Source organism: Hymenobacter jeollabukensis, from assembly GCF_005771675.1.
GTDB classification, from domain to species: domain Bacteria; phylum Bacteroidota; class Bacteroidia; order Cytophagales; family Hymenobacteraceae; genus Solirubrum; species Solirubrum jeollabukense.
In genome coordinates this window covers 1-57,671 of sequence record NZ_VAJM01000015.1, presented here as the reverse complement: position 1 = coordinate 57,671, position 57,671 = coordinate 1, and the positions used below count along the sequence as shown (strand labels likewise).

General features: G+C 58.6%; 49 protein-coding genes (1 of these 49 running past the window's edge). 23 read left to right on the top strand and 26 right to left on the bottom strand.

Going from position 1 to position 57,671, the window contains the following annotated elements:
* From FDY95_RS22250 to FDY95_RS22235, 4 genes are all read right to left on the bottom strand, one after another.
* Positions 1-290, bottom strand: partial view of a hypothetical protein gene (locus tag FDY95_RS22250; RefSeq protein WP_138081168.1) — the 5' portion only. The gene continues 19 nt to the left of window position 1, outside the view; 290 of the gene's 309 nt are visible here — the first part of the coding sequence; the start codon lies at positions 288-290; its stop codon lies off the left edge, out of view.
* Positions 291-610: 320 nt separating this feature from the next.
* Positions 611-982: an integrase core domain-containing protein gene (locus tag FDY95_RS22245; RefSeq protein WP_138081166.1), complete on the bottom strand. Its 372-nt coding sequence runs from the start codon at positions 980-982 to the stop codon at positions 611-613.
* 111 nt (positions 983-1,093) lie between these two features.
* A complete protein-coding gene (locus FDY95_RS22240; RefSeq protein ID WP_138081164.1) occupies positions 1,094-1,372 on the bottom strand; it encodes a hypothetical protein in 279 nt (92 codons plus the stop codon).
* Positions 1,373-1,541: 169 nt separating this feature from the next.
* Positions 1,542-13,559: an Ig-like domain-containing protein gene (locus FDY95_RS22235; RefSeq protein WP_246074112.1), complete on the bottom strand. Its 12,018-nt coding sequence runs from the start codon at positions 13,557-13,559 to the stop codon at positions 1,542-1,544.
* 1,635 nt (positions 13,560-15,194) lie between these two features.
* Here FDY95_RS22235 and FDY95_RS22230 point away from each other — a divergent pair.
* The 3 genes from FDY95_RS22230 (at position 15,195) to FDY95_RS22225 (ending at position 16,358) form a co-directional block, all read left to right on the top strand.
* Positions 15,195-15,494 carry a transposase gene (locus tag FDY95_RS22230; protein ID WP_138081160.1) on the top strand — a complete coding sequence of 100 codons (300 nt, stop codon included), beginning with the start codon at positions 15,195-15,197 and terminating at the stop codon, positions 15,492-15,494.
* Positions 15,495-15,816: 322 nt separating this feature from the next.
* On the top strand, positions 15,817-15,972 hold the full coding sequence (locus tag FDY95_RS26865; protein WP_246074113.1) for a hypothetical protein: 156 nt from the start codon (positions 15,817-15,819) through the stop codon (positions 15,970-15,972).
* Positions 15,921-16,358, top strand: a complete 438-nt coding sequence (locus tag FDY95_RS22225) for a DDE-type integrase/transposase/recombinase (RefSeq protein ID WP_246074111.1) — start codon at positions 15,921-15,923, stop codon at positions 16,356-16,358. The genes FDY95_RS26865 and FDY95_RS22225 overlap by 52 nt, the downstream gene beginning before the upstream one ends.
* A gap of 64 nt (positions 16,359-16,422) precedes the next feature.
* Here FDY95_RS22225 and FDY95_RS22220 read toward each other — a convergent pair whose 3' ends face one another.
* The 6 genes from FDY95_RS22220 to FDY95_RS22195 form a co-directional block, all read right to left on the bottom strand.
* Positions 16,423-16,719 carry a hypothetical protein gene (locus FDY95_RS22220; protein ID WP_138081156.1) on the bottom strand — a complete coding sequence of 99 codons (297 nt, stop codon included), beginning with the start codon at positions 16,717-16,719 and terminating at the stop codon, positions 16,423-16,425.
* 79 nt (positions 16,720-16,798) lie between these two features.
* The gene (locus FDY95_RS22215) at positions 16,799-17,044 is read right to left on the bottom strand and encodes a hypothetical protein (protein WP_138081154.1); all 246 of its coding nucleotides are present in this window, start codon (positions 17,042-17,044) and stop codon (positions 16,799-16,801) included.
* 73 nt (positions 17,045-17,117) lie between these two features.
* Complete coding sequence (locus tag FDY95_RS22210; protein WP_138081152.1) at positions 17,118-17,684, bottom strand: hypothetical protein; 567 nt, start codon at positions 17,682-17,684, stop codon at positions 17,118-17,120.
* A 237-nt stretch (positions 17,685-17,921) separates the two neighbouring features.
* Positions 17,922-18,317 carry a hypothetical protein gene (locus FDY95_RS22205; protein ID WP_138081150.1) on the bottom strand — a complete coding sequence of 132 codons (396 nt, stop codon included), beginning with the start codon at positions 18,315-18,317 and terminating at the stop codon, positions 17,922-17,924.
* 36 nt (positions 18,318-18,353) lie between these two features.
* Positions 18,354-18,644 (bottom strand): hypothetical protein, encoded by a 291-nt coding sequence (locus FDY95_RS22200; RefSeq protein WP_138081148.1) that lies wholly within the window; start codon positions 18,642-18,644, stop codon positions 18,354-18,356.
* A 71-nt stretch (positions 18,645-18,715) separates the two neighbouring features.
* On the bottom strand, positions 18,716-19,723 hold the full coding sequence (locus FDY95_RS22195) for an ArdC family protein (protein ID WP_138081146.1): 1,008 nt from the start codon (positions 19,721-19,723) through the stop codon (positions 18,716-18,718).
* Positions 19,724-20,168: 445 nt separating this feature from the next.
* Here FDY95_RS22195 and FDY95_RS22190 point away from each other — a divergent pair, with 445 nt between their 5' ends.
* From FDY95_RS22190 to FDY95_RS22180, 3 genes are all read left to right on the top strand, one after another.
* Entirely contained in the window at positions 20,169-20,588 is a 420-nt protein-coding gene (locus FDY95_RS22190; protein ID WP_246074108.1) for a LexA family protein, read from the top strand.
* A 2-nt stretch (positions 20,589-20,590) separates the two neighbouring features.
* Entirely contained in the window at positions 20,591-21,889 is a 1,299-nt protein-coding gene (locus FDY95_RS22185; RefSeq protein ID WP_138081142.1) for a Y-family DNA polymerase, read from the top strand.
* A gap of 274 nt (positions 21,890-22,163) precedes the next feature.
* The gene (locus FDY95_RS22180) at positions 22,164-22,850 is read left to right on the top strand and encodes a hypothetical protein (protein WP_138081140.1); all 687 of its coding nucleotides are present in this window, start codon (positions 22,164-22,166) and stop codon (positions 22,848-22,850) included.
* A gap of 277 nt (positions 22,851-23,127) precedes the next feature.
* Here the strand turns inward: FDY95_RS22180 and FDY95_RS22175 are convergent, their stop codons facing one another.
* Both FDY95_RS22175 and FDY95_RS22170 read right to left on the bottom strand, forming a co-directional pair.
* Positions 23,128-25,701, bottom strand: coding sequence for a toprim domain-containing protein (locus FDY95_RS22175; RefSeq protein WP_171025796.1), 2,574 nt, complete (start codon positions 25,699-25,701; stop codon positions 23,128-23,130).
* Positions 25,702-25,788: 87 nt separating this feature from the next.
* Positions 25,789-26,175 (bottom strand): hypothetical protein, encoded by a 387-nt coding sequence (locus tag FDY95_RS22170; protein ID WP_138081136.1) that lies wholly within the window; start codon positions 26,173-26,175, stop codon positions 25,789-25,791.
* Between the two features lie 248 nt (positions 26,176-26,423).
* Between FDY95_RS22170 and FDY95_RS22165 the strand changes: the two genes are divergently transcribed.
* From FDY95_RS22165 to FDY95_RS22115, 11 genes are all read left to right on the top strand, one after another.
* The gene (locus FDY95_RS22165; RefSeq protein WP_138081134.1) at positions 26,424-27,107 is read left to right on the top strand and encodes a hypothetical protein; all 684 of its coding nucleotides are present in this window, start codon (positions 26,424-26,426) and stop codon (positions 27,105-27,107) included.
* 57 nt (positions 27,108-27,164) lie between these two features.
* Complete coding sequence (locus tag FDY95_RS22160; protein WP_138081132.1) at positions 27,165-27,584, top strand: hypothetical protein; 420 nt, start codon at positions 27,165-27,167, stop codon at positions 27,582-27,584.
* 6 nt (positions 27,585-27,590) lie between these two features.
* Positions 27,591-27,917 (top strand): hypothetical protein, encoded by a 327-nt coding sequence (locus tag FDY95_RS22155; RefSeq protein WP_138081129.1) that lies wholly within the window; start codon positions 27,591-27,593, stop codon positions 27,915-27,917.
* Positions 27,886-30,501 carry a TraG/VirB4 family ATPase gene (locus tag FDY95_RS22150; RefSeq protein WP_138081127.1) on the top strand — a complete coding sequence of 872 codons (2,616 nt, stop codon included), beginning with the start codon at positions 27,886-27,888 and terminating at the stop codon, positions 30,499-30,501. Before FDY95_RS22155 ends, FDY95_RS22150 begins: the two co-directional genes overlap by 32 nt.
* Before the next feature lie 2 nt (positions 30,502-30,503).
* On the top strand, positions 30,504-31,625 hold the full coding sequence (locus FDY95_RS22145) for a conjugal transfer protein TraG N-terminal domain-containing protein (protein ID WP_171025795.1): 1,122 nt from the start codon (positions 30,504-30,506) through the stop codon (positions 31,623-31,625).
* A 175-nt stretch (positions 31,626-31,800) separates the two neighbouring features.
* Positions 31,801-32,292 (top strand): hypothetical protein, encoded by a 492-nt coding sequence (locus tag FDY95_RS22140; protein WP_138081123.1) that lies wholly within the window; start codon positions 31,801-31,803, stop codon positions 32,290-32,292.
* A gap of 53 nt (positions 32,293-32,345) precedes the next feature.
* Positions 32,346-33,095, top strand: coding sequence for a conjugal transfer protein TraK (locus FDY95_RS22135; RefSeq protein ID WP_138081121.1), 750 nt, complete (start codon positions 32,346-32,348; stop codon positions 33,093-33,095).
* Between the two features lie 19 nt (positions 33,096-33,114).
* A complete protein-coding gene (locus tag FDY95_RS22130) occupies positions 33,115-34,014 on the top strand; it encodes a DUF4138 domain-containing protein (protein ID WP_138081119.1) in 900 nt (299 codons plus the stop codon).
* 140 nt (positions 34,015-34,154) lie between these two features.
* Complete coding sequence (gene traM, locus FDY95_RS22125; protein WP_171025794.1) at positions 34,155-35,432, top strand: conjugative transposon protein TraM; 1,278 nt, start codon at positions 34,155-34,157, stop codon at positions 35,430-35,432.
* Positions 35,433-35,456: 24 nt separating this feature from the next.
* On the top strand, positions 35,457-36,347 hold the full coding sequence (locus tag FDY95_RS22120) for a hypothetical protein (protein WP_138081115.1): 891 nt from the start codon (positions 35,457-35,459) through the stop codon (positions 36,345-36,347).
* A 6-nt stretch (positions 36,348-36,353) separates the two neighbouring features.
* Positions 36,354-36,893, top strand: a complete 540-nt coding sequence (locus FDY95_RS22115) for a hypothetical protein (protein WP_138081113.1) — start codon at positions 36,354-36,356, stop codon at positions 36,891-36,893.
* A 485-nt stretch (positions 36,894-37,378) separates the two neighbouring features.
* Here FDY95_RS22115 and FDY95_RS22110 read toward each other — a convergent pair whose 3' ends face one another.
* The gene (locus tag FDY95_RS22110; RefSeq protein WP_138081111.1) at positions 37,379-37,639 is read right to left on the bottom strand and encodes a hypothetical protein; all 261 of its coding nucleotides are present in this window, start codon (positions 37,637-37,639) and stop codon (positions 37,379-37,381) included.
* Between the two features lie 579 nt (positions 37,640-38,218).
* Between FDY95_RS22110 and FDY95_RS22105 the strand changes: the two genes are divergently transcribed.
* Positions 38,219-39,685 (top strand): Fic family protein, encoded by a 1,467-nt coding sequence (locus FDY95_RS22105; protein WP_138081108.1) that lies wholly within the window; start codon positions 38,219-38,221, stop codon positions 39,683-39,685.
* Positions 39,686-40,265: 580 nt separating this feature from the next.
* On the opposite strand, the gene FDY95_RS22100 is transcribed toward FDY95_RS22105, so the two are convergent.
* The 3 genes from FDY95_RS22100 to FDY95_RS22090 are packed head-to-tail and all read right to left on the bottom strand — an operon-like array spanning position 40,266 to position 44,869.
* Complete coding sequence (locus FDY95_RS22100; RefSeq protein WP_138081106.1) at positions 40,266-43,337, bottom strand: CHAT domain-containing protein; 3,072 nt, start codon at positions 43,335-43,337, stop codon at positions 40,266-40,268.
* 46 nt (positions 43,338-43,383) lie between these two features.
* Positions 43,384-44,259 carry a tetratricopeptide repeat protein gene (locus FDY95_RS22095; RefSeq protein ID WP_138081104.1) on the bottom strand — a complete coding sequence of 292 codons (876 nt, stop codon included), beginning with the start codon at positions 44,257-44,259 and terminating at the stop codon, positions 43,384-43,386.
* A gap of 4 nt (positions 44,260-44,263) precedes the next feature.
* Positions 44,264-44,869, bottom strand: a complete 606-nt coding sequence (locus FDY95_RS22090) for an RNA polymerase sigma factor (RefSeq protein WP_138081102.1) — start codon at positions 44,867-44,869, stop codon at positions 44,264-44,266.
* A gap of 303 nt (positions 44,870-45,172) precedes the next feature.
* Here FDY95_RS22090 and FDY95_RS22085 point away from each other — a divergent pair, with 303 nt between their 5' ends.
* The 4 genes from FDY95_RS22085 to FDY95_RS22065 all read left to right on the top strand — a co-directional run bounded on the left by FDY95_RS22085 (position 45,173) and on the right by FDY95_RS22065 (position 49,750).
* On the top strand, positions 45,173-45,565 hold the full coding sequence (locus FDY95_RS22085; RefSeq protein ID WP_138081100.1) for a DUF4258 domain-containing protein: 393 nt from the start codon (positions 45,173-45,175) through the stop codon (positions 45,563-45,565).
* 305 nt (positions 45,566-45,870) lie between these two features.
* Entirely contained in the window at positions 45,871-46,428 is a 558-nt protein-coding gene (locus tag FDY95_RS22075) for a hypothetical protein (RefSeq protein WP_138081096.1), read from the top strand.
* A gap of 14 nt (positions 46,429-46,442) precedes the next feature.
* Positions 46,443-47,435 (top strand): DUF4407 domain-containing protein, encoded by a 993-nt coding sequence (locus tag FDY95_RS22070; protein WP_138081094.1) that lies wholly within the window; start codon positions 46,443-46,445, stop codon positions 47,433-47,435.
* Between the two features lie 227 nt (positions 47,436-47,662).
* Positions 47,663-49,750, top strand: a complete 2,088-nt coding sequence (locus FDY95_RS22065; protein ID WP_138081092.1) for a S1 RNA-binding domain-containing protein — start codon at positions 47,663-47,665, stop codon at positions 49,748-49,750.
* 25 nt (positions 49,751-49,775) lie between these two features.
* Here the strand turns inward: FDY95_RS22065 and FDY95_RS22060 are convergent, their stop codons facing one another.
* The 7 genes from FDY95_RS22060 to FDY95_RS22030 form a co-directional block, all read right to left on the bottom strand.
* Positions 49,776-50,297, bottom strand: a complete 522-nt coding sequence (locus FDY95_RS22060; protein WP_138081090.1) for an HAD family hydrolase — start codon at positions 50,295-50,297, stop codon at positions 49,776-49,778.
* A gap of 9 nt (positions 50,298-50,306) precedes the next feature.
* Entirely contained in the window at positions 50,307-51,284 is a 978-nt protein-coding gene (locus tag FDY95_RS22055; protein ID WP_138081088.1) for a DNA-processing protein DprA, read from the bottom strand.
* 97 nt (positions 51,285-51,381) lie between these two features.
* On the bottom strand, positions 51,382-53,331 hold the full coding sequence (locus FDY95_RS22050) for an ADP-ribosylglycohydrolase family protein (RefSeq protein WP_138081086.1): 1,950 nt from the start codon (positions 53,329-53,331) through the stop codon (positions 51,382-51,384).
* Between the two features lie 52 nt (positions 53,332-53,383).
* The gene (locus tag FDY95_RS22045; protein WP_138081084.1) at positions 53,384-53,665 is read right to left on the bottom strand and encodes a hypothetical protein; all 282 of its coding nucleotides are present in this window, start codon (positions 53,663-53,665) and stop codon (positions 53,384-53,386) included.
* Between the two features lie 36 nt (positions 53,666-53,701).
* On the bottom strand, positions 53,702-53,896 hold the full coding sequence (locus FDY95_RS22040) for a hypothetical protein (RefSeq protein WP_138081082.1): 195 nt from the start codon (positions 53,894-53,896) through the stop codon (positions 53,702-53,704).
* Positions 53,897-54,109: 213 nt separating this feature from the next.
* Positions 54,110-54,856 carry an IS3 family transposase gene (locus FDY95_RS22035; RefSeq protein WP_138081081.1) on the bottom strand — a complete coding sequence of 249 codons (747 nt, stop codon included), beginning with the start codon at positions 54,854-54,856 and terminating at the stop codon, positions 54,110-54,112.
* On the bottom strand, positions 54,853-55,140 hold the full coding sequence (locus FDY95_RS22030) for a transposase (RefSeq protein WP_138081079.1): 288 nt from the start codon (positions 55,138-55,140) through the stop codon (positions 54,853-54,855). Before FDY95_RS22030 ends, FDY95_RS22035 begins: the two co-directional genes overlap by 4 nt.
* A gap of 188 nt (positions 55,141-55,328) precedes the next feature.
* Between FDY95_RS22030 and FDY95_RS27155 the strand changes: the two genes are divergently transcribed.
* Positions 55,329-55,505 (top strand): IS1 family transposase, encoded by a 177-nt coding sequence (locus FDY95_RS27155; protein WP_394348401.1) that lies wholly within the window; start codon positions 55,329-55,331, stop codon positions 55,503-55,505.
* 26 nt (positions 55,506-55,531) lie between these two features.
* On the opposite strand, the gene FDY95_RS22020 is transcribed toward FDY95_RS27155, so the two are convergent.
* The 3 genes from FDY95_RS22020 to FDY95_RS22010 are packed head-to-tail and all read right to left on the bottom strand — an operon-like array spanning position 55,532 to position 57,286.
* Positions 55,532-56,119, bottom strand: coding sequence for a hypothetical protein (locus FDY95_RS22020; RefSeq protein ID WP_138081075.1), 588 nt, complete (start codon positions 56,117-56,119; stop codon positions 55,532-55,534).
* A 13-nt stretch (positions 56,120-56,132) separates the two neighbouring features.
* Entirely contained in the window at positions 56,133-56,537 is a 405-nt protein-coding gene (locus tag FDY95_RS22015) for a hypothetical protein (protein ID WP_138081073.1), read from the bottom strand.
* Positions 56,534-57,286 (bottom strand): hypothetical protein, encoded by a 753-nt coding sequence (locus tag FDY95_RS22010; protein WP_138081071.1) that lies wholly within the window; start codon positions 57,284-57,286, stop codon positions 56,534-56,536. The genes FDY95_RS22015 and FDY95_RS22010 overlap by 4 nt, the downstream gene beginning before the upstream one ends.
* Between the last annotated feature and the right edge of the window lie 385 nt (positions 57,287-57,671).

The window sequence follows — 57,671 nt, the reverse complement described above, 5'->3', positions numbered from 1 at the left end:
CAGGACAGTACCGGTGGCGCCAAGTTGACCCAGGTCATCGAAGGTCGAGATGACATGGGAATAGGTGCGCTGGTTCGCTCCCCGAAACCGTATGTGATGGTTTCTCCGCCGACACTGTGGTGCAGCTGGATGATGGTCCCGGCTGGACAGGTTTCGCCCAGTACGGTTCCTGTAACGCAAGCAATTTGTGGGGGCTTTCCGCAAATAATTGAGTCTACACCGAGCAGGTTGCAGCTGGCGGCCAGCAAGGCCAGAACTACCAGGGTACCAAGGGAAGAAAAAACATTCATAACAGGGAGAAGAATGGTGGCGCTAAGACTTGCGCTGTATTGGGGGTGAAAAGCAGAGATGGAATGCCGGCAGCAACTATATAGACATGGCCGTCTAATTCACCTTTGGCTTCTTTGCCAAGGGCGAAGGTCATTTGGTTTCATTCAGCAGGCAATGTCTTATTGCCTGAAGCAGTAAAAGGAGGGTCTGAACAATGCAACCTCTTGCCTGGACTGCCACACAACCACTAGCCCACACCGGACTTCGGAAGCGCCGGCGGCCGCTGTCTGGCCCCGGGCAACTTGGTTGCTGGCTGTACTACTCCCAAAAACTGGACAGCTTATGCGAGTTTTATTGAGCAAATGTGCTCGGGGATGAATGCAGGGGTTTGGGCGAAGAATTGGGCCGGGGTTCGGCCGTTCAGGGCTTGGTGGGGGCACTGGTGGTTGTAGTATGTGAAGTAAGCGTGCAATTGCGGGTATAGGTGGTGGCCGTCAGTGGCCGGGTTCAGGTACACGCACTCCCATTTGGCCGAGCACCAGAGGCGTTCAATGAGGCGTTCGATAAAGTCATTATCCGTGGCGTGGCCCCAGCCTTCGCGGCTGATGCGGCAGCCGGCGGCCAGCAGGGCCTGCTTGAAGGGTCGACTGGTAAACTGGCTGCCTTGGTTGGAGTTGAAAATAAAGGGGGGATTGGCTGGCCAGCGCTGCATGCAGGGTCTTCAGGCAGAAGCCTGTGTACAGCGTGTTGCTCAACTCCTAACTCAGCACGAAGCGGGAGTACCAGTCCAACACGGCCACCAGGTACAGGAAGCCTTCGGTTATCAGAATACAGGTGATGTCGGTGCTTCAGACCTCATTGGGGCCGTCAGCACCCGCGCCTGGAGCAGGTAGGGGCAGCGCGTGACGCCTTCGCCGGGCGCAGACAGGCGGGATTTGAAGTAGATCGGCTCCTGGGCCATCAGTCGCATGAGGCGGCGCACGCGCTTTTCGTTAACCCGATAGTCCAACTGGCACAGGTAGTCACGCAGGGCTTCGGCCTTGAACGCGTCGTCGTATTTGCGCCGTTTGTCCGGCTTGGGTTCGTGGGAAGTCGGGGTCATGACAGTCGGGAAATACGTCCCAATTCTGTCCGGCTCAACTCCACCACCTCAGATTGCCTTTCTCGTGCTCTTGCTGAAACGAAGCACACGACGTATTTCTATACATGCGTATATAAAAAGTCCCAGCATAAGCCGGGACTTTTCGGATACATGATACCCTTTACTAGTGTCATTCCACCACCACGCGGTGGATAAGGGTTGCGCTGGCTGCCTGCAGGCGCAGCATGTACACCCCAGATGCCAGGCCCGAGACGTCGAGCGTGAGGCGGGTGCCCGTGGCAGGCAGTTCCGCTTTCTGCTGGTGTACTGTCTGGCCAAGCACGCTCAGAAGGGTGGCCTCCACGGTGGCCGCGCCGCGTACGGCGGGCACTAATACCGTCACTGCTTGGTGCGTGGGGTTTGGAAACACGCTCACGTTAGAGGCGGTGAGACCAGTCGTAGTGGCCAGCGGGTTCGCCCCGGGCACTAGGTTGAGGAAGAAGCGGCCGGTAACCGGCGCAGTTGCCACGGCCGCGAACTGGTAGTCCGGCTGGTGGCGCAGGTCGATGCGCTGGCCGGTGAGCATGTCGGTGAGTACTATATCTAAGTTGTCCGGCAGGTTGAGCCGGCTGGCCGCGCGCAGCGTATAGGTGCCCGATGACGGCAGGGCCACGTGCAACGGAATCACAGTAGCTGAACTTAGGCTGGTCAGCGGCATGCCGTTGATGGCTAATGCCGTAGCAGCGCCTGGACCTTCCGATGATAGGTTGAGGCCGCTGGGGTTGCCCAACTTCACGGCGTCGTAGGCAGCATCTACCCCAGTAGTGGCGCCGGCTTCCAAGTAAAGGTAGCTGGCATCGGCTAGGCCTGTGGGGGCCGCGGGCGTGCCGGCCTGCAATTCCAGCTTCAGCTGGGGCCGCGGGTCGTTGCCGCGCTGGAACGTGGGGTCGGTGGTGCGGAACTCAATGACCCGGGCCGCATTGGTGACGGTGAGCGTGGCCGCAGCCGTGGTGCGCACGAAGAATCCCTGGCTGCTGGGCACTATGGGACTGCCGCTGCCGATGCCGTTGAGATAGGCGCGGTAGTTGCCGGTATACTGTCCGGTCGAGCTGAATACGTACATGGCAGCGTCCATGCCGACCGGGCGGTTCACTAGGCTCCAGTCGAGGGGCGCGGCATAGGGATTGCCCAGCAACTGCCAGCCAGGCACGGCGCTGGGCACAAAGCTCAACGGCAGATTCAGGGTGCCGTTGTAGAGCAGGCCCACAAAGTCCACCTTCTCCGTGGCCGGGATGTTCACCGTGTAGCCGCGGCCTGTTACCAAGTTGCCGCCGGGCGAGAACCAGCCCTTGTCGAAGGCCCCGTAGTTGCTCACGGTGGTTGGAATCCGGCTTTCGTCGTAGCCAAACACGGTGGGGAAGGGCGTTACAGTATTGGGCTGGGCGGCCGTATTATATGCCGGATTCAGCGTGGGCGTGAAACCCGACGTGGTCAGGTCGGCAAACGGCGCGTTGATGACCGGCGAGGCGTAGTGGCGGTAGCCGGGGCCGGGGTTCTGGGCCGGGTCTATATAGCGCTGCACGGTCACGTTACCAGTCATGGTTGGGTTCGTGGTGTCGTTGTAGCGCACTAGGGCCGTGCCCTGGGCAGAAGATAGCAGCGTGCAGCTCATGCCGGCCGTGTTGAAGGCGGCGTTGGCTTCCAGCACCTGCGCGATGCTCACGGCCTGACTTAGCGCGAGTGGCTCACCCACGTTGCCGAGGTAGCGTACCTGAGCTGGCAGGCCCGCGCCAGTTACCTGGGGCGCAAGGCCGTCATACACGTAGCTGGCATCGCTGCTGAAGCGGCGGGTTCCCTCCACCTGGACGCTGCCCGTACTGCCGCTGAGCGTAATCCCGGCTGGGTCGCAGATGCGTAAGGTGGCCCCAGCCATTAGCTCGAAGCTACCCGTACCGCTCACCAGCGCGCAAGAAGCAGTACCAGCCGGGTGCGTGTCGAGCATTCCACCGGTTTGTACGCTCATAGCCCCCGCCACCGTCAGCGATGAGGTGAGGTGCAGGATGCCGCCGGCCACGATGGTCACGTTGCGATAATTACCGCCGTGTAGGGTCTGGTTGGTGCTCACCACCAGGTCGGGTAATGGTGTTCCCGCAGTAGTGAAAAGGATTGGAGATGTGAAGCTATCCGCCCCGCCGCAGTCGCCACGTATAATGAGCGTGTAACTAGTGCCTGGACTGAGTCCGTTTAAGACTAATGGTGAACTTGTTCCCTGCACGCTAACGGGAGCTCCACCACCTACGGGTGTGGCAATTGCCTGATATCCCCCGGTGGCTAGAAGACTGCCCACAAAGGCTACGCCGGCTGTAGTGGTCGTAATATTCAGCACCTGTACTGCTGTTGGCAGCGGACAAGGTGCTATTGAGGCTTCAAATGCGGTTTTCGCACTTTCCGCATTGCCGACATTGTCGGTCACTAGCGCGTAGAAATAGTAGTTCTGGCCTGCGCGCGCCGTAAACGATACTGGAGAAGCGGTAAGTCCGGCTAGGTAGGGCTGATAGTTTTGTGCGTCCGTTGAAACATAGAGGTCAAAGCTGCGCACCCCGCTACCACCGGTATCATCCTGGGCCAGAACACGAATCTGGTATACGGAGTCGGCCGCTGCCGCTATGGGGCTAACCAAGGAATGCGGAGCCACGGCATCAACGGTGTTTAGCGTTTCATTCGTGTCAATCACGTCATTGTTGTCAAAGACGATAGCGGCTTTTACCTTGATGGAATCACCCGTGACCGCCCCTCGGCGTGGACGCATGGAGAACAAGACGAACCCTTCACCATCGTGGGTTGAGGAATTAGCTGGCAGGAATCCAGCCAGTGGGTTAGCCGGCGGTAGGCCGGTTGCCCGGTCAATAGCTTGGAACTCCCAAAACAATTCCCGACGCACCACATCTACCCCAGCTGTTAATTCTACATCCACTCCAATGGAGTCTGCCAGTGGGAATACTGTGTGGTAACTAGCCAGCCCAGAGGGAATATGCATGGTGCGGTTATGGAAATTCACATCCCCCAATTGTACGCTCAGCGGGTTGAGATTTCGATCAATAGGCACCCGGATGTTAATGCGTTGAGCAGAGGCAGATGCCTGTGCTGAGTCATTCTCAAACAGCACTTTATAAGGCAACGTAGCCGAGGCCGCTACGATCTTAGCAGGACCGTATCCCTCTGGTCCTTGGATTTCGTTCGGGTCACAAGGGTTCACTATTGGGACACACAGCTTTTTCAAGGCATAAATGCTGCCATTAACAAGCCAATCCAGTTTAAAACCCTTTCCAATATCCAGTAGATTTATCCACTCTCCTACCTGGTCAATATGGCCTGGTTCAACCTGCCCTTTACCCCTACCAAACTGGTTTTGGCAGTTGTAAAGCCGAAGGCCCAACTGTAACCCTGCGATAGTAAAATCCTTAAAAAATACCGCTACACCTACAGGATTTAGGTCTTCTGGCCCAATCAACTCAACTCTATCGCCTACAAAGTTTACCATTGCATCCAGGGTACAAGCAGTCATTGGGTCACCTGGCGCAACAGCCTTTGATAAGTACTTTGTAACGTAAGCAACCCCCTTTCTTTTGAACTTGGCTTTTTCATTGAAAAATGTTTCCATAGTGCCAAGCGCATCAACTGTCGCGTCGCATAAGTCGTCCGAAACCGGTAAGGGATTACATGATTTCCCTGCAGGATTATTGATATCACCCAACCCCCTACTCAATACCACAGTACCAGCGTCTGGTGAAGTTGAGACAGGCGCAGTTGTTCGACTGCTTACCTGTCCGGCGTTGCCAGGGTTCCCCGACGGGTAGCCAGCGCTGCTTTGCCCCGGGCTACCACCCAACCCTACAGTCCCTGCTCCAGTCAGAGTACCATTGGAGTTCAGGGCAAAATCACCTGCATCTCCGCCGTCACCGCCGTGCCCCCCCCGGTTTGAGGTATTCGGGAGCGGGTCGCCGCCTTCGCCACCCCGGCCGCCATTGCCCGCCGGCACAGCAATGCCGTTAGGAGCAGCCCAGTCTGGAATGCCCGGGCCGCCTTGTCCACCCTTCCCTCCGACTCCGGGAGCTATCGTATTGTTGCCAGATCCTCCCTTCCCACCTGGGCTACCAGGCTCGCCCGGGGCCCCGGGGGCCCCGGGTATACCGGCCATGCCAAGACCAGGACGCGCGGCCGTGAAAACAAGTTTTAGCGTATCGCCGGCTTGGTGCACGCTAAAACTCCCGCCGTACAGGTTGTTATGTGCGCTAAATCGGCTGGCGTCAACGCTAAACTTTGTTGCGGCGAAGCCGGTAATGCCGCCACTGGCAATGGCAATGGGCCAACTAGCATCGACCGCAGGATACCAACCCGCCAGCAGGCCCGGTTGATTTAGGTATGAAAAAGAGGTGACTTGAATTACAAAAGGTTGGGACGGGCTGGCTTGTACCGCCAAGGTACCGTTTACGCGTAGCAGGTCCCATCCCAGGGCTTGCCCCGCCTGGCCACCATACTTGTTTATTTTCCACCGATAGGCCCCATTGGCAGACAATGCGACGCCAGTGGTGTCCTGTGTCGCTATAGCATAGCCAGAGTTGAACAATTGGCCAGTGCTTGTTACAGGAGCACTGTCCAAATGCAGGCAGCTATCACAGGTAAAATCAAACCCTACCGTATCAGCGGGCTCAAGTAGCCCGACTCTGAACAAGCGGGTAAGCAAGGTATCAGCGTAAGCCTTTCGGTTCGCGACCAGTGCCATCATGGCCGGTGAGACGTTCACTTTTAGTTCTACAGGATTTGCCAGCAGAAAGCGACGCATTGTTTCAATTTGCGCACCTAACCGTGCAAGTAGGTCGGAGGTTTCGTAGGCGAATGCCTGCTGCCTCACGGTAAGTTCGTTACTGCGGTAGTGTTGTAAACCTGCCGTGAATTGTATGGTAACCTGGCCTCCAGGAGGCACATTGCGTGCGATGAAGGGCACGTAAACGAGGCCATCACCTGGAGCATACCAATCCTTCACGGCCGTGGCACCAGCTGTTGAAGTCAAATTCCAGCGAGAGCCTAGTAGAGGATTGCCAGCTGTGCCCCGCACATTGGTTATCTGGGCGCCACTAAGCATGCTAAACTGACCGTGCAATACGGGAATGTCGACGTTCGATGTGTTGCGAAAGCTGTAGACAAACTCTCCCGAACGTCCGGCTCGTAGCGTGCTCGGTGCCTGTTCTTGATAGTCAACCGAGAAAGTAGTCGCTGGCACTATATGCAAGCCGTCAGGCAGCTGTTGCATATCCCCGTTAGGGTTTTCGGTTTCTACGGTATAAGCTCCTGCCGGCACTGTGGTGAGGTCCCAGCGCAGCCGCAATTCCATGGTGCTGATGAAACGGGTTACCTGTGCCGTCGCTACTATCGAGGAACTGCTGTTGCGCAGGCGCACCCTGATGCCGCTGCGGAATCCGGCCCCATTAAGCGCCGTAGTAACCACGCCTTTACCCACTGTGGATGGGGTAATGCTCCGAATTGAATAAGGGAGGGGTTGCGCCAGCAGGCTCACTTGTTGTATTGGGCTCTGCGAAGCGTTTCGGACATAGATATAGTAGGTGCCCGCATGTGTAGCCGGCAGCACAATCTGCTGAATTGGCGATTCCGGCGTGGTAAACCGATAATCGTAATCGGAACTGGTCGGAATGCGGTCGTAGGCTACGTACAACTCGTTCGAGCCAGTTGTCAGATTGCTGGACAGGGTTAACAATACGTCTAGGTTAGCGGCTACGGTCAATTGGTAAAAGAGGTGGTCGGTAGCAGCCAACGGGATGTTACGCACCTGGACACCTAGTGGTAGCACTGACACGTCCCAGTGCGTGGAGTCGCTGCCAACCAGCCGGTTGTTGGTGTAGTTGGTTTCAGCTACTTGCTGAAGAGCATTAGCCTGGGCAACGCTGCGATAGTAGCCGGGTTTAAGGGCAAGGGGCGTGGCCGTGACGGTACGGGTTAGCTGGGCACCTGGTGCCAGTACCAGCCCCTGAAGGGTCTGTTGTCCAAAGAAACGATCACCCGCGCTGAGGTAGGGTCGGTTGTTAGATACGTATAGGTTGTTGGTGAGAGTGCCAACCGTAGCATACGCTCCCGTATTACGGACGGTATAGCTGAGCGTGGTTGGAACACCTAACAGGGCCGTGGCAGGACCGCTTACGTCCGTCACCACCAAGTCAGCTTGTGGGGCCGCTTGCACGTACACGGGCTGGTTCCGCGTATTGTTGCCTTCAGCATTGTACTCATAGATGTCGTCGCTATTGTCAGCTTTTACGATTAGGTAGTAATTGCCTAGATAAGTACTCGGAACCGTAAAGGTAACCGTATCGACCAGGGCAGCGCCGGCGGCCAGAGTCTGGGTGAGGGGACGGCTGCCTACTTGTCGCGCGGTCCCAGTCAACGTAGGCGTGGTGCTTAAGTAGGCACCCACGTACCAAGGGGAACGACTCAGCACGGTAGTACCCGCACCTTGGTTCGCCAGTCGGTAGGGCAGCCGGATTGTTTGGCCAGCATACAAGCTGTCAGGGCTGACCATTGATGTCACAACCAGGTCGGCAGGAGATGTAAGTTGCATAGCGATTGGTCGAAACCGCACGTTATTGGCCGGTACAGCGTCGTATACGCCGCTGGCTGATTCACCAGTAGAGTAAAGTAGGTAATACATGCCGCTGATGCCGTTGGGCAGCGTCACGGCCAGGCTCTGGCTATAACTATTGCCCGCTGCGCGGGTAGCTTGCCGACTTATATAGGTTAGGTTTTGGTCACCTGCGCTGAGTACTGTATCGGTAGAGAGGTACACCACGTCACGCCAAGTCCCACTGGCAATAGAATCGGGGCCAAAGTTGCGGACTCGTGCCGTCATATTTATGCGACTGCCGGAGCCAGCGCTGGCGGGCGCACTCAGCGCAAGTGGGCGTAAGTCGTGTACGGGCAAAGGCCCACTACTTGGCCCAGTCCCGCTGCTCACGACCACTTTCATGAACACTCCGCCCCTTCCCACGCGGTGCGTGCCCGACTGGTTGTTGTTCTCGTGGCCGTATTCGTACACGGCATCGGTGGCATCGGTGCGCACAAAATAGTACGCCCGGCGGTTAGCCAAAGCCGGCTGGTAAGAAAAGGTGTGAGTGAGCTGCCGGGTCACGGACTGGCCAGGTTGTATAATCCCGCTATAAGCCGCACTGCTCTGAACCGCGTAGCTGCTACTAAGCAACGTGTCCGCAGAAGCTACGATCTGGTCGACAAAGGCCCCCGCCGTAGCTGCGAGGCCTTGGTTCTTGATAGTCCAGCTCATCGTGTAGGGTTGGCCGAACACGACGGTATCGGGCAAGCTGATGCTGGTAACCACCAGGTCGGGATAGGTGGTGTAGGTCAGATTGACTCGATTGGGGCTGCGGCTGATATTATTGCCATCGGCATTGTATTCAAATACTTGGTTGTGCGCATCAGTCCAAACGTAGACGTAGAACTGTCCACTCAGCCCCCGGGGCAATGGTAGCGATTGGCTTTGGCTATAACGAGCACCCGGTCCGAAAGGCGCGGTGGCCACCGTATGCATAAGTTCACCCAATGCTATGGCTGAGTCGGGGTTAAAGGTGGGCAGCCGGGAAAGGAAAACCTTGTCGTACCATACCGTTTCACTCGCGTCAGGCGCCTTGGCGCCGTCATTTTGTACCTGCCAACTTACGGCCAGGGTATGGCCTACTCCGGCCGTCGCCGGAGCCGTCACCTGTGTCACCACCAAGTCGGGAGGAGGAGCCAAGGTGATGGCGATAGGGGAACTGGCCCGCACGTTGTTGTTTTCGCCGTAACCTTCCAGCACGTTATCGCCAGCGTCGGCCACCGCTAGCACGTAATAAGTGCCGCTGAGGGTATTGAAGGGAATTACAAGAGCCGCACGGGTGACTAGGGAGCTGTCTACCTCAATAACATCAGAGTGAGTTAATGCTCCTGGTGCGCATTGGTAGCTACCGCTGGAGCCTCCCCCACCAGATGTGACGGTCCCAGGCACGAATACGGTTGCACGCGCGCCAAACTTTACGTCTCGCGGGAAAAATCTCTCTGTGCTCAGCAATACATCGGTCGCGGTGCTCAGCATCGAGTCACGGGATAGATAAAAGCTATTCAACCAATAATTTCCGTCACAGAGGTAGGGACCACTAGGGAAGGAAAGATTACCGCGGGCCGACGCAGTACCTCGGTTTATCAGGCGGTAGGTCGCATTTAGTTGGCTGCTGGTGAAGGCGACCGACGGCACTCCTATTGGTCCTAACGCCAGGTCCGGCAGACTTGCGGGGTACTGAATCGTGAGTGGTTGATGGCGCCAGTTGTTTGCTATATTGGTTTCGGTCACGGTTGGGGGAGAGTGGATTCCCCTAACCGTGGAACACGAATCTGTCCCATTAATGAACACACTCTGGCAATAGGCATCGATTCGATTAGTAAGCACATACAGATGATAACTCCCAGCTCTAACAGTCGACGGAATTGCTAAATCTAACGTTTGCACATAGGATTGATTGGGCTGTAGGGCTTGCTGGTTTGGGAATTGTCCAAGCAATACATCTTCCGCAACCCTAATGTCGTGGTCGGGGGACAAGTACACATAATCGGTCCAGGTCGTGCTTCCTGTACCACCCGCGCCGCTATTAGTTACCCGCCAACTTACGGTGAGGGTCTGATTCACCGTAGCGGTAGCCGGGGCTGCCAAGTTGGTGACTCGTAAGTCAGGCAGGAACCTAGTGGAGAAAGTGCGCACCGCGCTGGCCCGACTAAAACATGGGTTACGGGCCACCACCTGCCAGTTGTAGGTTTGTCCAAAGGCTAACGACGCAGCTGGTAGCGCTAGGTTAATACTGGTCAGGTTGGAAATTAGTGGCGTCGCCGGCTGGCCTACTGGGCTCGATGACAGCCACAGATACACATCGTAGCTCACGGCTTGCGCGACGGGGGCCCACGATAGGGTAGTTCCTGCAGGCTCAAGGTTTTGCGCGTTGGCAAGCGGCAACGATAGGTTCACCGTCCCCAACGGAATGGTGTAGGGACTAATGGTAACAACTTGACTAAACGGATAGGTGCAGCCCGCTGCGTTAGTCACCGTCACTGAGTAGGTAGTGGCCGCCGTGGGCGAATTAGTAATGCTGGCCGTGGTCTGGCCGCCGGGGCTCCACAGGTAAGTGGCGCCGGGGCCGGCGTTGCTCACCGTCAGCGTCACGGGCTGACCGGTGCACACCTGTGTGGCCGAGCTGGCAAACGTGGGCGTCGGCAGCACAGTAATGGTCTGGATGGCCGACGCCGTACAGCCGTTGCCATCCGTATAGCTGTAAGTGATGGTGTGCGTGCCTACGCCCGCCATGGTCGGGTTAAAGAGCCCGCCGCTCACGCCCACCCCAGAGTACGTGCCGCCAGTTGGTAGCCCACCGGCCAGAATGAAAGCCGCGCTGCCTTGACAGCGCGGGACAAAGGCCGCCAACGTCACGCTGGGCAAGGCAGATACCGTCAGCGGCTGCGTGGCCGTGCTGGTCACACCATTCAGCGTGTACGAGTAGGTGATGGTGTGCCTGCCAGCACCAGCCGTAAGCGGGTTGAACTGTCCGCCACTCACGCCTGGGCCGGTGTACGTGCCGCCCGCGGGCGAACCGCCCGTCAAGGCAAACGTGCCCGCGTTGAGACACACCGCGGCTTGGACCGCCAGCGTCACGGGCACTACCGTGAAGTTACTGGTGCCGCTGGTCGTTCCGCCCGGGGTTGTCACTGAAACGGGGCCGGTCGTAGCGCCGGGTGGCACAATGGCCGTAATGGCGGTGTTCGTTACGCCGGAGAAGGTGGCCGCTACGCCATTGAAGCTTACAGCGGTGTTACCCAGGAGGCCCGAGCCCGTGATCACCACGCTGGTACCGGCTGGACCGGCGGAAGGCGTAAAGCCGGTAATAGTGGGTGGCGGAAGCGTAACAGCAACGGTCAACTGGCTATTGGCTGAGCAGTTCCCCACATTGGCCGTTATGGTATAGGTGTTGGGGCCGGTCGCTGGTGGCGCCACGGTCACGGTCGGACCCGTTGCGTTGGTCAAACCAGGGCCCGACCACGCATAGATGGTCCCGGCGACGGGGCTTGTGACGCTCAGAGTAGTTGCTTGCCCCAACGAGACCGTAGAGGGCAGAGCAGTAACGGTGGGAATGGGCACCGCTGGGTCAATCGTAGCGATGACCGGAGTTCGAGGCCCCTCGCAGCTTGATGCGCTCAGAGCGCTCACATAGTAAGTGGTGGAAAGCGCCAGCACCGGAGTCGTGTAGGAGCCTGAGGTAGCGCCGTTAATCGGAACTCCCCCCGTAGCCGTCGTGTACCAAGCGTACGATCCACCGGAAGGCGCACCGGTTGCTGTAAGCGTGACGACCCCGGTGCCACACCGGCGGTTGCCTGTTACACTGGGGGCCGGTGGGGCTGTTGTTGCGGTCACGGTGATCGGTGCAGAAGTAACCGAACAGCCTTGGGCGTTGCTCACCGTAACGGTATAAGTTCCCAATGTGCCCGCTACAATGGTGGGAGTGGTAGCACCGTTACTCCACAGATACGTTTCCAGGAATTGGGCAATGGGAGTGTAGCGGAAGGTGATTCCTGACGTATACAAGCCGCTCCAGCCAGACATGCCCGTGATGACCGCTCCGCTCGGCGCATACACCGTACCCAGTACATTCCCAAGGCTGGCAGCACTCATCAGGCCATTGGTAGTCGGCGTATTGTTGTTCGCCCCCACTCCCGCGATGTAGGCGACGGATTGGCCATATCCTTGCAGGCTGGCAATATAATTGCTATTGGTATAAGCCGTGGCACCTACCATGACGGTATTGTCGGGGAACAAATAAGGGCCGGTGGCTCCTCCTCCGGTACTCGTTCCATTGGAGCTGGTGTACACGACCGTGTTGCCCAGCGTGCCGTCAGCGCGTAACTGTTTACAAGCCAACTGCACTTGGTCCATCCAAGAACCTGTACGCCCCGTGTAGCCTACGGCCACATAACCAGGTGGACAATCGCAGATTATGGGCGTGCCGCTTCCTGCCAGCGCGTTGAGCGCGGTAGTACTCCCAGCCGACAGGGCAGCCCCGGCATTCGCGGCCAATGTCACGCTGCCGGAACAGAACGTTGTGCTGCTTGCAGGCACAATGGCGGCGGTGGGCTGAAGTTTGACGACCGCCGTGACCGCCGTTCTTGGGCTTTCGCAGCCACCATTAGCCGCGCTTGTGAAAGTGCTTACGTAGTAAGTGGTGGTCGCACTCAGCACCGGTGTGGTATAGGAGCCCGAGGTAATGCCTAGTATGGGGGTGCCGCCGGTTACAGTTGTGTACCACCCATAGGTTCCGCCCGCCGGAGCGCCAGTGGCAGTTAGTGTGACGGAGCCGGCGCCGCAACCGGTAGTAGTAGCGCCGGTTGCGGTTGGCGCGCTCAAGTTTGAGGTCAGGGTTGCGGTAACGGGAGTGCGGGTGCTTTCGCAGCCCCCGTTCGCCGTACTGGTCACAGCACTCACATAATACGTAGTGGTCGTGCTTAGCGCGGGCGTGGTATAGGTTGCCGAGGTGGCGCCGGCTATGGGCGTTCCCCCCGAGGATACCGTGTACCACCTGTATGAGCCGCCAACAGGACTACCGGAAGCAGTAAGGGTAACCGAACTGATGCCGCAGGCGCCTACGGTCACGGGTGCGCTGGGTGCGGTCGCAATTGTGGCTGTTACGGCCGTACGAGCAGTTTCGTAAGTTCCGCACGCGGTGGTTGCGCTCACATAGTATGTTGTCGTGTTGCTTAAGCTGGGGGTCGTGAATGAAGCCGTAATCGCGCCGGGTATTGACGTGCCCCCGGCAGGCGCGGTGTACCAGCGGTACTGCCCTCCTGTCGGGGCGCCACTAGCTGTTAGCGTAACGGGGCCGGCGCCACACCGAAGCCCCCCCAGAGCCGTTACAACGGGCGGTGAAAGCGCTGTTCCTGTATACTTGTATACGCCTCCCACACCACCGGCTTGGGAGTAGCCACCGGCCCAACCGTGCGTGGCATCAAAAAAATACACCGTTGAAAAGGAAGTGCCGGTGTTGATAGGAGTCCAGCTTTGACCGCCGTCATAGGTAACGGAAGAAGCTAAATTTGTTGCATCGTAGCTGATGCCAACCATAGTGGTTGGCAAACCTGGAACCGCAGAAATTCGCCTTCTTGCAAACGCCCCGCAAGGAGTGATGGTCGTCCATGTTGTTCCGCCGTCGGTGGTGCGTGCCACAGTACCATTGCTGCCTACTGCCAACCCATTGAGCGCATCCGTGAACGTCAAGTTATCCAACGCTACTCCATTCGGCGCAGGAATGCCGGTGTCGCTTTGTGTCCAGGTTACGCCTTGGTCTGGCGAGTGGTACACACGGCCTAAGGCCGTTCCGAACCAGATATGAGTGCCAAATGTGGAAAATTGATTAACGATGGCGGCATCACCCGCCTGTGGGTTTGGCAGGCTAGCACCAGGTACCCGCGTCCAGGTAGCTCCTGCGTTCGTTGTGCGAAACACTTCGTATTCCCCGGCGCTCGGGTCACTCACCAGAAGACCTGTAGTAGCGTTAAAGAAGTGTACAAAATCCAAAAAGGTAAAAGTGGGCGTGGCAACCTCAGTAAAGCTGGCGCCCCCATTGGTGGTTTTTACCAGAAGCCCTCCGCCACTGGTTGGGTTGTAGCATGAAAAGTAGGCAGTTGCCGCATCAATGGCCGAGACGTTGGCAATATTCTTGGTGCCGAAGTTTGGGGTCGCCACATTCGTGCTGAGCCAGCTCGTACCACCGTTCGTAGATAAGATTACCCCCGAACCAGGTGCTGAGGGAGTCGTTCCGCTGGCATCGTATTGGACACCCCAGATAACGTTAGCATTTGGCATATCGAAATCCTGGATTCCGCGATTAGTGGTCGTGGTGCCCAAGTTTTGCGAAGTCCATTGGGCACGTGCCGCCGTGTGCCACAATAGCAACGCCAATAGCAATAGCCATGTCGGTTTAACCATCCCCCTTGTTTTCCTCACATGCGGAGGTTTTGGATGGTGCTCTTTTGCGCTGAATAGTTCGGTTTTCCAGGCGCAGACGGGGAAAATCCCGAAGTTGGGGTAAAGATGCAATGCCATGCGCTTGTCTGTTAAGGCAGGTACAAAACGATAACTGGTGAAGGAGTTCTAGTACCGGATGTGGCTCTATCCATACCTGGTTTAAGTACTAGTGATAGGGCGCTAAATCTTTAACTTTTCTAATATACGGTTATCGGATTCGGCACTCCTTCCACTTTTTTCCTCATGCGCAATGGGTGGAGCTTAGCCTACTGCGCTTTGTAAAATGCCTGGAAGAAGCCACTACTTAGGAATAAGAAGCTGCATGTGCAACTTCGAAATTTATTTCATAAATACAAATATTAATTATAATATTTATATAAAATCAATTATCTGATAAGAGTGCGCTTGGGAACGTGGCTATAGCTAAAAGTCAAACGAACCAGTACGTTGAGTTGGTAGTGGCTAGGTGCCCGGACAGTATGGTTAACAGCTCTCACCACATTACTGACTTACAGTCCCCCCCACTATTGGCAGCAGTGCCAACGACCCGCAGGTGCCGTTCATTACTGATAGCGCTAGCTTGGCATATGCCTTTTTCCACCAATCCTTCATGGTCGCGTTTCACGCCAGCGACATGACTTTGCCTGAAGCTTAATTCTTGTCATTGCCCGTTTCATTTTCTGAGGTGGTCTAACGCGAGCGGACACGGAGGAGTCTTACCTTTCCTTGCCGATGCCAGACCAGAAAGCACCTGACGGCCAGCCCGTCCCCCGCAAGAAATATACGCCCGCATTCAAAGCCGAGTGCGTGCGCCAAGTCGCCGCCGGTGCCCGCCAGAGCGATGTGGCCCGTGCTCAGGGCCTTTCCCCGGCGCTGCTGGGCCGCTGGCAACGCGCGGCGTTGGCGCAGGCCGTGCCCAGCAGCGCCGAACGCGACGAAATTAAGCGCCTGCGCGCCGAGCTAAAGCACGTGGAAACCGAGCGCGACATTTTAAAAAAAGCGGTGACCATCTTCGCGACGCCTCAGCCGTGAGCAAGTACCTGTTCGTCAATGCCCATGCCGGCACCTGGCCCGTCAGCGACCTGTACCGGGTGCTGGGCGCGAGCCGCGGCGGTTACTACCAATGGTGCACCGCCGTGCCCCTGCCGGCACCCACTTGGCAGCCCGCCGCCCAGCAGGCGCTTACGCGCCACACCGGGCCCTACGGCACCCGGCGTCTGCGCGCTGAGCTACAGGCCGAGGGCCACCGGGGGGCCGCTGTGCGTTGCGTGGCTAGCTGCGTGCCAGCGGGCAACGGGCGCTTAGCACCCGCCCCCAGCGGCCGCGCACCACGCAGGCCGATCCGGACGCGGTTGTGGCCGACAACCGGCTGCTGGGCCGGCCGGTCCCCACTGCCCCCGACCAGGTGTGGGTCGGGGACATCACCTACCTGCCGCTGGTGGGCGGCGCTGGTGCTACCTGGCCACGTGGCGCGACGCCTGCTCGCGCCGCGTGGTGGGCCAGCACCTAGCCGCGCAGATGCCTACGGAACTGGTGTTGGCGGCCCTGGAGCAGGCGCTGACGCTGCGCCAGCCCGCCCCGGGCCTCATCATCCATGCCGACCGCGGTAGCCAGTACACCAGTCACGCGTGCCGCCAGCGCATCCACGAGGCGGGAGCCGTCGCCAGCTACGCCCGGCCGGGCAACCCTTATGACAACGCCCAGGCCGAAGCTGGCTGGAGTAGCCTCAAAACCGAGTTACTGCTTCATATTGGCTCTTTTGTCAGTCTGGAGGAAGCACGCCTGGAAGTGGCCTACTACCTCGACACCTACTTCAACCTCGACCGCCGCCACTCCGCCCTGGGCTACCGCTCGCCCCACCAGTTCGAAACCGATCTTGCCCATCACCTACCTTAGCAACGTGTCCACCACAGGTAGACCACCCCAGGACATCGTCTAGCCTGACCCTGGACGAGGTTAGTCAGGCACCAGTGTCATCTACATCTGCCTGTGCAGCCTCGGCCCGCACGACGGCAAAGAGTTCCTCCTCCGACACCTGCAGCACCAGCGCCAGCTGCTGCAGTTCGCCCACAGTACAGGTAATAGGACTGCGCTTGCGGGTGTCGTAGGTGCGGGCCGACACCCCCCAGGCCTCCACGATGCGCTTACGCGTGCCAGATATCTTCAACAGCTCAGCCAGCGTGCTGACGCGGTGCACGCGCGGCGGGCTGGTCAGGGGTTCGGTAAAGGCTACAGTGGGGCTAGGTAATTTGGGCATGGAAGCAAGGCTAAAAAGGCACAGAATAAAGCGCGAAAGGTAGCCTGTTTACGTGCGGGGTGCTCACTTGATTTACGAATTACCTTTCCGGCTTTTCCTCCATGGCCAGGACCCGCTCTTCCCACTGCCCGCACTCGGTCACAGCCAGGGCCAGCCACTGCTCTAACCGTACTGCGTCTGTGCACTGGCAAATAAAGGCTTCCGCTGCCTGCCGGCGCACCGGCGCAATGGCCGGGTGCTGCAGGATGCAGCGCAGCTCCGCCCGCAGGGCCTCCAGCTTGCAGGTAAGGGCGGCAGCAGGGGGCATTTTCGGGGTAACGGGCATCGGCTTGGGTCAGTAGGAAGTGAGACGCGCAGTCAGGCAGCCGCTCCGGTATCGGAGCGGCTGCCAGCAGAACTTAGCGCAGCAGGTCAGACTTCATCAGCAGCACTGGCCCAGCCACCACGTCAACGGGCGCGTAGTGCTCCAGCGGATAGGTTTCGTACCACATAGCCGTGGTCAGCGGGTTGATGGGGCGCCGGCGGTCCTTGCCCTCGTCGTCAAACACGATAATATAGCCCTCGTAAGGCCCGTGCTGCGGGCAGTGCACGTCGATGTAAGTGGCTTCCAGCACGGCGTACAGCTGGGCTAAGCCAAAGCTTTTGCGGCCTTTCTCAGGGCGCACTTCGCGGGTGCTGCCGTCCACCCTCAGCAGCGTGGCGGCTCCCTCAGCAGGCAGCATGCCGGCGTGCTGGGTCTGGAAGAAAGCCCCCAGGTCCTGCCGGCTAGCGTAGGCCGTGCCACCTACTACCTGGAACGGGCCACCGTCGTAGCTCGTGGTGGGGAAAAGCTTGCCCGTGGTGCCGCACAGGGCCATAATCAGGGCGGGCTGGCCGGGCGCGGTGCGCAGAAACAGGCGGGGCGGCAGCGGTAAGTTAGCGCCCCCGGGCTTCACCAGCTCGGTGGTGTGCAGGCTGAAAAGCAATGATTTGGCGAGGGGTAAGCAGAGCGCGTTTTCCATGATATAAAGCTGATTTATTGAATGTTAATTCTATAGTAACAACATCACACCGCCTCCCGTCGTTCTCATTTTTAATCATTATTCGTATCATTTTGCTCTTTTATTTCGACCTTCTTTGCCCCGCTGCCCACCTGGAATGACACCCGAAAAAAAGCACCACCTGACTGGTTAGCGGCGCTTTAAGAAAAGCACTTGGAGCCGTTAGCCTCCCATACGGCTAGGAGCAGGCGGCTCCCCGGTAGGGCAGGGGCAGGAAAGGCGGCTGGTGGCGGGAGCTTCAGGCAAGGGCTCAAACCAGTCCCGGTAAGCCGTAGTCAGCAGGTCAGCTACAATGGCCAGGCGCGCGGTGTCGCCGGCGCGCAGTATCCAGATGTGGGAGCTGCCACAGCCGACTTCATAACCGGCGCCCAGGAGCTTCTTCACCGCCCCCGCCAGCCCGCGCAAATCGGTAGTGTGGGTATGAGCCTGCACGTGCTGGCGCAGGGCCTGCAGACGGTGCCGCTCCGCCGCATCAACGGGCTTTAACTCGATAGCCAGGTAAGCCTGCTGCGGCGGAAACGGGTCCGCCAGGGGAGTGGATTTTAAATGCTGGTTCACGGGATTTGTTAAAATGAGGAGTAGAAGGGGAATGGATTACAGCAAGAGCAGCGCAAACTGCCCGCCCTGCTGCTCACGGATGGTACGGACCGCCTCGCGGGCAACGGGCCGCAGGGCCTTTACCAGGGCCTCCAGCACCTGAAAGTCTTCCAGCGTTGCCACGCCCAACGACAGGCGCTCGGCTACTTCCAACGTCAGGCCTTCGAGGCTGAGGCCGTAGCCGCGCTGCTGCATGTCGGCTTCCACGTCGGTCAGCATCTCGGCTACCCGGGTACGGTACCGGTTCCAGTTGGGCTCCCCGAAAACGGGGGCTTCGCTTGCATTCATGGGGCGGTAGGGGAGAAATGAGTGAACCCAAGGCCGGGCGGGCCGCCGGAAACAGCGGCCCGCGGCGCGGCTCAGGCGGCGGCCAGCCAGCTGAGCTCCGCCTCCCGGTACTGCCGGCTGACTTCGTCTTCTTCGGCGGCGAATTCCAGCACGCGGGCAGGAGCCGGGGCCGGCACGGCCTCCCCTTCCTCCGGCAGGCCCAGAATCAGCCGAGTGGCGCGCTGGGCCTTGCTGGCGGCTTGCAGCACCAGCTTTTTATCGTTTTTCAGGCGCTCCAGCCATGACTGGATGTAGGCCACGGCATTGGGCTCGGTCATCTCGGGATTGAGGCCGGCGGCCGCGCATAGGAAGGAGGCGCCCATCTCCGCCGTCAGCTCCTCGCGGGCGTAGCTGGCTGATAGTTTGCCTTCGCCGGCGGTCAGGTCCGGGCGGTCCAACCGGGAGGCGTGGCCCGTGCTGTGGGTCAGCTCGTGAAACAGGGTAGCATAATAGCCTTCGGCCGTGGTAAAGGTGGTCCGCTCGGGCATGTTGACCATATCCAGCGCCGGGGAGTAGTAAGCGCGCTGGTGCCGGTGCTCAATGGCCGGGCGCTCCTCCCAGCCGCTCACAATGGCTTCCGCCGCTTCAATGGGCGTATGCGCGTGGCGCTCCACCGCCGGCAAATCAAATTCGATGCCTTCGATGTCTTCCACCGAAAACACGGTGTAGTACTTCAGAAAGGGAAGCTTTTCCTCCTTGCCGGTCTGCTCGTTCTCGCGCACCGATACGTTATAGTACACCACCGGATGCCCCTTGGCGCCCTTGCGCACGTTCCCACCCAGAGCCAGCGTCTGCTTGAACGTCAGGAAAAAGGGCAGCGCTCCGCTAAAGTGTAGCAGAAAGGCGTTGATGCCTGAGTAAGCGGCCCCCGTGGCGTAGTTGCGGGGCAGGCCGTACATCGCGCTCCACGGCTTGTGCCACGGAATCACGCCGCCTTCTAACGCGGACACAATCCGGTCAGTCACAATCTGATACACATCGGGGCGAGAAGTTGCGGCCGTGGCAGCTTTGCGGGGGGCGGGCTTGCGGGTCTTTTTCATAATAAAGCGCTGTTTTTGTGAGCGTTTCCTATATTATATAAACGAAAACAGCCGCCGCTAAGTTTACATTGTGCTCTTTATTTTATATCTTTTTGCTCTTTTTATTCAACCTTCTTTTCCCCACTGCCCCCTGCGAAAAAGCCCTCAAACAGCTGCTTCTTTCAACTGGTCAGCCTGCGGGCTGAGGAGTTGAAAAACCACTTTTTATAAGCGCAGGATGCCCCGACGCGGGCCTGATTTTGAGCCGGCTGGCGTTGGGGTCTGGTGTGGCCGGCGCGGTATTGGACAGCCAGAAACAGTTGAGCGAACGGATTTGACAACTACTATTTTTAGCCTTGTCATTACTAATTATATTAGCAGCGCGTATTATTGTGGACACGCCTACTCTATACCACCCATGCGCAACGTCGAATTAATCCCGGTCCAAGACTCCCAAACGCCTTTTTTGCTCCCGCTTTTCAGCTGTTCGGTATCCGCCGGCTTTCCCTCGCCTGCTTCCGATTACACCGACGAGCTCTTCGACTTGAACCGCCTGCTCTTGCGACACCCCGACGCCACCTACCTGGTGCGGGTGAGCGGGGAGAGCATGAAAAACGCCGAGATTCACGAAGGCGACCTGCTGGCTGTGGACAAGCAGATGGAGGCCGACCACAATCACATCGTGGTGGCCGTAGTGGACGGAGAATGCACCGTCAAGCGCCTGGTCTGTGAGCACGGTACCTGGTGGCTGAAGCCGGAAAATCCGGACTACCAACCCTGGGAGATTCACGACGCCGGTGCCGTGCGTATATGGAGCGTGGTCACCCACGTGTTGCACGAGCTGATTCCCGGCAAACTGGCGGCCCTGCTGCGCACCCGCGACTAGCCATGTACGCCTTAGTCGACTGCAACAACTTCTACGTCAGCTGCGAGCGGGTTTTTCAGCCCCGACTCGACGGCCGGCCAGTTGTTGTATTGAGCAATAATGATGGCTGTTTGATATCCCGGAGCGCGGAAGCCAAGGCCTTGGGCCTGCAGATGGGCGACCCGTACTTTCAGGTCAAACCCCTGCTGGAGCAGCACCAGGTGGCCGTGTTTTCCAGCAACTACGCGCTGTACGGCGACATGTCGCGCCGGGTGATGTGGTACCTGAGCCAGGTGGCGCCGGCCGTGGAAGTGTATTCCATCGACGAGGCCTTTCTGGACCTGCACGGCATGGAACGCTTCGTGGTTAACAGCCTGGAAAGCTTTGCCCGCACCGTGCGAGCCAACGTGCTGGCCCGCACCGGCATCCCGACCTGTGTGGGCATTGCGCCCACCAAGACGCTGGCCAAGCTGGCCAACCGCCTGGCCAAGAAGAACCCGGAGATGGGCGGCGTGTGCCACCTCGACACGGCAGAGCGCCGCCGCTGGACCCTGGAGCAGGTCGACGTGGAAGATGTCTGGGGCATTGGCCGGCAGTATGCCCAAAAGCTCTACACCGCCGGCATCACCACAGCCGCCGGGCTGGCGGGCTGCTCGGAAGCCTTTGCCCGCAAGCACCTGGGCGGGGTGGTGGGCGCCCGGCTGGTGCGCGAGCTGCAGGGTTACCCTTGCCAGGGGCTGGCCCCAAGCGAAGACGGCACCTTATCGCGCCGCACGCTGTGCGTATCGCGAACGTTTGGCCGGCCGCTCACGGACTTTCCCGACGTGACGGGCGCTGTCAGCGCGTTTGCCTCCCGGGCCGCGGAGAAGCTGCGCCGGCAGGGCGATGCGGCGCACCTAATGACCGTATTCCTGAGTAAGAGCCGCTTCGGTCTGGAACCGCCGCCCTATTCCTGCTCCGCCGTGCTCACCCTGCCCGTGGCCACTAACGACACCATTGAGCTGGTCCGCTTTGCCCGGGCGGCGCTCAAGCGCCTCTGGCAGCCGGGCAACCGTTACACCAAGGCCGGCGTGATACTCAACGGCCTGGAGCCGGAAGGACAAACCCAGCTCACGCTGTTTGAACCCGCGCCCGTTTCGGAAAAACGGGCCAAGCTGATGGCCGAGTTGGACGCACTGAACCGCCGCTTCGGCAAAGGCACCGTGAAACTGGCCTCGCTGGTGCTGCCGCCGGGCAAGGCGCAGGCACCCTGGGAAGGGCAAGCGCAGTGGCGTACGCCGCAGTACACCACCCGGTTGGAAGATTTGCTCTTGGTAGGATGAGCACTGTTTCGGACAATAGCCACCAGTGGCCGTAGCTACGGAACACTAGTCGGTTAGCATGCACGAAAACGCCCTGCAAAGCAGTTGCTCAGCAGGGCGTTTTAATGGTCGTAAGTCAGCTTACTTGACTGCTGCATAACAGATGCGCAGCCGGACGTCAATGTTCTTTAATGATGGGGGTACACAATGCCAAGCTTAAAGTCTAGCACACCCTGGTCGGCGGGTGCCAACGACTATTTTAGAGTTAAACACCAGACTCTAACCTACTACTGCTATGGCTAAACGCTACCAGGAACGCCCCAAGGACCCACTGCGGGTTCGGGACATGCTCTCCGACCTTACCTCGGCCCGCTCGGGACTGCTTAAACTTCGCGGGCAGGGCAAGGCCTACGACCCGCTTATTGATGAAATTCAAACCATGACTTGGCCATACCCCGTCAGCAAGGTCCTGCAGGAGAAGCTAGGCCTTACGGCTGGGAAGCTGCGCAAGCAGATTGAAACGCTCCACGGGGATTTCCTGACGGCCATTGAGGAGAACCCCGACGTGCTGCAGTTCACCCAGGTGGTGCACACGTTCTGCGCCCCTGGCTTCCGTGACTACCGGACTTTTCAATGCCGGCTCGCTGTCACGCCGCGCGTGGGCGATACCATTTACCTGCCGTTTCTGGCCGGCGTTACCGGCAGCGGGCGCTACTACGTGTACAGCATCGAGCACGAATACGAGGAAGATAAGGTGTGCATTACCGTGCACCTGAAAAACGGCATCTACAACCAGCACATGGCCTACCTAAAAGAGCAGGCACTCTTTGAGGGCAAGCTCGATTATGGGAAGATTATTGAGCTGGGTGACTATGGCATCGAGGATTACCTGCGTTCTCAATACGGGCCGCCCCGTCCTGCGCCCCCAGTGTACATTCCGGTCCCGGCACCTGCCAGCAAGCGCCGCAGGCGTAAATTCTAGCTGTCCTGCTCTCTTCTAACGGTCAGAAACAGGCTCCGCCACTTCAGGTACAGCTTCCGGTAATGCAAAGCGGCCGCCCGGGTAGGCGGCCGCTCCCCAGTCGCTTAGGCAACTCCAAGGAGTCACCAGACTTCCCTCAATGGAAACCGACCGGTAGGGGCGCCGCAACCGTTGCATCCAAGCCGAAGCCTAGACCCTCACTAAGCACCTACGATACGCGTCACCCTTAGCCAAAGAAAGCAGGAAAGCAGCGGATTGCCCCCTGCTACCGGTTACCTCATCGCTCCAGTTGCTGAGCTGGCTGCTTGGCCTCTAAGCTATGGCGGGCTGCCTCGTGCCGCTCCGCCCGGTCGCTGCTGTGCTCCACCAGTTGACTGCCGCGCTGCTCCGCCACGGCATCAAGCGTCTGGCTTATCTGCGTAATCTCGGGCTGGTCGGTGCGGTACGACACTTTCATCTCCGAGTATCGGATGCCTTGCTCATCGGTTGTGCTTTGTACGCTGCCTACCTTGGCCCCACTGGTTTCGACGGCTGCCTGCACGGCCTCGGCCTGACCTCGCTCGCCCGTAGTAAGGGCTGGTTCGTCCACCCGAATAATTACCTGCTTTTCGGTGCCTGACGTGTCGGCGCGAATGGCCTCGGGTGCAGCTGCACCAATCGCGGCATCCGGCTTGGCCGCCACGTCCAGACTCCGGTCGCGGTTGTGGGGCTGGAAGGGGGCAGCCTCGGCGGCCAGTTGCCGGGCAGCCCGGTCTTCGTCGCGCTCGACGACGCTTACCCCAGCGTACTGCTCCTTGTTGGCCACAGCGCGGGCATTGGTGTTGGTCACAATGGCGTGGATGATGGCAATATCCGGCTGGTCGTTGCGGTAAGTCATATCAAACTCTGCCCGCCGAATGCCCTGCTCATCTACCGTACTGCGCACGTCACTCGTGCGCATGGAGTAGCCGGAGTTGTCCAGAATAGCTTTCCAGGCCTCCGCGCGGCCGGTGGCGCCCGGCTCCAGCTCGTCAATCTTCCACGTTGCCGTTTTCACTTCAGCGGCATCAACCACGGGGGCCGGCCCGGCAACCGTCGCGGCAAAGCGGGCCCGGTCGCGCAGTTCCTCACGCTCGGCTTCGTCGACTTTGCGGCCGGCGGGCGGCGGGTTGTCGTGGATATACTCCTTCAGCAGCACCAGCCCGGCATCTTTGGCGTGCACAAACTGCGCCGTGTGCTCGGCGGCTTCCTGCTCGCTGCGGTAGGAGCGCGCTGGACGTTGCTGTTCTTCAGCTGCAGCGGCTCCAAGCACAGCTTGATTAAAGCGCTGGTCGTTCCGCTCGCGCTCCTGCTGCGCTTCCGGGGTATTCTCCTGCTCCCGTTGCGCTTGTCGCTCCAGGGCCCGCTGCTCGCGCTCCTGGCGCTGGGCTTCGGCCAGGCGCTGCTGGCCCTCCGACTCGCGCTGCTGCTCCTCGCGCTGAGCCGCAGCCCGGATTTGCTCGGCGCTCAGGCCTTGGCTGGTGTACTCCAGCTCCTTGTTGAAGTCCTTGGCCAGCGGGTAGTCCACGCGCAGAAAACTATCCTGCTGGCGCTCGACCTCCGGGCGCTGTTGCTCCCGCTGCTGGTATAGCTCCTGGGCCACGACTTCCAGCTGGGCCGTGTCGGCCCGGGCCACGGTCAGGCGCACGATGGTGGCCTGCTCGGTGCTGCGCTGCACTTCCACGGCAAGCGAAGGGCCGTCCTGCTGGGTCTGGTTGATGTGGTCTACCCGCTCGCGAAGCTGCTGCACCTGGCCGGCGCGCTGTTCGGCCGAGTCGTGGTGAAAAGTCACCTTGAGGCTGGTGTGGTACTTGTCGCTAGTAGCGTGCCACTCCACCGGCCGTGAGGCCTCGCGGTAGGCTTCCTGCTCGGCCACCGACACCATCGGCCGGGCCGGCTGCAGCTCGTTGAGGTAATTAATGTTGAACTGGCGGCCGCCGGCGTCGCGGTCGTTGGCCAGCACCACCTCCCGGGGCTGCTGCTTGTCGATGACGCGCTGAATCAGGGCCACCTGCGCCTCGGTGGGCGTGCCGCTGGTAGCAATGTAGAGCGTGTTCTTGGGGTCCTGTCCGTGCTTGAGCTGGAAGTGAGAAAGCGAATCGATGGCCGACTCGCTCACCACCACGCGCTCCACCTGCGTGTCCTTGCCCTCGGTGGGGTGCGACACCCAGATGCCGTTTTTGGGCAGGGGCAGCAGGCTTTTGTAGTGCTCGTTCTTCTGCTCGACGCTGGCCAGCCCGTGCTCGTTGTAGAGGGGGAAGGCCGTGTTTTTGTGCTCGTTCTGCTGCGCGGTGAAGATGCGCCCCTGAAAGGCCGGGTTATCCAGCGTCTCGTCGGTAATGCCGCGCCCGTGCAGGTAGCTGCGGTCGGTGAGTTCTTTATTGACGCCCAGCACCTCGGAAATCAGCCGGGTACGACGCTCCTCCTCGGCCTGCCGGGCCGCCTGCTCCAGGTCGCCCACCGGCAGGCTGCTGAGCCGTACGGGTTCGGGCGGGGTGGCGTACACCCGCGCCGGGGCAGGGGCGCCGTCGAGGTATTCGCGCAATTGCTGGCGCACCTGGCCCAGGTTGAGGCCGTGGCCGTTGCCGCCCCGGGTTTTGGCAAAGTCGATGATGGAGCCCGCGTCGCGGTCGTCGCCGGTGTTCAGGTACACCTGATGGTCGCCCTTGCGGGTGACGATGACGTGCTCATCGTCTTTGACCAGGTGGTGCCAGTCACCACGGCGGCCTTCCTTCTTGATGGTGTAGCCCTGGCGCTGGGCGTAGTCAACCAAGTCAATGTCGCGCTTGAAGCGGTCGAGCTCGGTAGGGTCGTTTTCCCGGGGTGCGTTCATGGGGTGGGCTGGGGGAGTGGAGCCGGACAGCTCCATCTCCTTGCCAGCACCCGGGGGCGGGGCCCCAAGCAGGAAAGCTATCCGGGGTTAGGTGGTCGGCGGCGAACTGCCGGCGCGCTGTGCGGTCGTGTCGAAGAAGGCCAGCTGCTCGCGGAATTGGGCTAACAGCTCGCTGCCGCCGAACACGTACTGGTTGGCACCGCTGCCGATGTCGATGCGCACAATTTCTGTGGGCACGCCCAGGGCGCGCAGCACCTTTTGCACGAGGCGGGGCTCGTCGCGCTTGAGCTTGCCATTCTTCAGGTTGACGACGTTGGTATAAGTCAGGCCATGTTGGGCACAAAAAGCGGTTAACTCACCCTGAGGCAGGGCTTTAAGACGAAACTGCACGTAGCGCAGGCACTCCGAATAGGGCGCGGACAGGCTAAGGTCAGGAAACCCCAACGGGGTGGCTAGATGGTCAGATGACGACATGCGAGGAGGTGTGCTGCTGGGGGCAGTAGGGGCTAAAAAATCGGAGCAATACTCCAAAGGACGCAAACCACGGCTACAAGATGCCATGCCCTCCGGGAAAAACTCAAATCTTCTATTTACCACCGATTGCCGTGTCGCAACCGGCAACACTCCACCTCACGGATAGTCGCTTCATACGACCAAGTAATTTTTAAGTTTTCACTAACTTTTTACTAACACCACAATGCATCCTGCCGTAAGGGGGCGGTATGCGTTCTGGTATACTCTTGTTGGTGGTTGTTCTGGCCCTGGCCGCGTTGGCGGCGCTGCTGTGGTGGCGCTTTAAGGGTAGCGGTCTGCCGGCGGCTCCTGCCGCGACGGCCACCCGCAACCATCATTCCCTGCGCACCTTCCACTACGCACCTTCCAGCGCTATCCCCAAAGCTGCGGTATCAGTAGAGGCTGCCGCAACGGGTGCGGCCCTGGCTAGCCTGCTGCCCCCGGAAGACCTCGAAGCCCCGGCGGCGGGCCAGTTGCCGGAAGAAGCCGTCACTGCGGCCAGCGAGGTCGACAGCCCGCAGGTACCCCAGCCGGATGAGCTGAATGCCACCGCTGGGCCGGCAACAGAAGAAACGCCTCGGCCGGCCTCCATTCGCCACGCGGCTGGCGCTGTTGCCGTGCTGCTGGACGCGGTGGACGAGTCTCCCAGCAACGTATCGCCCGACGCTCAAACCGCCTCAGACCCGGATGAAGAGCCGGCCGAAGCGCTGTTTCACAACCCCATCACCGCGCCGGCCCCCACGGCCAACGACCAGGCCAACCGCGCCGCCGAAATCGCCTTGCGCCAGCAGCGGCGGGCCCGCATGAACAAGGACGCAGCCGCGCAGCGCGCCGCCCTCAATGACCTGTTCCCCGGCACCGGCAGCCCCGTGCCCACTGCCAAGCCTTCCTAACCGTCACACCTGCTTTTCGGGGAGATAAGCGCCCTGTTTCCATCCACCCTCCTTTCTATGCTAACCAACCTTCTTTCCCGGGCCCGTACCCACGCCCTAGCGGCAACTGAAACGATGCACTCGCTGGCCGCGGCCGGCCGGACTTACCAGCCTTCCAAAACCGAGCAGCGCGTGGCGGCCCTGCTCACCACCCTGACCCTGGCCACCAGCCCGGCCCGCGCCCAGCTGGGCGGCGGGGGCGCCGCGGCGGCGCTCGAAGGCGTGCAGGAAACTGTCGTAGGCATCGTGCAGGTCATTTTCGCCATCGTGCTCATCGTGGGCCTGATTCGGGTGGTGATGAAGTTCGTGCAGGGCGCACCCGACGCGCTGGGCTCCCTGGGCTGGCTCGTGGGCGGCGTGATTCTGTGGTTCGGCTTCCAGCTGTTCAAGGACGATTTGGTCAGCGCCGTGGGCGGCGGGGACGGAGGCGTACGCTAACCGGCCATGCGCTCCTACAAATCCATTGAGCGGCCCGCGCAGGTGCTGGGCATGAACATTCAGGACCTGGGCATCATGGTCGGCCTGTTCATCGGCTCGGTGCTGCTGCTCGGCTTTCTGGGCATGGCCGTTAAGATTCCGCGCCTAGTGTACCTGCTCGTCATCCTGGTGGAGCTGGGCCTGATTCTGGGCCTGCGCTACCTGAGCAAGCGGCAGGCGCCCGGCTTTCTGATGGGCTGGCTCTCCTTCACCTTCATACAGCCCCGCCGCCTGGCGGTGGGGCCCCTTCCCACCCCCAACCATGACCAAAAAGCCCAAAACGGCCGCGCTTAACGCCGTGATGCCCGTGCACAGCTTCGAGGGCGACAAGGTGGTCTTCAAGGACGGCCGCGTTGCGGTAGGCTTCCGCGTGGAGCCCGCCGAGATGGAGAGCTGGACCTCGGACGACTACGAGGCCTTCCAGACCGCGCTGGTGGGCGTACTGCGGCCCCTGCCGGTAGGCACCATCGTGCAGAAAACCGACATCTATTATGACCGCCCCTATCGCGAGGACAAAACCCAGCAGACCTACTTCGAAAACAAGATGAACAAGCACTTCTTCGAGCGGCTGGTGCTGTTCCAGAAGTCCTACCTGTTCCTCTCCTTCGCCCCGGTAGCCGTGAAGTCGCCCAAGACCAATGCCGTAAATGCCCTGGTGGCCCGCGCCGGCGAGGCCGTGCTCAAAAACCCGTTTGCCCAGCTCGTGCACACACTCGAAGCGGCCGAAAGCGGCGCCGTGGAATTTATTCAGGGCATCAAGAACCTGGGCGGCGTGACCTTCGAGCGGCTGGCCAGCGCGGAGATTCACCAGCTCTACCTGCAGTACTTCAACCTCAACTTCGACGGCCAGCCCACCCGGCAGGAGCGCGAAATCGGCAACGACCTGGGCACCTTCAGCGTGGGCGAGCAGAAGGTGAACGTGCTGTCGATGGTGGGGCAGGGTTCCGACGCCTACCCGGCCGTGCGCAACTCCTACGGGGTGACGGCGCCGATGCTCTACCCGCTCACCCACATCCTGCAGTGCCCGCACGTGCTCACCCAGGCCCTGCTCATTCAGGACACCCGCGCCGAGCTCAGCTCGCTGGATACCGACCGCAAGCTCAACGCCTCCCTTTCGTTTCTGGCCACGCAGGACAACCACCTGCGCGCGGCCGAAGTCGAGGAGTTCACCGCCGAGGTGCGGGCCGAAAACAAGCAGATTGTGGGCCTGCACCTGAGCTGCGTGCTCTGGGACACGAATGACACGAGCCGGCGCGAGAACGTGGAGCGAGCCACCGCGGCCTTTCGCTACATGTTCGGCACGGAAAGCGTGGTCGAAAGCTACCTAGCGCTGCCCGTCTTCTTCGGCCTGCTGCCCGGCAACGCCTGGCAGGTACCGGACCGCTGGCTGACGAGCACCGCCGACCGCGGCGCCTGCTACTCCCACTGGACGGCCACCTACAAAACCGACCCGGTGGGCGAGTACCTCACCGATCGGTTCCGCAACCTAGTACAGGTAAACCTCTTCAACACGGCCCTGGACAACCAGAACGCCATTGTCATCGGGCCCTCGGGCTCAGGCAAGAGCTACACCTTCGGCAACCTGATTGTGCAGCGCTTCGAGAAGGGCGCCCGGCAAATCATCATGGACGTGGGCGGCACCTACCGCAACGTGCTGCAGTCGCTCAACGGCGAAGACTTCGATAACACCTATTTCGAATACGACCCGCAGCGCCCCATCGAATTTAACCCCTTCGTGGTGCCACGCGACGCGGCGGGCAAGTGGCTCTACAACGACGAGAAAACCAACTTTCACCTGGCCCTGCTGGCCGCGCTCTGGAAGGGGGGCAAGGACACGGCCCTGGATAAGTCGGAGCGCACCATTCTCTCGCGCTTTCTGATTGAGTACTACGCCTGCCTCAACGAGAGCCCGCGCCTGAACCAGAAGGACGAGGAGTTTCCCGGCATGGAAAGCTTCTACCGCTTCGTGGAGGGCTACGACCAGGAAATGCAGAAGCCGGTGGCCGTGCCGGGGGAGGGCGTAGAGCCCGACCCGCTGGATGGCGCCCGCCGGCAGTACCAGAAAAACCTGAAGTACATCGACATGCACCAGTTCTTCCTGGTGCTGGGCCAGTACATAACCGGCGGCCGCTACGAGCGGGTGCTCAACGCCAAGCGCGACGTGGATTTGTCGGAGTACCGGCTCATCTGCTTTGACCTGGCCAAGGTGCAGGCCGACCCCGACCTCTACCCGGTGGTGGCCATGCTCATCACCGAGCTGAGCCTGGATTTGTTCCGCAAGTTTCCCGACGACATCAAGTACATCGCCCTGGACGAGGCCTGGACCATGCTTTCGGGCGTGCTCTCCGAGTTCATCGAGTCGATGTACCGCACCATCCGCAAAACCAACGGCTCGGTCACCATCATCACCCAGGGCATCACCGAGATTACCAGCAGCAAAATCGGGCCGGCCATCATCAACAACTCGGCCACCAAGATTATCCTGCGCCACGTCAACCCCGACTCGCTGGCGCAGCTGCAGGCCCCGCTGGGCCTGACCGGCCACGAGATGGATTTGATTAAGTCGGTGCGCTCCACCGAGGCCCTGCGCGAGTTTTTCATCAAGCAGGGCGCCAAGGGGAAGGTGTTTGCGCTGGAAGCCTCGCCCCAGCTCGATGCCATCCTGACCTCCAAGCCAGTGGAGCGCAACCACCTCAACAAGCTGGTCAAGTTCTACCAGCAGACCCAGCAGCGGCCCAAAACCGACAGGAACGGCCACGTGCTGCTCAACGCCGAGGGGCAGATAGAATACGAGCCCGTGCGGGTGCAGCGCCTGGACTACGCCGTCGACCAGTTTGTGGAAGATAAACAGGCCCGCAAAGGGGCCCTGAGCCGATGAGTATGCTGGCAATGGTAGCCTACGGCATCGACCCGGGCTTTCTGCGGGCCTGCGACCAGACCCTGCAGGTGGTGCTCACCGCCTGCCGCTTCATCACGCCCTCGCTGATGGGCATTGCGCTGCTCTACACCATCGGACGCGGCTTTATCTCGGGCAGCGGGCTGGCCATGGACTGGGGGCCGATTATCAAGGCCACCTGGATATTCTTTCTGCTCTTCTTCTACCAGACGCTGGTGGACACGCTGGGAGCGGGCCTGGCCGCCTTTACGGCCATGTTCTCCACTGATAAATCGGCCGCGGAAGCCATTCGGGACCTGACCACGCCGGCCGCGGTAGCCGCGGCGGCGCGCAACGACTCCATGGGCATTGGCGACATCGTGGCCGGCGCCAGTTCGCTGATGACCAGCATTTCCCAGACGCTGAACTCGTTCACGCTCTCGGGCATCCTGACCAAGCTGTTCACCGCGACGGCGGTGCTCATCATCCGCCACATCATGCAGTTTATCCAGCAGTTCATCCTGGGTTTTCTGTACGTGTGCGGGCCAATTGCCATGACCCTGTCGGTGATTCCGGCCTTTGGGCAGCTGGCCATGAAGTGGCTGCAGAATTTCCTGGCCGTGCAGCTCTGGGGCCTCACGTTTGTGCTGCTCGACACCATCTACAGCTTTTATGCCGAAACGGCGCAGGCCCCCAACGGCCTGTTCAGCGGCATTACCAACGGCCCGCAGCAGTCGGTGGACGATGAGAAGTTCATGGTCATGTCGGTGGCCTTCGTGCTGCTCTACGTGATGGTGCCCTACCTCACCTCCATGTTCATCGGCTCCTCGGCCGTGCAAGGCTTCGTGGGCTCCATGGTTGGCTCGGCCGTGGGTGCCGCGACGGCCGTGGCCGGCGTAGCCTCGCCCGGGGGTGGGGGCCTGTCGAGCGCCGTGGGCCGGGCCCTCAGCAACGGCGGCAACCGTGGCGGGGGAGGGGGACATAGCCCCGGTGGGGGAGGCACGGCCAGCACCGGCGACTCGGGTGAATCCGCGGCATCGGCTTCCTCGGGCCTGCCCACCATCACCATGTCGGAAGCGCTGAACCCGTCCTACCGTCAGAGGGCCTCGGGCATCTGGACCAAATAACCCATTCCCTGACTTCCTATCCATGAAGAATCTTCCGCTATTCATCGCCGTGGGCTTTACCCTCGGCGTAACGGCCAGCTGCCAATCAAATGCTGCCCACGAAGAAGTTGCGGCGGAGGCGCCGGCCTCAACCCCACCAGCAACGGCCGCACCGGCCCCACTGTCCATCTCGGCTGTGGACCTTAAGCTTGGCGTAGCCGAGCAAACTCCCCGCGAAGGCTATCTGCAGGTCGTTTCCGCCAAATTCCTGAAAGCCGAACCGCTGCAGCTGCGGCTGCCGGCCATGTGGCAGTCGGACCCGGACCGGGCCGATGGCGTGAAAACCGCGCCGGGCTACCGCATTGCCTACGAGGCCGTGCTGCAGTGGATACCGCAGGGCTTCGGCCGGCAGAAGGTACCGGCCTCGCTGCCGCTCTATGCTCCCAACAGGCGGGACACCCTCGCCTCGTTTCGCGTGGGGGGCCAGAACATGAACGTGCCCGGCCGCGAGCGGTACACCGTCACGCCCATCGAGCCCCGCAAGCCCCTGACTGTGCGCGGCACACTCTACGCCTTTGTGGGCCAGAACGAGCAGAAACAACCCGCTTTGGTGGTCTATCCGTACCGCGGCCGCGCTGGCAGCTTCGATGACTCCTTCAAAAAGGTGCTGCTGCCCATCCCCCGGTAAGGGCAGTGGGGAAGCAATGCACCATTCACCTCAACCAGACTCTCAACACCTCAATGGATTCCGCCAAAGACTTAAGTACCTCTTTCTCCACCATGCGCAACCTGGCGCTGGGCAGCGTGCTGGCCCTGCTGCTCGTGGCCCTGGCCTCGGGCTTCCTGGTGTACCGCGCCTACGAAAACAGCGGCCGGCGCGTGTACGTCGTCTCGCAAACCGGCTCGATGGCGGCCCTCTCGGCCGGCAACGACGCCCACACGCCCTACGAGGCCCGCAACCTGATGCGCCAGTTCATGCAAACCATGTTCGGCCACGACCAATACACCTTCAAGGCCAACCTGGACGCGGCCCTGCCTCTGATTGAGGGCCGCGGCGGCCGGCGCATCTACGAGGGCTTCACCCGCGGGCAGGTGCTGCAGAACTACGAGCGCTACGCGGCCCGCAACGCGGTGACCGTGGACAGCGTGCTGGTGGACATGAGCAAGCGCCCCTGGTCGGGCGCGGTCTACATCAAGCAGCGCATTTTCATCGGCGGCCAGCAGAAGGAGCCCCTGCCGCTGGCCGCCAAGTTCAACCTGGAGGAAACCAACCGCTCGGATGCCAACCCCTACGGGCTGCTCATCACCAACTTCGACTACATCTCCTACAACCCGCAGCTGACGCGGGAAGAGCAGGAACTGCTGCAGGCCCAGGAGGCCGACCGCCAACGCCGCCTGCAGGAAGCCCAGCGCGGCCTGGCTCCGTCCGGCACGACCGCCGAGCCAACAGCTCCGGTCACCACGCCCGCCCCAACCGCCCCCGTTAACTAATCACTAATTCCTTCCTCCGATGCGACTTTACACCCTCCCGGCCTTGCTGGGGCTGTTTTTACTACTGCTGCAAATGGCGCCGGCTGCTGCGCAAAGTACTGCCTCCACCTCGACTACGGCGTTGGCTACCTCGGACAACCTGCTAGACGTGGCCGTATCCGATTCCTCCACGACCTACCTGGTGTTTGGCGGGCCCGTGTCGCTGGTCGACGTGGGCATGGCCGGCAACTACCTGGTCAAGATTGAAGCCAATGCCGTGTTCGTGCGCGCTAAGCGCAAGCATGCCCCGCCCACGCCCATGCTCATCCGCTACGGATCCAAGTACTGGATGGGCCGCCTCGTGTACGCCAACCGGCCGGTTATGCAGCTCTACGATTTCCAGAAGGACGGCGTGCTGAGCATTAACGGCAAAAGCGTCTCGTCCACGGGGGCCGCGCCGGAAAACGAGCTGGCCCTGGACAAGGAGCGCGAAAAAAAAGCCGTCGTTGAGGGTAAGCTCAGCCAACTGCGCAAAGCCCGGGAAGAGCACCAGGCCGTGGCCGTGGTCGACAACGACCTAGTGCTGTCGCTGGCCAACGTGCGCAACGATAAGGACTTTACCTATCTGCGCTTCAAAGTCATCAACAAGACCAACATTGACTACAACGTGGATTTCACCGACTTCCAGCTGGTGGAAAACGCCCAGAAGAAGTTTCTGGCCCGCAAGAAGAACGAGGCCCGGCGCCCGCTGGCCCCCTCAGGCGGGCGGCCGAACCAGGTGATTACCGGGCGCTCTACGGGCTACTTAACCTATGCCATTCCGCTGTATGCGGCCACCGAGCGCGGCTACCTGGAAGTAACCCTGCGCGAACTCAATGGCGCCCGGGTGCTGGTGTTGCCCGTGCCCTCCCGCGTGATTAACCGCGCCGCTACCATCTAACGCCGCTATTCTCTGCTATGGAACCCATCATTCCCCCAACGTCAGACGACCGAACCGTTTCCAATCCGGAAGCCGAGCAATCTGCTCCGGCCTCTGCCCCGGTTAAGCGCACCCCTGCTGAGCTCCTCCGCGCCAATTGGATGGCCCTAGCCGGCCTGCTGCTGGTGCTCATCATCGGTGGCCTGCTGCTGTGGCTGAAAGCCGCGCAACGGGCGGCCCAGCAGGAGCGCGAACCAGTGGCAGCCGCATCGGCCAACATCGAGCCCGAAATACCTTCGGTGGAAACGGCTCCTCCGGTGCCCGCTGCCTCGCCCTCCGCCCAGATAGAAGCCCAGCGCCGCGCCGAGCAGGACGCCCAGAGCGCCCCGGCCCGCACCACCGACCAGGATGTCGTGGACGTATTTGCCGTTGACACCACCGGCCTGGCCCTGCGCAAGCGGCGCCGCGCCCAGGCGGCCGCGCAGGCTGCCAGCCGCCGGGCAGAAGCCGCCCGCCTAGCCGCGGCCGACGTGGACACCATCGAAACTACCATTCAGGACCCGGCCACGGGCTCCTACCGGGCGCAGACGCTGGTCGTGCCCCGCCGGCGGCTGACGGCCGGGGGCGGCAGTGGGCGCCGCGCGGGCGCTGGTTCCGGCTGGGCCGGCCGCAGCCTGGTCCCAGCCCGCGACGTGGACGGCACTCCGTTTGAAACCGACCCGGACGTGCTGGCCATGCTGGGCTCCTCCCCACCTGAAACCCGCGCGGCCTACGAGCGCATGACCGGCAAGCGCTACCGCGACCCCAACCAGACCGCGCAGCTGCTGGCTACCCGCCTGAATGCCCCCGGCTTGAACGGCTTCAGTACGGTTAAGGTGGGCAATTCGGCGCGGATGATGGCCCAGGGCAGCCAGCGCGAGCAACAGCTGGCCTCGGACGTGTTTTTCAAGTGCGTCATCAACGGGGAACAGAAGGTGCGCACCGGCTCGGTGGTCATCCTGCGCCTACTGGAGGATGCCGTTATCTCGGGCGTGACCTTTCCCAAGAACATGGTTTTCGCCTGCGTGGCCACCGTGGGCACCAACAACGTGACGCTGGAAGTCAACCGCCTCGGCCCGACGCGGGTGCAGGCCGATATCTACGACTTCAACTACATGCCGGGCATCATGATTGACCCGGTAAAGCGCGTGGCCCGCGAGGCGAACATGGCCAGCCACGAACTGCAGCAGCAAACTACCCAGGAAATCAGCACGGCCATCGACCGCTCCGCCTCAGCTGCCAACTCCGTGGTGGGCGTGGGTGGCCGCGTGGCCGCCTCGGTGCTCTCGCGGCCCAAAACCCGCACCCGGCTGCGCGACGTGCTGCTGCCCGATGGCTACCCCATTCTGATTACCACCGCGGCGGCCGGCCAGCTCGGCCCCGAAGCCGCGGCCCGCTAACCTTTCACTAAACCGGATACAACGATGAAAAAGACGCTTTTTCCGACCCTCGTGGCCTTCGCCCTGGCCCTGGCGTCGGCCCCGGCCGCCCGGGCGCAGATGGTAGTGAACGACCCGCTGCACATGGGCGTGCAGATTGGTGAGTTTGCCAAGCGCCTCGCGCAGTGGACCGAAACAGTCAAAAACTATCAGGTCATTAAGGACGCCAAGCACATTGCTGGTGTCACCAAGGACATTACCGGGCAGGTCAAAGACATTACCGACGAGACCCTGCAGCTGCAGCGCCAGGTGCAGGCCGACCTGCGCAAGGTGCAGAGCATTCAGGATCTGCGGCTCTCCAACCCCCAGGAGCTGTTCGCCCGCGCCCTGGCCATGTCGGGCCGGGGGCAGAGCAACCAGTACATGCCCGTGTTTCAGAAGGCCGAGCGCCTGCGCCAGGCCCTGCAGCTCAATAACCCCCAGCAGGATTTGAACACGGTGTATGACGTGTTTTCGCGCTTCGGCTCGGGCGCTACGGCGGGCAACAACCGCATGAGCTCCCGCGAGTACCAGCTCAAGCGCGAGGAAGCCGCCGTCTCCACGTTTGCCTACGAGGAGATGATGCAGAAGAAAAAGATTGCCACGGCCTTCGGCTACTACAAGATTGCCGACGAGATGACCCAGCAGAGCATCGAGATGAATGCTACGCTCAAGAACCCCGGCCGCTACGCCATGACCGAGGGCGAGCGGATGGTGGCCCTGAATACTTCTAACGAAAACATGATTAAGGCCATGCAACTGCGCCAGGAAGCCGACCGGCTGCTGGCCGAAGCTGCCCAGCCCGGCCCCTCGCGGCAAGCGGCTGAAATGGTGTACTCTGACATCCTGGTGCAAAACGCCCTAATCAAAGCGGACCGGTCTCGTCCCCGCAACTAACCTTCCATGAAGAACTTATTGCTAGCGGCTTTGCTGCTGGTGGGGGTCGGCACCGTGCCGGCGCTCGCCCAGCGCCACGTCCGACATATTTCTAGCTGGGGCGCCCACCTGGGCCGCTCCGAACAAGGCACCTACTACGAACTGAGCTACATCAGCATGCTCACCAATCACTTGGCCCTGCGGGCCAGCGGTCTGCGCGAAACCGGCAGGCTGGATGGCCGCGGCGAATACGCCAGCTACGCGGGCCGGGTGCTGCTGGCTCCGCAGCTGCTGCATTTCGGGGAAGTAGCCTATGTGCACCTGCTGCTAGGGGCCGCAGCGGGCTACGAGCGCACCGGTGAGCACGGCACTACGGAGCTACCGGCCGACGCCAGACAGCCGCAGCGCTTTACCTACGGTCCGCAGGCCGGGGCCGAAGTGGACGTGTTCCTCGGCAACCGCATCTCGCTCGTGGCCACCGCCACTAAGGGCTACCTGTTCAACAATCCGCTGCTCGACCAGTGGCCGGGTTACGCCGGCGCCGGCCTGCGGTATCACTTCCGCTAATGCTTTCCGACCGATGAAACAATTTGCCTGATTACTGCTGAGCTGCGCCGCCCTGGCCACGGCCAGCAGCTGCTCCAAAGACGACGCGACGTCCACCGGCCTTAAAGGATACGAGGTGGAATATCGCATTTCCTCTACCACTGCCCCGGCGTCGGACTACATCAGCTACGACAACGAGAGCGGCGGCGGTACCACAGTCAATAACGTCTCACTGCCGGCCGCCTACCGCTTCAGCGCACCATGAAGCAGGGGGACCACCTGAGTCTGCTGGCCAGCCTGAAGGGGGCACGGCCTCCTCGGAAATCACGGCTGCCATCCTGTTCGATGGCCGGGAGGTGAAAAAGGAAACCGGCCGCGGCGCTGACGCGCAGGCCGTTCCGGTGTATGTGCTGGGGCAGTAGGGAAAAAAATTGCGGTGCACGGCCGGAATGGCTTGAACAGCAAGGCCGACCAGGATTTCTGGTCGGCCTTGCTTTTTGCCCCTACTATGCAGCCGGTACCAGTTCCTGCTCCAGGTGCTCTTGTAGCTGCTTATAGGACTCCGGGCAAATCCGAATCACAGGCTCCTGGGCGGCGCAATACAGAAAGCTCGGATCAGCCAGCGTAATTGCCCGGACCCAGGCGGCGGCAGGCACTTCGGTGGCGAATGGTAGCAAAGGGGTAAATTCTTCTTGAATGAGCCGAATCAGCAGCGCCTGTACGGTAGGGCAAATGCTGGAAAAGCGGCGATAGGGACTCGCGGCCATAAAATAGCTTGTCTTCGGAAAGGATGGGAAACGCGCTGCCTGCGGCCGCCTTTGGGGCCGGACAGAAAACAGGGAATCAGCCTCAACGAGCCCATAAGGCGTTTGAGCGTGCCGATTGCTACCTGCACGGAAGCATTACCCGAGGGAACCCACGAAGAGGGCAGGCCGCTCCTGAATAGGCAGCGACTGCCGGTGCGTCCAGCCCAGCCAGTTCGCAGAGAGACCTGCTGACCGGGGGCAACGATGCAAATCGGTAGATGTCAAGGCCAGCATGCTCGGTAACTGCTTAGGACAGCAAAGCTAGCCAATACGCATAAGACAAGCCGCCGTTAAGCTTAGTAGCATGATTTTTTCCGGCGTTTAACAAGCGATTTTGCATGAAAGGACCGCAATCTCACCTCACTTTTCTAATCGCCCGGAGATTTTATCCTGCGCTGTAGTCCGGCATAGACCGTCAGCTACGCTTGTTCTCTAAATCCGCCCTGTAGTAAAACCCTACGTGTCTTAATGGAAAATATTCGCTAATTTTAGTTTGTAATTGGAAAATTATCCATCTGCCTGGTTTGCTACTCTCGCTTAATGGAAAAAAAGAGCTATTGGCCCTTGTTGGTTTTTGGTACTTCTGATAAAGCTGCCAGCCGGCGTATCCAGCAGGCCCGCCAGGCCGGGGAGCTGCGGGAGCTGCTGCCCCGTGTGTACACCCCGGACCTGACCACTGACCCAGCCCTGCTCGTGCGCCGGCAGTGGCTGCCGCTGCTCGGCCACCTCTACCCTAACGCCGTCATCAGCCACCGCTCGGGCCTGGACGCGCAGCCTACGCCGGAAGGGGATATTTTCCTTACCTACAAATACGCCAAAAAAGTGTCCTTGCCGGGGCTTACCGTGCACCTGGTTCCCGGCCCGGGGCCACAGGAGCTGGACCGTCCCTTTGGCAACAGCACCTTGTATTTTGCGTCCGAAACCAGGGCCCTGCTCGAGAACTTTCAGCCGGGGCGCACCCGCGGTGGCATCAGCAAAACCCTGCCTGGGTCGGCCGTAGAGGAGTACTTGGAGCGCCTGCTGCGCGTGCGCGGCGAGGAGGGCCTCAACGCGCTGCGCGACCAGGCCCGCACAATGGCCGCCCACTTGGGCTGGGAAAGCGAGTTTGACCGTCTCACTAAGGTTATCGCCGCGCTGCTGACCACGGCCCCCAGCAAGCTACTCACTTCGCCCGTTGCCCGGGCGCGGGTGTTGGGCCTACCCTACGACCCGGACCGGCTGGAGCTGTTCACCACCCTGCTCACGTCCCTGCGCCAGCACCCATTACCCAGCCGCCCCGACTCGGCGCCCCAGCCGCCGGCCTACTACGAACTGGCCTTCTTCGAGGCCTACTTCTCCAACTTCATCGAGGGAACCGTCTTCGAAGTGGACGAGGCGCACGACATGGTGCTGGGTAACGCGCCCGTGCCCGGCCGGCACGCGGATTCGCACGACGTGCTGAGCACGTACCACCTGGTCAGCAACCCCGCGGAAATGCGGGTGGTGCCCGCGACGGCCGACGAGCTGCTGGCCCTGCTGCAGCGCCGGCACGCCACGCTGCTGCGCGAGCGGCCCGACAAGCGCCCCGGCCAGTGGAAGGAGCGCGCCAACCAGGCCGGCAACACCAACTTCGTGGAGCCTGAGCTGGTGCGCGGCACCCTGCACCAGGGTTTCGCGTGCTACAACGCCTTGGAACACCCACTGGCCCGGGCGGCCATGATGATGTTCATCGTCAGCGAGGTGCACCCCTTCGACGACGGCAACGGCCGCCTAGCCCGCATCATGATGAATGCGGAGCTGGTGCGCGGGGGGCTGAGTCGCCTCATCATCACCACCAGCTACCGCCAGGACTACCTGCGGGCATTGCGCCGGCTGAGCCGGCAACGTGACCCAGGGTTGTACCTGCGGATGCTTGACCGGGCCCAGGCGTTTACGGCGGAGCTGCGGCCGGATTCCTATGGTTCGCTGAAAGCACAGCTTACCCAGGTCCGGGCGTTTGACGAAGCCAACGAAGAGATGGTGTGGTAGCCTTGGCCCGGGTTCGCCCCCCCAAGCACCTGTGAGCCCTTAGTGAGCCCATTGCCCTGGCACGGCCGCACACAAAAAACGGCCCTTATGTATCAGAAAACGCCATTTATCACATCCCGACCGTGCATGCTGAGCCTATTGTGAGCCAATTAGCTGAAGTTTAATCTTAAATCATACCCTGTATTAATTACTCCGATTTTGGCTTCAAAAGTCCTGCTTATCTGCTGGATTATTGGATAGCTGCGGAGAATATTCACTCTGGCCCCTGAATAGATGGGGCTGGCGTCTAACGGCCAAGCCAGTTCCTTGGCTCACCTGTTGAAACTCGTCCGCACTGGCAGCGCAGCTATGATCATCCACTAGGAACAACCAACTGTTTATCAAGCAATACACCTATCATTTTGTAATGTTTCGCAGCAGAAAAACTTTACAAAATGAGCAAACTGGCTGTTTGCGATTTGCAAATTGAAAACTCAAGTATCAATTACCGTATTTGCCGGCGTAGTCGAAACTCAGCCGAGAGTTCCCAACAGAGTCGACTTGTCGTTCCGCAAATGTTAGCGCTGGCTGGAACAGCCTACTAATCCGTCAGCAACTGAAATCCAGCCCAATAAAAAGGCTGTGCGTATTTCGTCTGCATTGCTAGCTGTGCGCGCTTCAAGGCAATATTTTTAGGCAGGCCTTGTACATACCCTTCGTAGAAAAGAGCCATAAGTTCCGCAGTCTGCTTATCCGGCACTTTCCAAAGGCTAACCAGGAAACTTCGTACGCCAGCCATTTTCAAAGCTCGTTGCAACCCATAAATACCTTCACTGCCCTTGACGGTTCCCAAAGCTGTTTCACAAGCGGAGAGCACCACCAAATCAACGTGCGCCATATCCAGCCGGGCGAGTTCTTCGGCGGTCAGGATTCCGTCGTGATCTGCCTGCGTCGCCCCAGCAGCGTTCGCCCCAGCCAGAATAATCCCGCTACGGCTTAGGGGCTGCTCATCATAAGCGCTACTACCGACAGACAAATTGAACTGATTCGTTGAACTTTTACTTGGTAAAAAGAACCCATGCGTGGCTACGTGCAGCACAGTGGGATTCGCTTGGGCCACGCGCATGAAAGCAGCCTCAGAAGCTACCGTGTCTTCAAAAAGGGTAACTGCTCCCGGCACCCTTCTCTCCAGCAGATTTTGGATAGACGCCAACTCCACTGCAGTGTAGGGCAATGGGGCAAAATGGGAACGCGGCCACTTAGCAGTGTTGACAGCAGAGCGGAGAGCAGCCGCTGAATCAGCCCGTTTCGTTGTGTAATCATAATTGATGTTGCCAAATAAAGCGGCTGCTTTATAGCCGACGGCAGCATCCCGTCGGGTGGTTAGTTGTCGCGTGCTGCTGAGCAGCACGACTTCGGGCGTTGTTGGTGGTAAAAAGCCCGCAAAGGAAACCGTGTGCAATACGCCGCTTACAGAAAGGTAGATCTTACGCGACCCTGCGACTTCAGACGCTATAGGAGCCCAGATGAGTTGATACAGGGAATCGCGCTTTTCCTGGTAAATGCGGTTAACACGAGCTTCCGTTGCACCAGCCTGATTAAGTAACCGGGTCAATCTATGTTCCTGAAACAACGGTACCACTTTGGGCTGCGCGTATGCCCGCTGGGTAAGCAGGGCGTAATAGGTAAGCGAATCAGGCGCCAGAGGCCGCGTCGGCAGGGCAACGATTTCAATAGCAGTCTCCCGGTCCTGAAGCGCTTGGCGCACGTCGTTCCACCGCACAGCGCCAGGATTGAAAGGAGTAAAATGAGAAGTTGTAGCCAGTTGGTACAGCAACTGTTTTTCCCGACTTTTCAACTCCGTCTCCTCCACAATGGCTTCGGATGCCCCTGTAAGCCTACGCCGGTTAAGCGCGGCCCGGTCGCTGAGCAGGCGGTGATAATTACTTAACTCCTGGCCTTTGGCTCCGGCCAGCGCCTGCCGCAGATGCTGCGTGGCGAACAGCGCGACGCTTTTGGTTCCCAATATACTGTTGTACACCTGCTCGCCGGCTGTACCTCCCCCTTGTAGGAGCCGAATACTGTTAAGCGTATTGGTGACATTGCTTACCCCTAGCACATAGTGCTCACGCTCTTCCTCGGTAAACAAGGCGAATCGGGAGGCTAGTGCCGTGAAGTAGTACTGCTCGACCTCGCGTATGGCTGGCTCTAACGGCTGCTTCTTATTGGCGTAGTAGCGATTTACTGTGCCCTGAAGTTGCGCCTCAAAGTAGGCATCCTGGTTACTGCTTCTGACTTCCCGGAGGATGCCTAATGCCTGGTCATTCAGCGGCTGTGCCTGAGAGAACTGCCGTTGCCTGGTGTAAAGCTGGGCTAAAGCCAGCATGTTCTGCGCGTACGCTACCGATTTGGCTCCGTTGCGATCCTTGCTTTCCGCTGCAAGCTCCTGCAAGCATTGTTCGGCTTCGAGACGAAACTGCTCGGTGAGCGGCCGCGCCGGTTCCAGCAGCTGCCCCAATTTGTGCCAGAAGCCTGATTGAAGTAATGCCTCATCGCCCGTGCCGGCCTGAGCCGCTTGCATACAGTAGATGCCCTTGGCGTGCAAAAAGTCGAGGTAAACCTGCTTGCTGCGCTTCGAGTCCACTACCTGCTGGGCTTTGACCAGATACTGTCCTGCTTGGGTCAAGCGCTGCGCGCGTAACTCCGCCAGACCGGCACTTATCAGCAGCCGAGCGTAGAAAGAAGTCTCCCGGCTTTCCTCACTCTGCTCGTAGAGCGTTACGGCATGGGTGATTAACCCAAGAGCTTTTTCCGGTTGTCCGGTCTGGTACGCCCGCTGAGCGAAAATGAATAATGCTGAAATGGCGTAATCAATATCCTCCCCTTGGGCTAACTGCGCATAAGGCAACAGTGCGTCGAAGTAGCGCTCGGCCCGCTGGTATTGGCCTTGAGCCAAGCTTAGCTGGCTCAGGCTAACCAAAGGGAATATCCGATACTCCGGTTGCGTGCTGAATTGCTTGCTTTCCGCAAGGCGCAATGCAACCGAATACAAGCTGTCTGCTTGACTAGTGGAGGTGTTCGTTTCTGCCAAGCAGAAAGCGTAGTTAACGGTTGTAGCATAGGTGTTTGACAGCTGTTGCAACCGAGCATAGGAAGACTTCTGATATATATGAGTCAGCAGAAAAAACTTACCGGAACCGACATTTGCGGCCTGCGCGTGCTCATAAGCTGCCCTAGCTTCTGTTAAGGCCTGATCGTAACTTCCTGCGGCGATTAGCTTTTTGGATTGGGTGACGTAGCTATACTTATCGGCCAGCGCGGAGTCTATTTTATCCACCCACCACCTTGCCCACCAGTACTCAACCAGGGCTGATACCAGTAACACCACCACATAAGCCAGATCATGCAAGGGATTGCCCTTATTGATATCGCGGCGCAACGAGCCTCTCACATACCGGTAGATGCTGTTACAGAGGATTCCGAAGGCTACCAACAGAAGCACCACGAATAGCAAGCCGAAGAACGTAGTGCGTAGTACGTCAAGAAAAACCTGAAAGCTCCAGAATCCCTCGGGGTTGACGTACGTCCACACCAAGTGAACAATATTCACTAACAGATACGCAACAAGACCAAATAAGCCCAGTACCGCAACGGTGGATAGATGTTTACTCATTCACATTTTAGTTGATAAGCCGCTAAGCTAATCCGCTACGCAATCGCTAAAACCACCAGCGCATCTTATCCAGAATGGCGGCCGCCGGTCTGGCAAGCGTTGAACGGGATTGGGCGACCCTTTGCAGCAGTGCCCGGGCCTGACGCAACTTCCCCTGCTTGATGTAGCCGAGGGCCAGGTCAAATTCTACCTGATTCCGGGAAGCCTGCGTCGGATGTTGGCGTAGACTTTCCAGATTACGGACAGCTTCGGCTACCTCATTAGAGTTCAGCTGGGCAACCGCCAGGTTTTGCAGCAGAATGGGCTGTTCGCCCTTGGCCTGCACCAACTCATTCAGGAGCACCTTGGCGTTGTCGTACTCTTTAGCCTGCAGCATATAAACTGCTTGGGCAAGCGCTTCCGTTTCAGCTGCACTGAAGCCTTCCACAACAGTTTCCGCCCCCCGCATTCCTCCCGCTACTTCCGGCCCGACCGACTCTGGCAGCGTGACGGTACTGGCCGTCGTTCCGGCGTAGGCCGCAAATACTTCATCATTACTGCTTCTGGTGGGCTGCCACACCAGTAAGATTGCTGCAATAGACGCCGCAATGCCGATACTGGTAAGAGGCCACCGGATGACCTTGGGGGTATGCGCTTTGATCGTTAAGTCGTCTTGAGGCTGACTGGTTATTGGAATGACTTTGGAACCAGTTTCGTCAACGGGCTCCGGGCTAGCGCTTTTATCGTCCAGCGCCTGCAGCATCGCCTTGATCCGCCGGCGTTCCTGTTGCCGGGCAACCCGTTGCACGGACTGGGTAAACTTGTATAGCTCCTGAAAATCATTGTCGCGGGCCAACCGCTCAACTACGGCCGCCTGTTCTTCAGCCGACAAGGTGCCGTTGAGGTACGCGTCAATTAACGTGAGGTCTTGTTCGGAATCCATAGCGTCAGGCACCCTGAAATTTTCGTCTGAGCTGCGTCATGCACTTGTGTTTCTGGGAAGAAACAGTCTCTACACTGCTGTATTGGTATTTAGCGGCCAACGTCTTTAGACTCGTGCCCCCGGCATAAAACTCCACGATAATAGCGCGGCAGCGCTCCCCCAGCTCGTTTAGCAAGCGATCCAGCTGCTGCTCCAGCACTGATAGCTCTTCTTCGGTACTTTCTTCCTCCACTAGCCCATCTTCCTCCCCCAGCTCCACCAGCGGCATGTTGCGGCTGCCCCGCTTCAGGGTCATCAACTGATTCTGACATACCCGGTACATGTAGGTCGTCAGCTTAGCCGTGAGAACCAGCCTTCCCCTGACCACTTTGTCATAGAGCGACCAAACGGCTTCCTGCAACGCGTCGGCACAATCCTCCGGAGAACACTGAAACTTCCACTCCAGGCTTTTGACCTGAGGCTTACATTCCTGGTACACCCATTCGAGTGCCGCTTCTCGTCGATCTCCGGTACGGATGGCTTTAATTATCTCTTCGTCTGACTGAAACACGTGCCAGGCTCTTTGGCGATGATAAATATGATTGGCCGTGGTGCGACGTCCAAACAACACCTTTTAGGGAAAACGGGCTTAGCGGTTCCGGCAAAAGCAGCAGTTGACTGATTCTATCTGCTGCCGGTAGCTATTGCTCGTCATTGAATTATTCCGAAGCTACTCAAAACAGCACGCTTGCCAAGCGCGGAGTAGCATTAACCAGGTCAGAGTAGCCGTCAACAAAATGATTTTTAAATTTTATTGCATTGTCAGCCAATGAATTAATTCTGAAGTCGGAAGATTTTCAAAAATATAGCCACAAGCAGGGTTGAGGTTTTGGCCAGGTTGCTATTCACTGTTGTACCCTTAGAAGTTCACAACATGAAGCCAACCCTCACCCCGCGCCCCGCGCCCGATCCACTGCTCAACTTCCGCTTTGAGGTCAGCGACCCCAAGACTGAGCGCAGCGAAGTGCTGGAATTCAATCACACCCGGCACTCTGCCGTGCGGGCTGCCCAGCGCGGCATCGACACCGACAAAATTGCCTTAGTGCTGCAGTATGGGGAATGCCTGTGCAAGCAGAAGTTGCTGTACTATATCCTGGGTGAAAAAAACATTCCGGCAAGCCTGCTCAAAGTGGGCAAGGAGTTGAAGAACCTGGTAGTGATTGTCGCGGGTGATTCAAATCAAGTCGTCACCTGCTATCGCTCCAATAACCCATTCAAGCACATCCGGCTGAAATCCAAGCGCCTTAGTCTCGGCTTGGCCGCCTAGGTTATGACGGGCAGCAAGTTGTCCCCTAGCTACGCTGATTTGCTCCAAACGCCCCAGTGGCGCCACAAAAGGCAGCAAATCCTGGCCCGGGATGAGCACAGGTGCCGCAACTGCGGCGCTACTGCTGATCTGCAGGTTCACCACCGCCAGTACCACTGGCTTCGTCATCCAGGTGAGTTCGTGGCTCCCTGGTGTTACCCAGCCCATCTTCTCATCACCCTTTGCGCCTCCTGCCACAGGAATGGGCACGCCAGCTTTCGCGTCCCGGTTTTCGCCATCTAACTCGCCTATAGGAGCCAACAGCCATGTTTAAATTCAACTTTTTCAAGAAGAAGCCCGTCCCGGTTACCGTTGCAACCGAATTGCCGACGAGCCAGAATGTACCCTCAGCGGACCTGTTTGTCGATTCTACCCCGCCCCACTCCGCAGCGACTACCAACCCGAAAGAAGCCCAGCCGACCAAGCTGACGCTCTTTCTAAACAAGGACTATTGGAACCTGGGGCGGCGCGATGGCTACCTCTACCACACGGCGGAAAGCTTTGCGATCTGGAAGAAGAAGACCAAAGCGGAATTTCAATTGGTAGTGGACCAGCTGATTCAGGAGAAAAGCACCCAGCGCCTAACTCTGCTGAACCATATCGTAAGCATCGGGACCATGCACGATGCCACTTCCTCCCAACTGACGAACGCCATTCGGGAAGTGGAATCGGATATCGAGCGCTTAACTACTCAAAAGGAGTTATCAGCCGTTGATGAAGGCTGGATTATGAGCGTGCTGCACGGCTATCAGCTGGGCTTTACCCAAGGGCTCAAAGAGTATGTGGAGGGCGAGGCGCTGCTCAAGCACGGTTCCCTATTTTAACCTACTGCACCATCATGCTGAAATTCGCCAGTATCCTCATCGGGGAAGACCCTGCCTACACGGCCGCTTTCCAACCGGCCAGCAAGCGGAAAATCATCCTGCTCGCATCCTGCCTTCTGCTGCCGGTATGCCTTTGGTTCATCAATGGCTTTCTCCTGGTCCGTCAGGTAATACAGGGAAGCGTCGCAGCAGCCTTAGCCACCGCATCAATCGCCGCGATGGTCATATTCCTCATCGAGCGCTCCGTGATCATGTCCAGGGGCAACAAAGTAATCACTGCCTTTCGCTTTATGCTGGGCCTCGTGATCGCCTTGCTCGGCTCCATCAGCATGGACCAGGTGGTCTTTGAAGATGACATCAGCAATCGGGTAGCCAGCTATCGTACTGCGTATACTGCGCAGGAAGCTACCAGGGTCGATTCCAGCTACCGGGCCCGGATCGAAGCGCAACAACAGCTGGTGAGCGCCAAAGACAAGCTCTGGCAAGAAGCGCTCGCTGCTGCGAGTGCGGAAGCAGATGGGACGGCTGGCAGCGGCATCGCAAAAGTGGGGCGTATTGCCCGGCTTAAGCTGCAGCTCGCCGGTGATTTTGAAAAAGCGTACCGTACGGAGGCGGACAAACTTGAAACGTTAAAGCAGGAGTGTGCGACTCTTGCCCGGGCCGCGCAGGACAGTGCTCGTCAGGACTTCAAAGGAAGTGCGCTGCTGCTACGCCTGAAAGCTATGCATGAGTTAATCCGCGCCGATGGCGTCATGCTATTTGTGTATCTGCTCTTCACGGCGGCTTTCTTTTGCTTCGAATTCATCGTCGTTGTGATCAAAGCCTACAGCGAAAAATCCATCGATGAAAAGCTGGAAGAGGCCAAAGAGCAACTAATACTTTTTCGAGCTCACAAGATTCTGGAGAATACCTCGCTGTCCTTCGACCCCCAGCTTCAGGACAGCCGAGTGCAAAATGCTCAAGCGGCAATCAATCAGTTCAGTGGCGGCCACGGCCGCCTCCTGTAGACAGGCGGAAATACCCGCTTTCACTACCAGCTGCTGCAGCACAAAGCTCACCCGACGGGCTCGTTGCAGCTCGATCTACAGTCTGATATGTTGGTCGGCGCTCAAGATGCTGTCCAACGGCTGTAAGGCCCGGTTGGAGCCACTTATTTTATCAGTAAGTTAGGCCCCCTCGCTGATAAAGACACAACATCCCCGCTTTAAGTCTATTTCACCCAACTCCGCAACGTATGGAGGACTTTACTGCTACCGACCCTGTTATTCGCGCAGCTGACACGGCTTTGCCGTTAAAGGGCTTAACGGCACTTGGCAGAATAGAACTTCCGGTTCTGCTTACCCGGGGAAGCACCGCGGCGCGTCCTCGCCCCGTGACTCCAGGAGCTGCATTGGATGTTGTCAAAGCGCACCTGGAAGTACGTGATATTGTGCAGGCAGAAGTACTCCGCCGCAATACAGGAGGATACGTAGCCCAGGTACTGGGACGGGAAGCATTCATCCCGGGGTCGCATTCTACCGTGAAAATGGCAACCGTTGCGTCGGAGGATGACCCTTTGGTCGGGAAAACCATTCCTGTCCTGATTCTGGAAATCAAGCCCGTATCCAAGCAGCTGGTGGTCTCACACCGGGAAGCCAAGCAGGAACTCGCGGCCCGTGAGCGGGAGGCTGCAGAAGCGGCACGAATGGCACGGCAGCAAGCCCGCGAGGCCTTAATGCAACAACGAGCTCTGGAAATGAGCCTCGTAAGCATCGGCCACATTATCGAGGGCCAGGTAGACTACTGCAATCCAAAGTTTATCGCGCTTCGTGCCGGCGCCTTGACCATTCGGGTAGGTCTGGACGAGCTTGGGTGGGGGCGAGACCATCCTGTCCCAGAGCTTGGCGATATCAAGCAGGTGGTGATCACCTCCCGTGATGAGGAAAAGATGTTGTTACACGGCAGCATCCGGTTACTAACGCCCGACCCTTGGCTCAGCGCCGAAGTCAACTATCCTCCTCAAAAAGAGTCCGTAGCCAAAGTCATTAACATTGCCAACTTCGGCCTGTTTGTCGAGCTGGAGCCGGGAGTTGAAGGCTTGCTTCACCGCTCTGCTATTCCGGACGCGCCCGCAGACGTCGAATTAAAAGACCATTTCAGTGTCGGAGACGAGGCGCTGGTTCTCATCGAGCACGTGGACGCCGCACAGCGGCGCTTGAGCGTCCGGCTTCCTTTTCCGCTAAGCCAATGGCCGCGCTTCAAGGAGCTGCTTCAACGGCTGCAAAGCACTGCAACGGCGCGTGACCAAGCCCTGGCAGAGGTTGAAAGTTGGCAAGCACAGGCCGCAGCTCAGGTTGCGCTGGTTGAGCAGCAGCAAACGGAGCACGCCCTCCATCAGGAGCAATGGCACCGGCAGGCTGATGAATTTGCCGCCGCGCTGGAAACCGCCCGGCTTGAATTGGATGCCGAGCAAAAGCAGCGGCAGGAACAGCAGCGGCAACAAAGCCAGCAGCTGAGTGTAATTCAGACCCAGCTGGAAGTGGCTCAACAGACAGTGACGCGCTTGCAATCCTCGCTGGAGGCGACTCGGGAAGAACTGAGTCAACAGCAGGCGTCTAACCGGCTGCGTTTAAGTGCGAACCAACAGCTTGAACAACGGCTCCGGACCGCCCAGCAACAGGCAACTGCAGCTCAGCGGGAGGCAGCTACGGCCAAAGAAGCTCTTCGCGCCACATTAAGTGCCTCGCCAGGCTCAACTTCAACGGAACAGGCGCTTTACGCGCGCGCAATCCAAGAGCTGTTTTACGAAACGAGCAGCAAAAGCGGGTATCCGTATCATTGCCTGATTTCATATCTGCCCACCCGGGTACAGGCCACTCCCGCCCAGCAGCAGGATCGTCAGTGCGTTTACAACTTCAAAGACGGTCAGAACCCTGCCCTTGTGGCTTACCGATTGGCCACAACCCTGCTGCGTTCCTTCAGCCCGGTGGTGCTTCAGCAGATGATGCTGGTAGTGATCCCCGCTTCCACCCAGGCAAAAACCAAATCGCGGTATCAAACTTTTTGTCAGCTACTCTGCCAGTTAACGGGCATAGAGAACGGCTACGAGTGCATTCAGCGGGTTGTAGACGAGGAACCCAAAAAGGGGCTGGTGAACGTGAACAAGGTCAACAACCTTCGCTACACGGATGCCCGCATCCCTGGTCGTCACATTCTTTTATTTGACGATGTAATGACGTCAGGTGCTTCGTTCCTGCAAAATGCTGCAGCCCTGCGAACGCACGGCGCCAGCCAGGTTACAGGACTCTTCCTGGCCCGCACCGTCGATACGCGTGGTTTTTGACCCCATTGGTTCGCGGCCAGGGTACTCAACGGCTTATCACCGTTTTTTTCACCCGGTCGGGCTGTAGCTGTTGAACGAGCCGACCCTGATGCAGGGAGATAGTTCGCTGCAGCTCCTCGGGCTTCCCTGCGCCCCATAGACACCCTACCGGAACAATACCCGCTCGTGCGTAGGCAATAACATCGTTAGGATCATCTCCAAAGCCATAGACGTCGTCGAGCCTGGAGAGATTCAGTGCAGCAAGCGCCTTCAAGACCGGAGCAGGGTGGGGCTTATGCTGGGTCGTACAGTGCCAGGCAACTATCGCCTGCGGCTGCCAGCCAAATCGACTGACAACCGCCTCGCAGTACATACGCGGCGCATTGGTTACGATGGCATACGGAATTCCGTGCTCTTCCAAAGCTTTCAGGTACGCCGATGCATTGGGGTAGGCTTGTACTTGGCCTAACTCCCTGATCACCTCTGTCCAACGACGGGCCTGCCGCAGTGCCAGTACTGCGCTCGAGTCGACCAGCGTTTGGTCAAGGTCAAATATGGCCGCCTGCATGAATATTTATTATAGCAGGTTAAGCTGACCTCGGGATTGATTGGAGCCGGGAATGGCGGCTTCTACACTGGCCAGAGAATCAATAAAGGTGGTAATCGAGGGCAAATCGTACAGAGGCTCAGCTTTGCCCTCTGACACCAAAGAAGCATTACCCTGGAATTTCTCCGCATTGGCCCATTGAGCGGCATACTTGGGCTGTGCGTGCGTATACAGACACCCCAGACGCCGCTGCTGTTTGCGGGCAAAGCCAACCGTGTGCATGGTTCCACCGGTTACTCCGGTTTCGATCACCACGACCCCCAAGCTCAGTCCACTCTGAAGCCGGTCGCGCTGGACAAACATCTGCGCCATGGGTCGGACTCCACAGCGGTATTCACTGATCAAACAGCCACGGGCTTCGATCTGCTCGGCCAGCTTCCGGTTCTCTTTGGGGTAAATGTTATCCAACCCTCCGGCCATTGCAGCAATAGTAGGCGAACCAGCATCGACGGCAGCCTGGTGGGCAACGGTATCACAACCCACGGCGAGCCCACTTACAATGGTGAGTTTATGGTCAATAAAAACCTCGGTCAGTCGCTTTCCGGACAAGCGGCCGTGCTCAGTAATCTCACGAGTACCAACTACCGCCACGCACCGGTTGGTCAGGCAGTTTACATCTCCTTTGACGTCCAGGAAATAAGGTGCGTCCGGTAACCGACGCAACAAGGTAGGGTAGCGGGAATCCTGAATACTAAGCGTAGTGATGTTGTGCTTAGCGGCTGCATTAAGCACTTTATCTGTCTTCAGCAACGCTTCATCCCAGAGCTCAGCACTGACCTCTTTCTTAAAATGAGGCGTTCGCTTCTTTAATGCACGCAGAAAGGCCAGTTGTTCACTCAGCGTATCTGGTGGAGAGCTGTAATCAGTCAGCAGGTCTGCTGCATGTTTGAGAGTAACAGCACCTACTACCTGTGAAACAACAAAGAGGAATTGATCCTTTGCATTCATACTGCCGAGTTAAAAGTATTAGCGGGCTTGCATTCCTGGGTAAATGACCAAGAAAGAAAATCAATGTTCATTCATCAGCAGACTACCCTCAATCCGGTTAGTAGCCGGGATAACGATCCCACCATTCGGTGTCTAAGGTATAGGAACTACCCTTAACGCGCGTAAACAAATCGTCAGCAATAGTTAACGTAAGCCCAGCCAAGTCATGCCGGCTTCGCCAGGCGCTGGGCCAAGCCGATTCTCCCAGATGCGCCCCGAGTAGGGCACCCGTCAACGCGGCCATGGTACGTCCGCCTGCCTGGGACGCTTTCATGAGGGCGTTTTCGGGACTATCCTGGAAGTGCAGCGCGTGATAGAGCGCACCCATCAGCGCCGCCGGCGCGGTTCGCGCCTGCATGTACTGGTGGTATTCTTCTGCGAGCAAGTGGGTCGGTTTGTCGTGCAGCTGCAGGGCCATATTCACGGCGTGTCGGCACTTTGCGCCCGTTTCCGAATTGGGAGGCAGCAGGTGGTAGGCAACCCGGACTGCTTCTTCGAGGGTAATACCTCGCACCAGCAGGGCCACGATAGCAGCTACCATGCCAGCCGACGCCTGGGCTACGGCATGACCATGGGTGTAGGCGGCTACAGTTGTGGCCTGTTCCATGGCATACGCCGCAGATTGAAAATGAAACAACCCAAACGGTACTACCCGCACGAGTGGATCCGCACCCATACTGGCATTCACGAAGGGCTGTGGCGGGTGAGCAGGCGCGGTTGTCAAGGCTTGCCAGGTCGTGGGAGCCGGCTTACGTGAGTGCTTCAGCACCGGCTGCCGGCTGAGCCAGCCCGAAGGCCATTCGTCGGCGCTATGCCACCCGGGGCGGTCAATACCCTGCGTGCTGAGCCAGCGCAGCCAGCTTTCCCAAACGATCTGGGGTTCGGCCCCGCCGATCCCTTTTTGCATGGCGCGGTGCTCGGCCCGGAGCAGCCCTTCCGCTGTGAACAGCATTAGTTGCGTCACCGCTGTGGCCTGCGCCGGAATCCCGGTGGGAGTGCTTTGGGCAGCCAGGGCATCGCCGTAGGTAGCGCCGAGCAGGCTCCCGCGGTACCGGTCCCGCCGGTCTAAAGGACGGTTAGGCTCGGTCACACCGCCCCATAACTGAAACGGTACTCGCCCATAATATGAGTGGGGGCTATGCTGGGGCAGTTGCGTCGGCAGGGCATGTACTCCGGGCTGGTCTACGGCCCAGGTCACGCAATGTAGCAATCCTCCTAGAGGAGCCAACTCGTTTGCCAGCAGTGGCACCACCTGGCACCCGGGAAACAATAGCTCGGTCTGGTACACCGCCGCCTCGTCGGCAGGCAGCCCGAACACCGGCAAGAGCACCAAGGGCCCCACCCGTACGAAGTTGATGTAGGCGCCCACCGCCGAGGTAGCGTTTTCTTCCTGGGGAAAGTAGGGAAACGGGATGACCGTCAGGCCGGCGTTCTGCAATACACTGGTTACCTGCTGCCCCAAAGTGGCCTCTTTGCCCTGGTAGTCGTTGACGAGCACCGTTCGCTCATCCAAAGCGTACACCATGCCGTCGGCATGGCCTGTGAAGTCGCGCGGATCGGCGGGAATAATAATCAGTTCGGCCCGCAATTCCTCGCTGAGCTGCCGGCGCACCTGGTTAGCCGGAATACCGGGGTTTTCGGCAAACACCCGGTCAGTAATGATAACCTTCTGTCCCACCCGGACTATGTTGCCGCCGTCGAGGCGCAGCGTACTGGTAGCTGCCGCCCCCAGGGGCAGCGTCGCCATGATCGGAGCGGCATCGGTTCGCTTGTCGGCGTACTTCTTGTACTTCAAGTACGATGGATCATAGCGGAACTGCACAAATTCCGTCCGGCTCACCTGTACCGGCATGTAGTCGACAGCCCAGATGTCTTTGGTCAGCGGCAGTAGGGAATAGGGTATGTGGTGCTCTTCCAGCACCGCCGTGAGCTCTTGCCACAGCCGAGGGGCCTGCGTCGGCAGTTGGCCGGAAAAGTAAAGAGTGTTGATGGGGAAAATGTGCGCCATACGTTGCGGTAACACAGTGATAAAGGGATAAGCAGATCGGCTGCAACCACGCTCAGTCGTCTCCGAGGTGCAGGTTGTTCAGGTTTAGCAACGAGTCGCAGGTTTGCTCAACGCCCGTGAGCAGCTGCGTGAGCAACCGGACATTGGTATCCTCACAGCCCGCGAACATCTCTTTGGAGAACGTAACCTGCTCTCCGACCGCGATGCTGTCAGCCCACTCTTTCAGCTCGCCGGTGATGGCGACCTGGAAAACCAGGTCAAACAGCTGCCCGCGAATACCAACCAGCGCGGTGGCAGCCTGCTGCAGGCTTTCTCTGTACTCAGTAGATTCCATAACCAAGCTTTGGTGCCGTACGATCAGCTTTCCAACTTATAGATTTTTAAACCCCTCCATCATGCGGTCGTACTCCTCCGAACCGTAGAGCTTCCGAAGCTCGGCCTCGGTGCCGATGTAGCTGTCCGGCTCCGGCAAGTGTAGATTGATCAAGTCCCGGTCGAGTTCCTTGTCCGTGATGTTGTGAGAAGGAACCGTTGGCTCTTCTTCGGGGTCGGGCGTTGGACACATATAACAAGGAGTGGTGGAAGATCAGCCGCAAAAGATTCAGAGGCTGTAGGGAGTGTAATCTGTACTACTCCCCAAAAACTGGACAGCTTAAGCGGGGTTCGTTAAGCAAATGGGCTCGGGCTTGAAGGTAGGCGTTTGGGCGTAGATGGTGGCAGGCGTTTGGCCTTTCAGGGCTTGGTGGGGGCGGTGGTGATTGTAGTAGGTGAAATAGGCCTACAGTTGCTGGTAGAGATGGCGGCCGTCCTCGGCGGGGTTGAGGTAAACACACTCCCATTTCACGGAGCGCCATAGCCGTTCGACGAAGGCGTTGTCGGTAGCGCGGCCGCGCCCGTCGCGGCTGATCTGGCAGCCGGCCGCTAGCAGGGCCTGCTCGAAGGCGGCGCTGGTGAACTGGCTGCCCTGGTCGGAGTTGAAGATGTACGGGGCCGGTTGCTGACGCAGCGCCTCGGCCAGGGCAGTGAGGCAAAAGCCCACGTCTAGCGTGTTGCTCAGCCCCCAGCTGAGCACGTAGCGCGAGTGCCAGTCTAGCACGGCTACCAGGTAGAGGAAGCCGCGGGCCATCGGGATGTAGGTGATGTCGGTGCTCCACACTTCGTTGGGCGCCGCCACCGCCCGCTCGCGCAGCAGGTACGGATAGCGCGTGACACCGGCGCCCGGTACCGACAGGCGCGGCTTGGGATAGACGGCCTGTAGACCCATTAGGCGCAAGAGCCGGCGCACGCGCTTCTCGTTGACGGCGTAGCCCAGCAGGCGCAGGTGGTCACGCATCCCCACGACGCCCTTGAAACTGTGGCGGGTATATTCCTCGTCCAGCAGGCGCATGAGCTGCAGGTTCAGTGCCGTTTCGCCCTGTGGGCGGTAATAGTAGCTACTGCGGGCCAGCCCCACGGCCTGGCAGCGGGCTGCCACGCTGCCCTCGGTGCCGGCCTGCACCAGCGCCCGTTGCTGGGCAACCGTCACGGCCGCTGTATTTTTTTTAGCAACTGGTTTTCCATCTGCAGCTTCCCAATGGCGGCGTACAGCGGCTCCAGGTCCGGAGCAGGCGGGGCCGCGCTACCGGCAGCAGGCGCAAAGACCTGGGCCGCCTGCTGGCGCAGTTGCAGCTTCCAGTGGCTGGTCTGGGCCACGGTCAGCTGATAACGGGCAGCTAACTCGGCCAGTGGCTGCCGCTCGGTCAGGGCGGCCAAGGCCACTTCCGCCTTGAACTCGGCGGTAAAGCGGCGACGGGTGCGTTTTGGAGTCATGGCGTTGTCTAAGGTAGACCGCCGTAGCTGTCCAAAAATTGGGGAGTACTACAGCCTACGCGCTGGGCTGCCGCGGCAAGCGTAACGCCCACCGACTCTGGCGGCGCCTGCCGCCGGATTATCGCCGCGCCTGGTGCTATACCGATTTGTGTGATGCCTACCAAGGCGTGGTGCCCTGACGCCAGCACCTGCTCGCCACGTGTCGCGGCACGACCAACCACATTGAGCGGTTCAACGCTATGTTGCGCGCCCGCCTCGGCCGGCTCGAGCGCAAGTCCCAGTCCTTTTCCCGTTCCCTCAAGCTGCTAAATGCCTGCGTGCGCCTGTTCCTATACGGCTATAAGGCTACGCGGTATCTTCGTTGAGCCACTACGATGCAGCCATATGTCCATCAAACACCAGTTAACATATCATCCTTAGAAATCTCGCCAGTTTCCACCATTAATCGTTCATAAAAATTCAACCATACATGATCAATGAAACCACGAACGAAAACTGGGCCATTATTTGTAACAAATGTAGATCTACAAGTTATTTCTGTAGAATTTCTACCCAAATCTCTGAAATCAATCTCGACTCTACCTTTCTTTTTATCTGCTAATGGATCAAGCTCATTAAATGGATCAGCAATTGCTTCTTTCAATATCGAGTTTGGGGGATTTAATGTGTATCTGATCAACATCATTCTAGGAGGCAATCGTTCTTCTTGCACATGTTCAAATACATAGTATTGATTCGCCTCAAGCACACCCTCCATTGGAATCAATGGCGTAGTGGATTTTATTATTTCAAAATATTTCACATGCTCTTGAGGATCTGCGAATGTCGCAAAGGCAGCTTCTTTATCAATTGCAAACGCTTTTGATATCGATGTTACTACCGTTCTCAAATCACCATCAATTAACTCTTCAGGAGCTTCATACATAATCCCCCGAAAATTGGCAACATACTGAAGTTGGTCGAGTTGTAGCGCTCTCATAAGCCAAAGATATTTAGATTTTCAGGTGTTCTACCGTTACATCGTCTATATTCAGGTTATATTCCCTAAATATTTTTTGATGCATTGTGGATTTGTAGGCATCTTTTCTTTTGTTGAAAAAGTCTTCACCATACCAAATAATATCAAATGCTACTATCCTAGTTATTCTAGAATAGTAAAGCGCATCCCATCCATAATGTACATCCTCGGCCTTCCGGATACGGAGTACAGACGAAAAAAACTTCAAATCTTTAAGGCATCTTTCAAAGTCAACTTCTTCTGGCACTTTGAAATAAACATGTGTTATAGCATATGCTTTCACTGATAATTTTCTTCCATCTTCAGTGCCAAAGCAAAGTAAACTTTCAGGTGTCACCTTAACACCAAGCACCATTTCGAGATCAGATTTTTTACTCATATCACAAAATGGCTTGCCCGTTGTTTTTGAGTTTGATCTCTAAAGTCAGAAGGATCATTGCCATTCTTAGCACAATTAGCATAATTCATAGCAGCTTCAAAGCCGAGGCAGTATTGCTTCGCAACAATTGTGGCGACCCTTCTAACCCTTTCTTGCAATTCATACGTGGTACAATATTTCGCAATAATATCTTTGCCTATATTAATGTGCCTTGGCTCATCAGGCATAATATGTTCAACATACACCTGAAATGTTTCAGGATCATATTTAGACATTGGAGCCATAATAGAGCCTAAAAATAAACCCTCACCAATAAAGTTAGAACCCACAAAGTATTCGGCAGGATGAACCTGTCTGTCCATGTAGTCAAACGCACCAGACCATTCAATGATAGGTTGCTCCCAAAACACAAAAGGCTCAGCACCCCAAACTCGCAATTGATCTACTAATACCTTAGTATGTTTAGCTTCATCGAATATCTGTTCGCCTATTCGGTAAATAAAATCAACATCATCTAACCTTTGGATTTGTCGCGACAAGAAATGTGTTTCTCTATATTCCGGGTAAACACCGAGTTGTAACAAGAATATAATTTCAGGTCGTCTTTGCGCTTCGGTGCTATTCTCATTCTGTAAAAAAACCGGAAGGCCGAATTTTCCAGCTCTAATATCATTAAGAGCATTTGCTCTTATTTCTGACAACTCATGAATGAACTGTTCAATTGGCAGTGCGTCGGGTTGTGTTTTCATATTGCATCAGAAGAAATCCATTTTTCGGCTTCGCTACCCTGCATCTACAATTGAACTATTGTACAATAGAATGAATATTGCATCTTAACCATATACTCCCACATTTTACCCTTGGATTAACCTTATATTGAATATAACTTATTTGGCCCGTACATTGCAATTCTACTGATAATTTTTTTTTGTGCTCTTTTGCTCATCTATAGCTAAACACTACCTCTCAGTTAAGTAATATATTAAAATTCAGCACTTTATGTCCTTGCATGTTATTTCCCAAACAGGGGAATAACTTCTGGCTTGGTTTGTTCAGCTGGCGGTGGTCTAATGCGTGGTTTTTACGTACAAGCGGTATGATTCAGACCACGATGAGCTGCGGCAAGTGCGGGAG

Bases quoted from the DNA above. Each gene is read 5' to 3' on its own strand.
- FDY95_RS22235 (WP_246074112.1), bottom strand. From the start codon at position 13,559: ATGGTTGGCATCAGCTACGATGCAACAAATTTAGCTTCTTCCGTTACC.
- FDY95_RS22020 (WP_138081075.1), bottom strand. From the start codon at position 56,119: ATGAGAGCGCTACAACTCGACCAACTTCAGTATGTTGCCAATTTTCGG.
- FDY95_RS22175 (WP_171025796.1), bottom strand. From the start codon at position 25,701: ATGAACGCACCCCGGGAAAACGACCCTACCGAGCTCGACCGCTTCAAG.
- traM (WP_171025794.1), top strand. From the start codon at position 34,155: ATGGCCCTAGCCGGCCTGCTGCTGGTGCTCATCATCGGTGGCCTGCTG.
- FDY95_RS22045 (WP_138081084.1), bottom strand. From the start codon at position 53,665: ATGGAATCTACTGAGTACAGAGAAAGCCTGCAGCAGGCTGCCACCGCG.
- FDY95_RS22070 (WP_138081094.1), top strand. From the start codon at position 46,443: ATGCTGAAATTCGCCAGTATCCTCATCGGGGAAGACCCTGCCTACACG.
- FDY95_RS22160 (WP_138081132.1), top strand. From the start codon at position 27,165: ATGCTAACCAACCTTCTTTCCCGGGCCCGTACCCACGCCCTAGCGGCA.
- FDY95_RS22030 (WP_138081079.1), bottom strand. From the start codon at position 55,140: ATGACTCCAAAACGCACCCGTCGCCGCTTTACCGCCGAGTTCAAGGCG.
- FDY95_RS22195 (WP_138081146.1), bottom strand. From the start codon at position 19,723: ATGAAAAAGACCCGCAAGCCCGCCCCCCGCAAAGCTGCCACGGCCGCA.
- FDY95_RS22135 (WP_138081121.1), top strand. From the start codon at position 32,346: ATGGATTCCGCCAAAGACTTAAGTACCTCTTTCTCCACCATGCGCAAC.
- FDY95_RS22120 (WP_138081115.1), top strand. From the start codon at position 35,457: ATGAAAAAGACGCTTTTTCCGACCCTCGTGGCCTTCGCCCTGGCCCTG.
- FDY95_RS22240 (WP_138081164.1), bottom strand. From the start codon at position 1,372: ATGACCCCGACTTCCCACGAACCCAAGCCGGACAAACGGCGCAAATAC.
- FDY95_RS22110 (WP_138081111.1), bottom strand. From the start codon at position 37,639: ATGGCCGCGAGTCCCTATCGCCGCTTTTCCAGCATTTGCCCTACCGTA.
- FDY95_RS22230 (WP_138081160.1), top strand. From the start codon at position 15,195: ATGCCAGACCAGAAAGCACCTGACGGCCAGCCCGTCCCCCGCAAGAAA.
- FDY95_RS22145 (WP_171025795.1), top strand. From the start codon at position 30,504: ATGCTGGCAATGGTAGCCTACGGCATCGACCCGGGCTTTCTGCGGGCC.
- FDY95_RS22075 (WP_138081096.1), top strand. From the start codon at position 45,871: ATGTTTAAATTCAACTTTTTCAAGAAGAAGCCCGTCCCGGTTACCGTT.
- FDY95_RS22095 (WP_138081104.1), bottom strand. From the start codon at position 44,259: ATGGATTCCGAACAAGACCTCACGTTAATTGACGCGTACCTCAACGGC.
- FDY95_RS22245 (WP_138081166.1), bottom strand. From the start codon at position 982: ATGCAGCGCTGGCCAGCCAATCCCCCCTTTATTTTCAACTCCAACCAA.
- FDY95_RS22050 (WP_138081086.1), bottom strand. From the start codon at position 53,331: ATGGCGCACATTTTCCCCATCAACACTCTTTACTTTTCCGGCCAACTG.
- FDY95_RS22165 (WP_138081134.1), top strand. From the start codon at position 26,424: ATGCGTTCTGGTATACTCTTGTTGGTGGTTGTTCTGGCCCTGGCCGCG.
- FDY95_RS22155 (WP_138081129.1), top strand. From the start codon at position 27,591: ATGCGCTCCTACAAATCCATTGAGCGGCCCGCGCAGGTGCTGGGCATG.
- FDY95_RS22060 (WP_138081090.1), bottom strand. From the start codon at position 50,297: ATGCAGGCGGCCATATTTGACCTTGACCAAACGCTGGTCGACTCGAGC.
- FDY95_RS22180 (WP_138081140.1), top strand. From the start codon at position 22,164: ATGGCTAAACGCTACCAGGAACGCCCCAAGGACCCACTGCGGGTTCGG.
- FDY95_RS22200 (WP_138081148.1), bottom strand. From the start codon at position 18,644: ATGAATGCAAGCGAAGCCCCCGTTTTCGGGGAGCCCAACTGGAACCGG.
- FDY95_RS22040 (WP_138081082.1), bottom strand. From the start codon at position 53,896: ATGTGTCCAACGCCCGACCCCGAAGAAGAGCCAACGGTTCCTTCTCAC.
- FDY95_RS22170 (WP_138081136.1), bottom strand. From the start codon at position 26,175: ATGTCGTCATCTGACCATCTAGCCACCCCGTTGGGGTTTCCTGACCTT.
- FDY95_RS22130 (WP_138081119.1), top strand. From the start codon at position 33,115: ATGCGACTTTACACCCTCCCGGCCTTGCTGGGGCTGTTTTTACTACTG.
- FDY95_RS22105 (WP_138081108.1), top strand. From the start codon at position 38,219: ATGGAAAAAAAGAGCTATTGGCCCTTGTTGGTTTTTGGTACTTCTGAT.
- FDY95_RS22055 (WP_138081088.1), bottom strand. From the start codon at position 51,284: ATGAATGCAAAGGATCAATTCCTCTTTGTTGTTTCACAGGTAGTAGGT.
- FDY95_RS22185 (WP_138081142.1), top strand. From the start codon at position 20,591: ATGTACGCCTTAGTCGACTGCAACAACTTCTACGTCAGCTGCGAGCGG.
- FDY95_RS22150 (WP_138081127.1), top strand. From the start codon at position 27,886: ATGACCAAAAAGCCCAAAACGGCCGCGCTTAACGCCGTGATGCCCGTG.
- FDY95_RS22010 (WP_138081071.1), bottom strand. From the start codon at position 57,286: ATGAAAACACAACCCGACGCACTGCCAATTGAACAGTTCATTCATGAG.
- FDY95_RS22065 (WP_138081092.1), top strand. From the start codon at position 47,663: ATGGAGGACTTTACTGCTACCGACCCTGTTATTCGCGCAGCTGACACG.
- FDY95_RS22015 (WP_138081073.1), bottom strand. From the start codon at position 56,537: ATGAGTAAAAAATCTGATCTCGAAATGGTGCTTGGTGTTAAGGTGACA.
- FDY95_RS22100 (WP_138081106.1), bottom strand. From the start codon at position 43,337: ATGAGTAAACATCTATCCACCGTTGCGGTACTGGGCTTATTTGGTCTT.
- FDY95_RS22220 (WP_138081156.1), bottom strand. From the start codon at position 16,719: ATGCCCAAATTACCTAGCCCCACTGTAGCCTTTACCGAACCCCTGACC.
- FDY95_RS22115 (WP_138081113.1), top strand. From the start codon at position 36,354: ATGAAGAACTTATTGCTAGCGGCTTTGCTGCTGGTGGGGGTCGGCACC.
- FDY95_RS22085 (WP_138081100.1), top strand. From the start codon at position 45,173: ATGAAGCCAACCCTCACCCCGCGCCCCGCGCCCGATCCACTGCTCAAC.
- FDY95_RS22215 (WP_138081154.1), bottom strand. From the start codon at position 17,044: ATGCCCGTTACCCCGAAAATGCCCCCTGCTGCCGCCCTTACCTGCAAG.